The 57,671-nt window shown below is 73.6% G+C and carries 18 protein-coding genes and 1 pseudogene (2 of these 19 cut by a window edge); 9 read left to right on the top strand and 10 right to left on the bottom strand.

Annotated features, from left to right (window positions below):
• Positions 1-29,918, top strand: a pseudogene (locus tag RM609_RS01365) (SDR family NAD(P)-dependent oxidoreductase) (its annotated part extends 1,399 nt beyond the left edge of the window); the annotation flags it as partial.
• A gap of 78 nt (positions 29,919-29,996) precedes the next feature.
• Here the strand turns inward: RM609_RS01365 and RM609_RS01360 are convergent.
• Positions 29,997-30,860 carry an ABC transporter permease gene (locus RM609_RS01360; RefSeq protein WP_311607162.1) on the bottom strand — a complete coding sequence of 288 codons (864 nt, stop codon included), beginning with the start codon at positions 30,858-30,860 and terminating at the stop codon, positions 29,997-29,999.
• A 58-nt stretch (positions 30,861-30,918) separates the two neighbouring features.
• Positions 30,919-31,923, bottom strand: a complete 1,005-nt coding sequence (locus RM609_RS01355; RefSeq protein WP_311607161.1) for an ATP-binding cassette domain-containing protein — start codon at positions 31,921-31,923, stop codon at positions 30,919-30,921.
• A 185-nt stretch (positions 31,924-32,108) separates the two neighbouring features.
• Between RM609_RS01355 and RM609_RS01350 the strand changes: the two genes are divergently transcribed.
• On the top strand, positions 32,109-32,978 hold the full coding sequence (locus RM609_RS01350; RefSeq protein WP_311607159.1) for a N5-glutamine methyltransferase family protein: 870 nt from the start codon (positions 32,109-32,111) through the stop codon (positions 32,976-32,978).
• Positions 32,979-33,106: 128 nt separating this feature from the next.
• Here RM609_RS01350 and RM609_RS01345 read toward each other — a convergent pair whose 3' ends face one another.
• The 7 genes from RM609_RS01345 to RM609_RS01315 are packed head-to-tail and all read right to left on the bottom strand — an operon-like array spanning position 33,107 to position 45,157.
• Positions 33,107-38,308 (bottom strand): type I polyketide synthase, encoded by a 5,202-nt coding sequence (locus RM609_RS01345; RefSeq protein WP_311607639.1) that lies wholly within the window; start codon positions 38,306-38,308, stop codon positions 33,107-33,109.
• A 16-nt stretch (positions 38,309-38,324) separates the two neighbouring features.
• A complete protein-coding gene (pabB, locus tag RM609_RS01340; RefSeq protein ID WP_311607158.1) occupies positions 38,325-40,469 on the bottom strand; it encodes an aminodeoxychorismate synthase component I in 2,145 nt (714 codons plus the stop codon).
• Entirely contained in the window at positions 40,469-41,227 is a 759-nt protein-coding gene (locus tag RM609_RS01335; RefSeq protein WP_311607157.1) for a thioesterase II family protein, read from the bottom strand. Before RM609_RS01335 ends, pabB begins: the two co-directional genes overlap by 1 nt.
• A 58-nt stretch (positions 41,228-41,285) precedes the next feature.
• Complete coding sequence (locus RM609_RS01330) at positions 41,286-41,480, bottom strand: ferredoxin (protein WP_311607156.1); 195 nt, start codon at positions 41,478-41,480, stop codon at positions 41,286-41,288.
• Complete coding sequence (locus RM609_RS01325) at positions 41,480-42,667, bottom strand: cytochrome P450 (protein WP_311607152.1); 1,188 nt, start codon at positions 42,665-42,667, stop codon at positions 41,480-41,482. The genes RM609_RS01330 and RM609_RS01325 overlap by 1 nt, the downstream gene beginning before the upstream one ends.
• Positions 42,668-42,707: 40 nt before the next feature.
• Entirely contained in the window at positions 42,708-43,766 is a 1,059-nt protein-coding gene (locus RM609_RS01320; protein WP_311607147.1) for a DegT/DnrJ/EryC1/StrS family aminotransferase, read from the bottom strand.
• Between the two features lie 14 nt (positions 43,767-43,780).
• Positions 43,781-45,157, bottom strand: a complete 1,377-nt coding sequence (locus RM609_RS01315) for a glycosyltransferase (RefSeq protein WP_311607145.1) — start codon at positions 45,155-45,157, stop codon at positions 43,781-43,783.
• Between the two features lie 328 nt (positions 45,158-45,485).
• Between RM609_RS01315 and RM609_RS01310 the strand changes: the two genes are divergently transcribed.
• From RM609_RS01310 to RM609_RS01285, 6 genes are all read left to right on the top strand, one after another.
• Positions 45,486-48,452 (top strand): helix-turn-helix transcriptional regulator, encoded by a 2,967-nt coding sequence (locus RM609_RS01310; protein ID WP_311607143.1) that lies wholly within the window; start codon positions 45,486-45,488, stop codon positions 48,450-48,452.
• Positions 48,439-51,162, top strand: a complete 2,724-nt coding sequence (locus RM609_RS01305; RefSeq protein WP_311607142.1) for an AAA family ATPase — start codon at positions 48,439-48,441, stop codon at positions 51,160-51,162. Before RM609_RS01310 ends, RM609_RS01305 begins: the two co-directional genes overlap by 14 nt.
• Before the next feature lie 4 nt (positions 51,163-51,166).
• A complete protein-coding gene (locus tag RM609_RS01300) occupies positions 51,167-53,992 on the top strand; it encodes an ATP-binding protein (protein WP_311607141.1) in 2,826 nt (941 codons plus the stop codon).
• 511 nt (positions 53,993-54,503) lie between these two features.
• Entirely contained in the window at positions 54,504-55,085 is a 582-nt protein-coding gene (locus tag RM609_RS01295; RefSeq protein WP_311607637.1) for a LuxR C-terminal-related transcriptional regulator, read from the top strand.
• 171 nt (positions 55,086-55,256) lie between these two features.
• The gene (locus RM609_RS01290; RefSeq protein ID WP_311607140.1) at positions 55,257-55,886 is read left to right on the top strand and encodes a DUF4956 domain-containing protein; all 630 of its coding nucleotides are present in this window, start codon (positions 55,257-55,259) and stop codon (positions 55,884-55,886) included.
• Positions 55,883-56,707, top strand: a complete 825-nt coding sequence (locus RM609_RS01285) for a polyphosphate polymerase domain-containing protein (protein WP_311607139.1) — start codon at positions 55,883-55,885, stop codon at positions 56,705-56,707. Before RM609_RS01290 ends, RM609_RS01285 begins: the two co-directional genes overlap by 4 nt.
• A gap of 5 nt (positions 56,708-56,712) precedes the next feature.
• On the opposite strand, the gene RM609_RS01280 is transcribed toward RM609_RS01285, so the two are convergent.
• The gene (locus tag RM609_RS01280; protein ID WP_311607138.1) at positions 56,713-57,129 is read right to left on the bottom strand and encodes a hypothetical protein; all 417 of its coding nucleotides are present in this window, start codon (positions 57,127-57,129) and stop codon (positions 56,713-56,715) included.
• A gap of 165 nt (positions 57,130-57,294) precedes the next feature.
• Here RM609_RS01280 and RM609_RS01275 point away from each other — a divergent pair, with 165 nt between their 5' ends.
• Positions 57,295-57,671, top strand: partial view of an NAD(P)/FAD-dependent oxidoreductase gene (locus RM609_RS01275; RefSeq protein ID WP_311607137.1) — the beginning only. The gene runs 1,048 nt beyond the window's last position; only the first 377 of its 1,425 coding nucleotides appear in the window; its start codon is at positions 57,295-57,297; its stop codon lies beyond the right edge, outside the window.

The following is a 57,671-nucleotide window of genomic DNA, read 5'->3' as shown; positions in this document are numbered from 1 at the left end:
TCACCGGCAAGACGGAGGAGGCCCTCCGCGCCCAGGCCGCCCGCCTGCTGGACCACAGCGGCGGGCACCCCCTGGACGTCGGCCACTCCCTCGTGGCCACCCGGGCCGGCCTCCCGCACCGCGCGGTCGTCCTCGGCGACGGCCCCGAAACCCTCACCCGGGCCCTGACCGCACTCGCCGCCGGCGAGCCCGACGCCGGCCTCGTCCAAGGCGCGGCCGCCCCGGGCCGGACGGCCTTCCTCTTCTCCGGCCAGGGCTCCCAGCGCCTGGGCATGGGCCGCGAACTCCACGGCCGCTTCCCGGCGTTCGCCGAAGCCTTCGACGCCGCGTGCGCCGCGCTGGACGAGCACCTGGGCCGCTCCCTCCGCGACATCGTCTGGGGCGAGGACCAGGACCTCCTCGACCAGACCGTGTACGCCCAGGCCGGGCTCTTCGCCGTCGAGGTCGCCCTCTTCCGGCTCGTGGAGTCCTGGGGCGTCCGCCCCGAGTACGTCGCCGGGCACTCGCTCGGCGAGATCACCGCCGCCCACGTCGCGGGCGCCCTCCCGCTGGCCGACGCGTGCGCACTCGTCGCCGCCCGGGGCCGCCTGATGCAGGCCCTGCCGCGCGGCGGGGCCATGGCCGCCCTCCGCGCCACCGAGGACGAAGTCCTGCCCCTGCTGACGGACGACGTGTCGATCGCCGCCGTCAACGGCCCGTCGTCCGTCGTGATCTCCGGCGGCGAGGACGCCGTCGAGCGCATACGCGCCCACTTCACCGCCGAAGGCCGCAAGACCAGCCGGCTGCGGGTCTCCCACGCGTTCCACTCCCCGCTGATGGAACCGATGCTGGACGACTTCCGCACCACCGTCGCCGCCCTGACCTTCGCCCGCCCGGACCTCACCGTCGTCTCCAACGTCACCGGCGGCCTCGCCACCGACGACCAACTGCGCTCCCCGGACTACTGGGTCCGCCACGTCCGCGAGGCCGTCCGCTTCGCCGACGGCATCCGCACCCTCCACGCGGAAGGCGTCACCCGCCTCCTGGAACTCGGCCCCGACGGCACCCTCTCCGCCATGGCCCGGGAATCCCTCCCCGACGAGACGCTCGCCGTCCCCGCCCTCCGCAAGGACCGCCCGGAGGAACCGGCCCTCCTCACCGCCCTCGCCCACCTCTCCACCCAGGGCACGGACGTCGACTGGACCGCCTTCTTCACCGGCACGGGAGCCCGCGACACCGACCTCCCCACCTACGCCTTCCAGCACCGGCGCTACTGGCCCGAGCCCGCCCCCGCCACCGGCGACGTCGGCACCGCCGGCCTCGAAGCGACCGACCACCCGCTGCTGAGCGCCACCGCCTCCGTGGAACTCCCCGACGGCGGCGACGGCCTGCTGCTCACCACCCGCCTGTCGGTACGCACCCACCCCTGGCTCGCCGACCACATGGTCCTGGGCTCCGTCCTCCTTCCCGGCACCGCCTTCGTCGAACTCGCCATCCGCGCCGCCGACGAGGTCGGCTGCGACCGCATCGAGGACCTGACCCTCGCCGCGCCCCTCGTCCTCCCCGAGGACGGCGCCGGCGTCCAGCTGCAACTGCACATCGGCCCCGCCGACGACTCCGGCCGCCGCACCCTCACCGCCCGCTCACGCCCCGAAGGCGACGGCGAACGCCCCTGGACCCGCCACGCCACCGGCGTACTGGGCAGCACCGAGGACGAGCACCCGCCCGCCGCCCTCGACACCACCACCTGGCCGCCCACCGGCGCCGAGCCCGTCGAACTGACCGGCCTCTACGACCGGATGGCCGTCGGCGGCTTCGACTACGGCCCGCTCTTCCAGGGCCTGCGCCGCGCCTGGCGGCGCGGCGACGAGATGTACGCCGAGGTGTCCCTGCCCGCCACCGGCGAGGGCGACGCCGCGGCCTACGGCATCCACCCCGCGCTGCTCGACGCGGCCCTCCACGTCACCGCCTTCAACGGCATGGAGCGGGGCGTCCTGCCCTTCTCCTGGGAGGGCGTCACCCTCCACGCGTCCGGCGCCTCCGCGATCCGCGTCCGCGTCGTCCGCACGGGCGACGACTCGGTGTCCGTGACCGTCGCCGACGCCGAGGGCGGCCCCGTCGCCTCCGTCGACACGCTCGTCCTGCGGGCCGTCTCGGCCGACCGCGCCGACCGCCTGACGGGCGCCGGCGCGGACGCCACGGGCACGGCCGGCCGGGACTCCCTGTTCCAGCTGCGCTGGACACCCGTACCCCAGCGCGCGACACGGCCGGGCGCCGACCGGGACCCGATCGCGGTCGTGGGCACCGGCGCGGAGACGTCCGCCGCCTTCCCCGCCGACCGCTACGTCCACCGTACGGACCTGACGGCGCTGGCCGAGGCCGGCGACGTACCCGGCACCGTCCTCGTCCCCGTGGCGGGCGACGGCTATCCGGACGCCGTCGTGGACTCCGTCCACACGGTGACCGCCCGGGTGCTGGAACTCGTCCAGGCATGGCTGGCGGACGAGCGGTTCGCCGGGTCGCGGCTGGTGTTCACGACCCGGGGCGCCACCGCCGGCAACGACCTCGCCGCGGCGGCGGCGTGGGGCCTGGTGCGCTCGGCACGCTCCGAGCACCCGGACCGCTTCGGCCTGCTGGACCTGGAGGGCGATGAGGCGGCCTGCCTCACCGCACTCCCGCAGGCCCTCGCCCTGACCCCCGACGAGCCGCAACTGCTCCTCCGCGACGGCGAGATCCTCACCGCGCGACTGACCCGGGCCACACCCCAGGAGACCACGGGCTCCCCCTGGAACCCGGACGGCACCGTCCTCGTCACCGGCGGCACGGGCGGCCTCGGCCGCGCCGTCGCCCGCCACCTCGTGACCGCGCACGGCGTACGGAACCTCCTCCTCGTCAGCCGCAGAGGCCCCGCCGCCGACGGCGCCGGGGAACTGGCCCGCGAACTGACCGGCCAGGGCGCCGACATCACCGTCGAGGCCTGCGACGTCACGGACCGGGCGGCCGTAGACGACCTGGTGGCACGGCACCGCGTCACGGCCGTCGTACACACCGCCGGCGTCCTCGACGACGGCGTGGTGGAATCCCTGACACCGGAGCGGCTCGCCACCGTCCTCCGCCCGAAGACCGACGCGGCCTGGCACCTCCACGAGGCGACCAGGGACCTCGACCTCGACGCCTTCATCACCTTCTCCTCCGTCTCCGGAGTCTTCGGCGGCCCGGGCCAGGCCAACTACGCGGCGGGCAACGCCTTCCTCGACGCCCTCGCCCAGCACCGGCGGGCCACCGGCCGCACCGCCGTCTCCATGCCGTGGGGTCCGTGGACCCAGGACGGCGGCATGACCGGCACCCTGTCGGACGTCGACATCCGGCGCATCGCCCGCTCGGGCATGCCCGAACTCACCCCCGCCGAAGGCGTCGCCCTGTTCGACGCCGCGCTGACGGTGGACGACGCCGTCGTCCTGCCCGTCCGCTTCGACCTCCCCGCCCTGCGGGCCCAGGGCGACGCCCCCGCGCTCCTGCGCGGCCTGGTCCGCGGCCGCGCGCGCCGCTCGGCGGTGACGGCCTCGGCTGCGGCCGCCGGCCTCGTGGGCCGCCTCACCGGGCTCGGCCCGGTCGAGCGCCGGGAGGTGCTCCAGGACCTGGTCCGCGGCCAGATCGCGGTGGTCCTCGGCCACGCCGACGCGGACACGGTGAAGGCGTCGCGAGCCTTCCAGGACCTCGGATTCGACTCGCTGACGGCCGTCGAACTCCGCAACCGCCTGAACGCGGCCACGGGCCTGCGCCTCTCGGCCACCGTGGTCTTCGACTACCCGACCCCGGAGGCCCTGGTCGGCTTCCTGCTGGACGAACTGTTCGGCGGCACGGAGCCGGAGGAGTCGCCCCGAGCGGCCGTCGGCACGCTGCCGGCGGTGGCCGACGACCCGGTGGTCATCGTCGGCATGAGCTGCCGATACCCGGGCGGCGTGTCGTCCCCGGAGGACCTGTGGCGGCTGGTGTCGGAGGGCGTCGACGCGGTCTCCGACTTCCCGGCCGACCGCGGCTGGGACGTCGAGGCCCTCTACAACCCCGACCCCGAGGTGCCCGGCACCTCCTACACCCGCTCCGGCGGCTTCCTCCACGAGGCGGGCGAGTTCGACCCGGAGTTCTTCGGGATGAGCCCTCGTGAGGCCCTGGCCACGGACTCCCAGCAGCGGCTGCTGCTGGAGGCGACATGGGAGGCGATCGAGCGCACGGGCATCGACCCGCTGACCCTGCGCGGCAGCAGGACCGGCGTCTTCGCCGGCGTGATGTACAACGACTACGCGAACATGCTGGTCGGCGACCAGTTCGAAGGCTTCCGCGGCAACGGCAGCGCCGCCAGCATCGCCTCGGGCCGGGTCTCGTACACCTTCGGCCTGGAGGGCCCGGCCGTCACGGTCGACACGGCCTGCTCGTCGTCGCTGGTCGCCCTGCACTGGGCGGCGCAGGCGCTGCGCTCGGGCGAGTGCTCGCTGGCGCTGGCCGGCGGTGTGACGGTGATGTCGACGCCGACGACGTTCGTGGAGTTCTCCCGCCAGCGCGGCCTCGCGGCCGACGGCCGCAGCAAGGCCTTCGCGGACGCCGCCGACGGCGTCGGCTGGGCGGAGGGCGTCGGCATGCTGGTGCTGGAGCGCCTGTCGGACGCCAAGCGCAACGGGCACCGGGTGCTGGCCGTCCTGCGGGGTTCGGCGGTCAACCAGGACGGCGCGTCCAACGGCCTGACGGCCCCGAACGGCCCGTCGCAGCAGCGGGTGATCCGCCAGGCGCTGGCGAGCGCCGGCCTGTCGACGGCAGACGTCGACGCGGTGGAGGCACACGGTACGGGTACGACGCTGGGTGACCCGATCGAGGCCCAGGCGCTGCTGGCCACGTATGGCCAGGACCGTGCGGAGGACCGGCCGCTGTGGCTGGGTTCCGTGAAGTCCAACATCGGTCACACCCAGGCCGCCGCCGGTGTCGCCGGAATCATCAAGATGGTCATGGCGATGCGGCACGGCGTCCTGCCGCACACCCTGCACATCGACGAGCCGTCCACACACGTGGACTGGTCGGCGGGTGCGGTGGAGCTGCTGACCGCACCTGTCGAGTGGACGGCCGCGGAAGGCGGCCGGCGACGGGCGGGTGTCTCGTCGTTCGGCGTCAGCGGGACGAACGCGCACGTGATCCTGGAGCAGGCCGAGCCTGAGCCGGAGTTGGCGGACGCCCCGGAGTCGGGCGCGGTCGTGCCCTGGGTACTGTCCGGCAGGACCGAGGAGGCCCTGCGGGACCAGGCGGCGCGTCTCCTGGCACACGTCGACGGGCAGCGACCCGTGGACGTGGGTTTCTCACTGGTGTCGAGCCGGTCGAGCTTCGCGCATCGTGCGGTGGTGCTGGGTACGGACATGGAGTCGCTGACGGGGGCGCTCGCGGCGCTGGCGTCGGGTGAGCCCGCTGCCGGTATGGTCGAGGGCTCGGCGGGGGACTCGGGCAGGACGGCGGTGCTGTTCTCCGGCCAGGGCTCCCAGCGGCTGGGCATGGGCCGGGAGCTGTACGGGCGCTTCCCGGTGTTCACCGACGCGTTCGACGCGGTCTGCGCGGGCCTCGACGAGCACTTGGACCGGCCTCTGCGCGAGGTGGTCTGGGGCGAGGACGAGGAGCTGATCAACCAGACGATGTATGCCCAGGCCGGGCTGTTCGCGGTCGAGGTCGCGCTGTTCCGGCTGGTCGAGTCGTGGGGCGTACGCCCGGACTTCGTCGCCGGGCACTCGATCGGCGAGGTCGCGGCGGCACACGTAGCCGGGGTGTTCTCCCTGGCGGACGCGTGCGCGCTGGTGGCGGCTCGTGGCCGACTGATGCAGGAGTTGCCCGCCGGCGGTGCGATGGCGGCGGTCCGGGCCACGGAGGACGAGGTCCTGCCGCTGGTCGCGGACGATGTCACGATCGCCGCCGTCAACGGCCCCACGTCCGTGGTGATCTCGGGCGCGGAGGAAGCGGTCGCAAGGATCGCCGGGCACTTCGAGGCCGAGGGCCGGAAGACCAGCCGCCTGCGCGTCTCGCACGCCTTCCACTCGCCGCTGATGGCACCGATGCTCGGGCGGTTCCTGGAGGTCGTGGAGGGCCTGTCCTTCGGCACGCCGGCCATCCCGGTCGTCTCCAACCTCACCGGTGAGACCGCCGAGCCCGAGGAACTGGCCTCCGCCGCCTACTGGGTCCGCCACGTCCGCGAGGCCGTCCGCTTCGCCGACGGCGTCCGCACCCTCCACGGCGCGGGCGTGACCCGCTTCCTGGAGCTGGGCCCGGACGGTGTGCTGACCGCCATGGCCCGCGAGTCGCTGACCGACGAGGCCGCCGTGCTCGTGCCCGTCCTGCGCAAGGACCGGCCCGAGGAACCGACGGCACTCACCGCCCTGGCCCAGCTGCACGTCTTTGGTGCCACCGTGGACTGGGCCGCCGTGTACGCCGGGACGGGCGCGCGGCGCGTGGACCTGCCGACGTACGCGTTCCAGCACCAGCGGTTCTGGCCGACGGGCACGATCGCACGCGCCGGGGACGTCCGCTTCGCGGGCCTGGGTTCCGCCGACCACCCGCTGCTGGGCGCGACGGTGGAGCTCGCGGGCTCCGACGGCTTCCTCTTCACGGGACGCCTGTCGCTCCAGACCCACGCCTGGCTGGCCGATCACGCCGTCCTGGGTTCGGTGCTGGTGCCGGGTACGGCTCTGGTGGAGCTGGCGCTGCGGGCCGGTGACGAGGTCGGCTGCGCGGGACTGGAGGAACTGACGCTCGCCGCGCCGCTCGTCCTGCCCGAGCAGGGCGGCGTCCAGGTGCAGGTGCGCGTCGGGGAGCCCGACGAGGCGGGCCGTCGCGCCGTGACCGTCCACTCGCGTGAGGGTGACGAGCCGTGGACGCTGCACGCCGACGGTTTCCTCACCGCTGAGGACGCCGAACCGCAGATTTTCGATGCCGTGACATGGCCGCCGGCGGGTGCCGAGCCGGTCGATGTCGCGAACAGCTACGAGGAGTTCGCGGAGGCGGGCTTCGACTACGGTCCGGTGTTCCAGGGCCTGCGGGCGGCGTGGAAGCTCGGTGACGACGTGTTCGCCGAGGTGGCGCTGCCCGAGGACGTGGACGGTGGCGCCTACGGTCTGCACCCGGCGCTCTTCGACGCCGTCCTCCACGCCTCCGCGGTCACCGGCTCCGAGGACCGCCGCGGCGTCCCGTTCTCGTGGACCGGCGTCTCGCTGCACGCCACCGGGGCGTCGGCGGTACGGGCCCGTATCCGCGCCGCCGTCGACGGCGGGCTGTCCATCGCCGTGACGGACACGGCCGGTGTCCCGGTCGCGTCCGTGGAGTCGCTGGTGGTCCGGCCGATCGCGGCCGACCAGCTCCGCACCGCCGACCGCGACTCGCTCTTCGCCCTCGACTGGACCCCGGTCCAGGTCACGGACGCCGAAGCCGTGCCGTACGCGGACCTCGCGACGCTGAGCGACGACGATGCCGTCCCGGCCGTCGTCGTGGCCTCGGTGACGCAGATGACGTCGGCGGCTGATTCCGATGACGTGGCGGACTCGGTCCACACCGCGACCGCACGCACCCTTGAGCTCGTCCAGTCGTGGCTCGGCGAGGAGCGGTTCGCGTCCTCGCGCCTGGTGTTCACCACCCATGGGGCCGTCGCGGGCGACGACCTGGCGGGTGCCGCCGTGTGGGGGCTGGTCCGGTCGGCGCAGCTGGAGAGCCCGGGCCGGTTCGGCCTGGTGGACCTCGACGGTCTCGACGGCGACGACACCTCTGTCCTGTCGCGTACGCTGGCCGTGGACGAGCCGCAACTGCTGATCCGTGGCGGCGAGGTGCTGGCCGCCCGGCTGGCCCGCGTCACGGCTGAGCCGGCGGACGGAGTCTCCTGGCGGGCCGACGGTACGGTCCTGGTCACGGGCGGTACGGGCGGTCTCGGCCGTATCGTCGCCCGGCACCTGGCCGCCCACCACGGGGTACGCAGCCTCCTGCTGGTCAGCCGGAGCGGCCCGGCCACCGAGGGCGCCGAGGAGCTGGTGGCGGAGCTGGCCGCCGAGGGCGTCGACGTGGCCGTGGAAGCGTGCGACGTCGCGGACCGCGCGGCAGTGACGGATCTCGTCTCCCGGCACCGCATCACGGCGGTCGTGCACACCGCCGGTGTGCTCGACGACGGAATCGTCGCTTCCCTCACCCCGGATCGTCTCTCTGCCGTCCTGCGGCCCAAGGTCGACGCTGTCTGGAACCTCCACGAGGCCACCAAGGCTCTCGACCTCGACGCCTTCGTCGTCTTCTCCTCCGTCGCCGGTACCTTCGGCAGCGCGGGTCAGGCGAACTACGCGGCAGGCAACGCCTTCCTCGACGCTCTCGTCATGCGCCGTCATGCCGAGGGGCTGACCGGTGCGTCGCTCGCCTGGGGCCCGTGGGCCCAGGACAGCGGCATGACGGGCACGCTGACCGACGCCGACGTCCAGCGGATCGCGCGTTCCGGTATGCCGGTGCTGTCCGTCGAGCAGGGCCTCGCGCTGTTCGACGCCGCCCTGCCGGTGGCCGCGTCGCGGCCGGCGCTGCTGCCCGTACGTCTGGACCTCGCGGCTCTGCGGGCGCAGGGCGAGGTGCCCGCGCTGCTGCGCGGCCTCGTCCGCACCCGTGTCCGGCGTACGGCCGGCGCGGGCACCGCTGTCGCCTCCGGCCTGGTCCGGCGGCTGGCGGCGGTCTCCGAGGCCGAGCGGCGCGACGCGCTGCTGGACCTCGTCCGTACGCAGATCGCCGTCGTGCTGGGCCACGCGGACGCGGGCACGGTCGATCCGTCGCGGGCCTTCCAGGACCTCGGCTTCGACTCCCTGACCGCCATCGAGCTCCGCAACCGGCTCGGCAAGACGACGGGCCTGCGGCTGCCCGCGACGGCGGTGTTCGACTACCCCACCGCCCGGGCCCTGGTGGGTCATCTGTACGACGGGCTCTTCGGGGCGGAGCCGGAGGCTTCGCTCCAGGCCGTCGGCGCGCTGCCGTCGCTCGTCGACGACCCGGTGGTGATCGTCGGGATGAGCTGCCGCTTCCCGGGCGGGGTCTCGTCCCCGGAGGAGCTGTGGCGGCTGGTGTCGGACGGCGTGGACGCGGTCTCCGGCTTCCCGACGGACCGTGGCTGGGACCTCGACGACCCGGACCGTGAGAGCGCCATCGCCACCCGGTCCGGTGGATTCCTCCACGACGCGGGCGAGTTCGACCCCGAGTTCTTCGGGATGAGCCCCCGCGAGGCCCTGACCACCGACGCCCAGCAGCGGCTGCTGCTGGAGACGACGTGGGAGGCCCTGGAGCGGGCCGGAATGGACCCGGCCACGCTGCGCGGCAGCAGGACCGGTGTCTTCGCGGGCGTCATGTACCACGACTACGCCCAGCTCCTCTCCGGGCCTGAGTTCGAGGGCTACCAGGGCAGTGGCAGCGCGGGCAGTGTGGCCTCGGGCCGGGTGTCGTACACCTTCGGCTTTGAGGGTCCGGCGGTGACGGTCGACACGGCGTGCTCGTCGTCGCTGGTCGCGCTGCATCTGGCGGCGCAGGCGCTGCGTTCGGGTGAGTGCTCGCTGGCGCTGGCCGGCGGTGTGACGGTGATGTCGACGCCGCTGACCTTCGTCGAGTTCTCCCGCCAGGGCGGGCTCTCCGCCGACGGCCGGTGCAAGTCCTTCGCGGACGGCGCCGACGGCGTCGGCTGGGGCGAAGGCGCCGGCATCCTCGTACTGGAGCGCATGTCGGACGCCCGTCGCAACGGCCACCGGATCCTGGCGACCGTGCGGGGCTCGGCGGTCAATCAGGACGGCGCTTCGAACGGTCTGACGGCCCCGAACGGCCCGTCGCAGCAGCGCGTGATCCGCCAGGCGCTCGCCAGCGGCGGACTGTCCACCGGCGATGTCGATGTCGTCGAGGCACACGGCACGGGTACGACACTGGGTGACCCGATCGAGGCGCAGGCGCTGCTGGCCACGTACGGCCAGGACCGGGCGGAGGACCGGCCGCTACTGCTCGGCTCCGTGAAGTCCAACCTCGGCCACACGCAGGCGGCGGCGGGCGTCGCCGGGATCATCAAGATGGTCATGGCGATGCGTCACGGCGTCCTGCCGCGCACGCTGCACGTCGACGAGCCGTCGTCGCACGTGGACTGGTCCGCGGGCGCCGTGGAACTGCTGACGGAGCAGACGGCCTGGCCGGAGGGCGAGGGGCCGCGCAGGGCGGGTGTGTCGTCGTTCGGCATCAGCGGGACGAACGCGCACGTGATCCTGGAGCAGGCCGAGCCGGAGCCGGAGCCGGAGCACGACGGTGACACCCAGGAGTCGGGTGCCGTACTGCCCTGGCTGTTGTCCGGTAGGACCGAGGCGGCCCTGCGGGACCAGGCGGCGCGTCTGCTGACCCACCTCCAGGACCAGCCGGAGCTGCGGCTCACCGATGTCGCGCACTCGCTGGTGACGAGCCGGGCGGTCTTCCCCCACCGCGCCGTGCTGCTGAGTGCGGAACGCGATGACGTCCTGGCTTCCCTGTCGGCGCTCGCGGCCGGCCGGTCGGAGGAGCTCGCGGAGGGAACGACGCGCTCCGGCAAGGTCGCCTTCCTCTTCTCCGGCCAGGGCTCCCAGCGGCTCGGCATGGGCCGGGAGCTGTACGCGCGTTTCCCCGCGTTCGCGGAGGCGCTGGACGCGGTGTGCGCCGGTTTGGACGAGCACCTGGGCCTGGAGCTGCCGCTCCGCGACGTCGTCTGGGGCGACGACGCGGAGGCGCTGAACCGGACCGTGTACGCCCAGACGGGACTCTTCGCCGTCGAGGTCGCGCTCTTCCGGCTGCTGGAGTCCTGGGGCGTACGCCCGGACCAGTTGCTCGGCCACTCCATCGGCGAGATCACGGCCGCGCACGTCGCGGGTGTCTTCTCGCTGGACGACGCCTGCCGGCTCGTCGCGGCCCGCGGCCGGCTGATGCAGGCCCTGCCGTCGGGCGGCGCCATGGTGGCCGTACGGGCCACCGAGGACGAGGTCAGGCCGCTGCTGACGGACGAGGTCGCCGTCGCGGCGGTCAACGGACCGTCGTCGGTGGTGCTCTCCGGAGCCGCGGAGGCCGTCGAGACGGTCCGCGCCCGCCTTGAGGAGCAGGGCTGCAAGACCACCCCGCTCCGCGTCTCGCACGCCTTCCACTCGCCGCTCATGGAGCCGATGCTCGCGGACTTCCGCGCAGTCGCCGAGAGCCTGACGTACGGCACCCCGGCGATCCCCCTCGTGTCGAACCTGACCGGCGAACCCGCCACCGACGAACAGCTCCGGTCCCCGGAGTACTGGGTGCGGCACGTCCGTGAGGCGGTCCGCTTCGCCGACGGCGTGCGGACGCTGTGGGCGTCGGGCGTGCGGTCGTTCCTGGAGCTCGGACCGGACGGCTCCCTGTCCGCCCTGGCGGCGGAGCCGATCGTGGCACCGGCTGACGACGAGGCCGTCTTCGCCCCCGCCCTGCGCAAGGGCCGGGACGAGGAGCGGGCGCTCCTCGACGCCGTCGCCCGCCTCTACGTTCTCGGCGCGGACGCCGACTGGCCGGCGCTCTTCGCCGGTACCGGGGCACGCCGCGTCGACCTGCCGACGTACGCGTTCCAGCGCGAGCGGTTCTGGCCCACGGGCGTGCAGGCCCGCGCCGGCGACGTGCGCTTCGCCGGCCTGGGCGCGGCGGGACACCCGATGCTGGGCGCCGCCCTCGAACTCGCCGACGCCGACGGCTACCTGCTCACCGGACGGCTGTCCGTGCAGTCGCAGCCGTGGCTCGCGGACCACGTCGTCCAGGGCGCGGTGCTCGTCCCCGGCACCGGCCTGCTCGAACTGGCCGTCCGGGCCGGTGACGAGGTCGGCTGCGACCTCGTCGAGGAACTCACGCTCACCGCGCCCCTGCTGCTGCCCGAGCAGGGCGGCGCCGTACAGATCCAGGTGCGCGTCGGCGCACAGGACGCGACGGGGCGCCGCAGCCTCGGTGTCCACTCCCGGCCGGAGGGCCGGGCGCTCGACCCCTGGACCCAGCACGCCACCGGCGTGCTCGCCTCGGGAGCCGTGACCCCCGAAACCGACACCGGCGCCGGTACGTCGGCCGCCTGGCCCCCGCCGGGCGCCGAGCCGCTGCCCGTCGAGGGCGCGTACGAGACGTTCGCGGAGTACGGCTACGCGTACGGCCCGGTGTTCCAGGGTCTGCGGGCCGCGTGGCGGGCCGGCGATGAGCTGTTCGCCGAGGTGGCGCTGCCGGAAGGCACCGATGGCGGGGCGTTCGGCCTCCACCCGGCGCTGCTGGACGCGGCCATGCACGTCGCGATCCTCGCCGCTGACGGCGAGGGCGGGACGATGATCCCCTTCGCGTGGACCGATGTGGCCCTGCACGCTGTGGGCGCCTCGGCGGTCCGGGTACGCCTGTCCCGCGAGGGCGACGGCGCGCTGTCGCTGACGGTCTCCGACGTGACGGGCCGACCGGTGCTCACGGTGGGCTCCGTGGCGGGCCGGCCGGTCTCGGCCGAGCAACTGGACGCCGGAGGACGAACGGGCCGGCCGCTGTACGGGATCGAGTGGTCGGGCGCAACGGCCGTGGACGACACGTCGGTGTCGTGGGCGCCGTGGGACGAGGCCATGGGCGCGGAACCCGATGCCGTACCGGATGTGGTGGTGCTCGACTGCGGCGTGACGCCGGAGGGCGATGTGCCCGACGGCGTACGGACAGTGCTGGGCCGTGTGCTGGACGCGGTGCAGACGTGGCTGTCCGATGAGCGCTTCGCGGGTTCGCGTCTTGCTGTGGTCACACGGAACGCGGTGGCTGTGGCTGATGGCGCGGCGTTGGATGTGGTGCAGGCTCCGGTGTGGGGTCTGGTGCGTTCGGCGCAGGCGGAGAATCCGGGCCGGTTCGTCCTGGTCGACGCTGACGGTGGGCTTGAGGAAGTGCCGATGGCGGCGCTGGCTTCGGGTGAGCCGGAGGTGGCGGTCCGTGGTGGCGAGGTGTTGGTGCCGCGCCTGGTGCGTCTGGCGCCTGCGCTTGAGGCAGCGGAAGTCTCCCTCGATGTCGAGGGTGGTGTGCTGATTACCGGTGGCACGGGTGGTCTGGGCGCGGTCGTGGCCCGTTACCTTGTGGCCGAGCGTGGTGTCCGGTACTTGACGCTGACGAGTCGCCGGGGCTTGGAGGCCCCGGGTGCGTCGGAGCTCGTAGCGGAGCTGACCGCCATGGGTGCTGACGTAAGCGTCGTCGCCTGCGACGTCTCCGATCGTGCGGCGCTGGTCGCTGTGGTGGACGGAATCACCACCGACCGGCCGCTCACCGCTGTGATCCACGCTGCCGGAATCGGCGACAACGGCCTCGTCGGTGCGCTCACCCCCGAGCGCGTCGACTCCGTGCTCGCGCCGAAGGCGGACGCGGCCTGGTGGCTGCACGAGCTGACCCGTGAGATGAACCTGACGGCCTTCGTCACCTTCTCCTCGGCCGGCGGGCTCGTCCTCGCCGCCGGGCAGGGCAACTACGCGGCCGCGAACGTCTTCCTCGACGCCCTGGCGCAGCAGCGCCACGCCGAGGGGCTGCCCGCGACGTCGATGGCCTTCGGGCTGTGGGACGTGGGCGCCGGGCTCGGTCAGTTCCTGAGCGACATCGACCGCAAGCGCATGGCCACCCAGGGCGTGCCCGTGCTGTCGCACGAGGCCGGCCTGGAGCTGTTCGCGGCCGGACTGAGGTCACCGCGGCCCGCAGTCGTCCCCATCCACGTCGACGCCGCCGCCCTGCGCACCCGTACGGACGAGGTCCCCGCCCTCCTGCGCGGCCTCGCCCCCCGGGTCCGGCGTGCCACGGCCGCCGACGCGACCACCGTCACGGCCACCGGCCTGCGGGCACGCCTGGCCGGACTCACCGACGGCGAGCGAAACCGTACGGTGCTTCAGATCGTGCGTGGTCAGGTGGCGGCCGTCCTCGGGCATGGGTCGGCTGAGGCGATCGGGCCGGACCGGGCGTTCCAGGAGCTCGGTTTCGACTCCCTGGCGGCGACCGAGCTGCGGAACCAGCTCAACCGCATCACCGGTCTGCGTCTCCCCGCCACGCTCGTCTTCGACCACCCCAACTCCCGCGCCGTCACCGACCACATCCTCACCCTGGTCGCCGACCAGGACGGGACGACGGCCGGTGCGGTGACCGTGGCGGGCGGCGCGGCCCGGGGCGATGGCCGACGTCCCCTGGACGACGAACCGATCGCCATCGTCGGCATGGCCTGCCGCTACCCCGGCGGCGTCGCGTCCCCCGAGGACCTGTGGCGGCTGGTCGTCGACGGCGTCGACACCGTCTCCGACCTGCCTGTCGACCGAGGCTGGAACGTCGAGGACCTCTACGACCCCGAGCCGGGCAAGGACGGCAAGAGCTACACGCGCCGTGGCAGCTTCCTCCACGACGCGGCCGACTTCGACCCCGGGTTCTTCGGCATCTCGCCCCGCGAGGCCACCTACATGGACCCGCAGCAGCGACTCCTCCTTGAGGTGTCCTGGGAGGCGATGGAACGCGCCGGCATCGACCCGGCCACGCTCAAGGGCAGCAGGACCGGCGTGTTCTCCGGAGTCATGTACCACGACTACGCCCTGAACGTGTCGCCCTCGGGCACCAGCGGAGGCAGCGTCGTATCCGGCCGCGTGTCCTACACCTACGGGTTCGAGGGCCCGGCGGTGACGGTGGACACGGCGTGCTCGTCGTCGCTGGTCGCGCTGCACCTCGCGGTGCAGGCGCTGCGCTCGGGCGAGTGCTCGCTGGCGCTGGCCGGCGGTGCGACGGTGATGTCGACGCCGGGCATGTTCATCGAGTTCAGCCGTCAGCGCGGGCTCTCCGCCGACGGCCGCTGCAAGGCGTTCGCCGGTGCGGCCGACGGCGTCGGCTGGTCCGAGGGCGCGGGCGTCCTCCTCGTCGAGCGGCTCTCCGACGCCGTGCGCAACGGCCACGAGGTGCTCGCGGTGGTACGGGGCACAGCGGTGAACCAGGACGGGGCCAGCAACGGCTTCTCCGCCCCCAACGGCCCCTCGCAGCAGCGGGTGATCCGCCAGGCCCTGGAGAACTCCGGCCTCGCGCCCACCGACGTCGACGCGGTGGAGGCGCACGGTACGGGTACGACGCTGGGTGACCCGATCGAGGCGCAGGCGCTGCTGGCCACGTACGGTCAGGACCGGCCGGAGGACCAGCCGCTGTGGCTGGGCTCGGTGAAGTCCAACATCGGTCACGCGCAAGCGGCGGCGGGTGTCGCGGGCGTCATGAAGATGGTCATGGCGATGCGGAACGGCCTGCTGCCGAAGACCCTGCACGTGGACGAGCCCTCGCCGCACGTCGACTGGTCGGCCGGTGCCGTGGCACTGCTGACCGAGCCGACCGCGTGGCCCGAGACCGGCCACCCGCGGCGCGCGAGCGTCTCGGCCTTCGGTATCAGCGGCACGAACGCGCACGTGGTCCTGGAACAGGGACCGCGGCCGGAGACCCCCGAACCGGATGACGACTCCGCCGGCATCGTGCCGTGGCTGGTCCACGCCGCCACGCCGGAGGCGCTGCGTGACCAGGCCGACCGGCTCCGGTCGTTCGTCGCCGCTCGCCCGGAGCTCACGCCGTTCGAGGTGGCGCACTCACTGGCCACGACCCGGTCGGCCCTGGAGTGCCGTGCGGCCGTCGTCGGCACGGACCGCGCCGAGCTGCTCGACGGCCTGGAGGCCCTCGCACGCGGCGAGTCCGTACCCGCCGCCTTCACGGCCTCCGCGCGGAGCAACGACTCGACGGCCGTGCTGTTCTCGGGTCAGGGGTCGCAGCGGCTGGGGATGGGCCGGGAGCTGTACTCCCGGTTCCCGGTGTTCGCGGATGCGTTCGACGCGGCGTGCGCGGGGTTGGACGAGCACCTGGAGCGTCCGCTTCGGGGCGTCGTCTGGGGCAGGGACGAGGAGCTGGTCAACCAGACGGTGTATGCCCAGGCCGGGCTGTTCGCGGTCGAGGTGGCGCTGTTCCGGCTGGTGGAGTCGTGGGGTGTTCGGCCGGAGTATGTGGCCGGTCATTCGATCGGTGAGGTGGCGGCGGCGCATGTGGCCGGGGTCTTCTCGCTGGCGGATGCGTGTGCGCTGGTGGCGGCTCGTGGGCGGCTGATGCAGGAGCTGCCTTCGGGTGGTGCGATGGTGGCGGTCCGGGCCACGGAGGACGAGGTCCTGCCGCTGCTGACGGACGACGTGTCGATCGCGGCTGTCAACGGCCCGTCGTCGGTCGTGGTCTCGGGCGCGGAGGAGGCGGTTGCAAGGATCGCCGGGCACTTCGAGTCCGAAAGTCGTAAGACGAGCCGTCTGCGCGTCTCGCACGCCTTCCACTCGCCGTTGATGGAGCCGATGCTGGCCGAGTTCCGGGAGGCCCTGGAGGGCATCGCCTTCGGCACCCCGGCCGTCCCGGTCGTCTCCAACCTCACCGGCGCGCTCGCGACGGCCGAGGAGCTCGGGTCCGCCGAGTACTGGGTGCGGCACGTCCGTGAGGCGGTCCGCTTCTCCGACGGGATACGCACCCTGCAGTCCGAGGGTGTGACCCGCTTCCTGGAGCTCGGCCCCGACGCCGTGCTCACCGGGATGGTCAAGGACACCCTGGGCGACGCCACGGACGACGGTGCCCTGACGGTGTCCGCTCTCCGCAAGGGCAGGGACGACGCCACGAACCTCGTGACCGCTCTCGGACATCTGCACGTACACGGCGCCGCCGTGGACTGGCACGCGTACTTCGCCGGCCGGAACGCACGCCGTCTCGACCTGCCGACCTACGCCTTCCAGCGCGAGCGGTACTGGGTGAACGCCACGACCGGCACGGGCGACCTGAGCGCCACCGGTGTGGACACGGTGACACACCCGATGCTGGGCGCGGTCCTGCGGCTGCCCGACTCGGACGGCGTGGTCCTCACGGGCAGGCTGTCGGTGTCGACGCACCCGTGGCTCGCCGACCACGCGGTGCGGGGCACCGTACTCGTCCCGGGCACCGGACTGCTGGAGCTCGCCGTCCGGGCCGGTGACGAGGTCGGCTGCGACGTGCTGGAGGAGCTGACGCTCGCCGCGCCGATGGTGCTGCCCGAGCGCGGCGCGATACAGGTCCAGGTCGTCGTGGGCACGGACGAGGCCGGGCGTCGCCCGGTGGCCGTGTACTCGCGACGGGAGGACGCGGGCGACCGCGCGTGGGTCCGCCACGCCTCCGGATTCCTCACGGCCGACGCTCAGAAGACGGCGGCGTTCGACCTGAGCGCCTGGCCGCCGGCCGGCGCGGAACCGGTACGGCTCGACGGCGCGTACGAGACGCTGCGCGAGCACGGCTACGGCTATGGCCCGGTATTCCAGGGCCTGCGGGCCGCGTGGCGGGCCGGCGATGAGCTGTTCGCCGAGGTGGCGCTGCCGGAAGGCGTCGACGGTGGGGCGTTCGGCCTCCACCCGGCGCTGCTGGACGCGGCGATGCACGCCGCGATCCTCTCCGGCGCGGGCGACGGCGAGACCAGGATTCCCTTCGCATGGACCGATGTGGCGCTGCACGCCGTGGGCGCCTCGGCGGTCCGGGTGCGCCTGTCGCGGCTCGACGACGGCGGGCTGGCACTGGCTGTCGCTGACACGACCGGGCGACCGGTCCTCTCCGTGGGCTCGATGGTCGGCCGACCGGTGTCGGCCGAGCAACTCGACGCGGGTGACGGCTCGGGCGAGTCGCTGTACGGGATCGAGTGGTCCGGTGCGGTGACGGCGGTCGACGGTGCGTCGGTGTCGTGGGCGCCGTGGGACGAGGCCATGGGCGCGGAACCCGGCGCCGTGCCGGATGTGGTGGTGCTGGACTGCGGCGTGACACCGGAGGGCGATGTGCCCGACGGCGTACGGACCGTACTGCACCACGCACTGGACGCGATCCGGCGCTGGCTGTCCGACGAGCGCTTCGAGGGTTCGCGGTTGGCTGTGGTGACCCGCAACGCGGTGGCTGTGGCTGATGGTGCGGCGTTGGATGTGGTGCAGGCTCCGGTGTGGGGTCTGTTGCGTTCGGCGCAGGCGGAGAACCCGGGCCGGTTCGTCCTGGTGGACGCCGATGGCGAGCCGGGGGAGGCGCTGGTCACGGCGCTGGCTTCGGGTGAGCCGGAGGTGGCGGTCCGTGGTGGCGAGGTGTTGGTGCCGCGCCTGGTGCGTGTGACCTCTCCGGCAGCGGATGTCTCCCTCGATGTCGAGGGTGGTGTGCTGATTACCGGTGGCACGGGTGGTCTGGGCGCGGTCGTGGCCCGTTACCTCGTGGCCGAGCGTGGTGTCCGGTACTTGACGCTGACGAGTCGCCGGGGCCTGGAGGCCCCGGGTGCGCCGGAGCTCGTAGCGGAGCTGACCGCCATGGGTGCTGACGTAAGCGTCGTCGCCTGTGATGTGTCCGATCGTGCGGCGCTGGTCGCTGTGGTGGACGGAATCACCACCGACCGGCCGCTCACCGCTGTGATCCACGCTGCCGGAATCGGCGACAGCGCACTGGTCGACGCCCTCACTCGCGAGCAGGTGGACTCCGTGCTCGCGCCGAAGGCGGACGCGGCCTGGTGGCTGCACGAGCTGACCCGTGAGATGGACCTGGCGGCGTTCGTACTGTTCTCGTCCGCGGGCGGCCTCGTGCTGACCGCCGGGCAGGGCAACTACGCGGCGGCCAACGTCTTCCTCGACGCCCTGGCGCAGCAGCGCCACGCCGAGGGGCTGCCGGCCACCGCGATGGCGTACGGCCTCTGGGAGGTCGGCGCCGGGCTCGGCCAGTACCTCAGCGACATCGACCGCAAGCGCATGGCCAACCAGGGCGTCCCGGCACTCTCGTACGAGGCCGGCCTGGAACTGTTCGCGGCCGGGCTGCGCTCCCAGCGGCCCACGGTCGTCCCCATCCACGTCGACACGGCCGCCCTGCGCACCCGTACCGACGAGATCCCCGCCCTCCTGCGCGGCTTCGCCCCCGCGGTACGCCGATCGGCGGCCGCCGGGGACGGCATGGCGGCGGGCGAACCGGCCGGCTTCGAACAGCGGCTCGCGGGACTGTCGGCCAACGAACGAAACCGCGCGGTGCTTCAGATCGTGCGTGGTCAGGTGGCGGCCGTCCTCGGGCATGGGTCGGCTGAGGCGATCGGGCCGGACCGGGCGTTCCAGGAGCTCGGTTTCGACTCCCTGGCGGCGACCGAGCTGCGCAACCAGCTCAACCGCATCACCGGACTCCGCCTCCCCGCCACGCTCGTCTTCGACCACCCCAACTCCCGCGCCGTCACCGACCACATCGAGGCCCAGCTGGCCCCGGTGACGGACGGACCCGGTGCCGGCGGCGTCGAGGACGACATCCGCCGGGCACTCCAGACGATCCCGACGAACCGGCTGCGCGACGCGGGCCTGATGGACAGCCTCCTCGAACTCGCGGAGGTACGAGGACTGCCGACCGGCCCGGATGCGGAGGAAGCGTCCGACATCAGCGTCGACGAAGCCGTCGACACCGACGGCGAAGCGCTGCTGGCCGCCCGTAGGGAGACCGCCCGGCTCCGGAAGCACAACCGCGAGCTCTCCGCGGCCCGGCACGAGCCCATCGCCATCGTCGGCATGGCCTGCCGCTACCCGGGCGGCGTGACCAGCCCCGAGGACCTGTGGCGGCTGGTGACGTCCGGTGGCGACGCGATCTCCGCGTTCCCGGAGGACCGCGGCTGGGAGGGCTTCCAGGACGCGGGCCAGTACCCCCGCCTGGGCGGGTTCCTCGACGAGGTGGCCGGCTTCGACCCCGCGTTCTTCGGGATCTCCCCGCGCGAGGCCCTCGCCATGGATCCCCAGCAGCGGCTCACCCTGGAGCTGTCCTGGGAGGCCCTGGAGCGGGCGGGCATCGACCCGACCTCGCTCAAGGGCACCCGGACCGGTGTCTTCGCCGGTGTGATGTACCACGACTACCCGGGCAGCGACGGCAACGGCAGCGTGGTGTCCGGCCGGGTCTCCTACAAGCTCGGCCTGGAGGGGCCCGCCGTGTCCGTGGACACCGCGTGTTCGTCCTCCCTGGTCGCGCTGCACCTCGCCGTGCAGTCCCTGCGGCAGGGCGACTGCTCCCTCGCCGTGACCGGCGGTGTCACCGTGCTGTCGACCCCGGGCGTGTTCGCGGAGTTCGGCCGTCAGGGCGCGCTCGCGTCGGACGGCCGCTGCAAGTCCTTCGCCTCGGCTGCCGACGGCACGGGCTTCTCCGAGGGCGCAGGCTTCCTCGTCGTGGAACGGCTGTCGGACGCCCTGCGCAACGGCCACCCCGTGCTCGCCGTGGTCCGTGGCTCCGCCGTCAACCAGGACGGCGCGTCCAACGGCCTGACGGCGCCCAACGGCCCGTCCCAGCGCCGGGTCATCCGCCAGGCCCTCGCCAACGCCCGCCTCGCCGCCGACCAGATCGACGCGGTCGAGGCCCACGGCACGGGCACCACGCTGGGTGACCCGATCGAGGCGCAGGCGCTGCTGGCCACGTACGGTCAGGACCGGCCGGAGGACCAGCCGCTGTGGCTGGGCTCGGTGAAGTCCAACATCGGTCACACCCAGGCCGCCGCCGGTGTCGCGGGCGTCATCAAGATGGTCATGGCGATGCGGAACGGCGTCCTGCCCTCCACCCTCCACGTGGACGAGCCGTCGTCCAACGTCGACTGGTCCGAGGGAAGCGTGCGCCTGCTGACGGAGACCAGGGAGTGGGGTACGACCGGCCGCCCGCGCCGGGCCGGCATCTCGTCCTTCGGCATCAGCGGTACGAACGCACACGTCCTGGTCGAGCAGGCACCGCCGATGGAGAACGAGGCGGAGAGGGACGCGGCGCCGGTCGTGGTGCCGTGGCTGTTGTCCGCCCGCGACGAGAACGCCCTGCGGGCACAGGCCGAGCGCCTGCTGACGCTGCTGGACGCCGGGGCCGATCACAGCCCGCTCGACGTGGCGTTCTCGCTCGCCACGACCAGGGCTGCCCTCGATCACCACGCGGCGATCGTCGGCACGGAGCCCGACGAGCTCGTCGCCGGCCTGCGCGCCCTGGCGCGCGGCGAGGCGGCGAACGGCCCCCGGGCCGAGGGGCTGCTGGCCGTACTGTTCTCGGGTCAGGGGTCGCAGCGGCTGGGCATGGGCCGGGAGTTGTACGGGCGCTTCCCGGTGTTCGCGGATGCGTTCGACGCGGTGTGCGCGGGCCTGGACGAGCACTTGGACCGGCCTCTGCGCGAGGTGGTCTGGGGTGAGGACGAGGAGCTGATCAATCAGACCGTCTTCACCCAGGCCGGGCTGTTCGCGGTCGAGGTCGCGCTGTTCCGGCTGATGGAGTCGTGGGGCGTACGCCCGGAGTATGTGGCCGGTCATTCGATCGGTGAGGTGGCGGCGGCGCATGTGGCCGGGGTCTTCTCGCTGGCGGATGCGTGTGCGCTGGTGGCGGCTCGTGGGCGGCTGATGCAGGAGCTGCCTTCGGGTGGTGCGATGGTGGCGGTCCGGGCCACGGAGGACGAGGTCCTGCCGCTGCTGACGGACGACGTGTCGATCGCGGCTGTCAACGGCCCGTCGTCGGTCGTGGTCTCGGGTGCGGAAGAAGCCGTTCTGGAGATCGCTTCCCATTTCGAGTCCGAGGGTCGTAAGACGAGCCGTCTGCGCGTCTCGCACGCCTTCCACTCGCCGCTGATGGAGCCGATGCTGGCGGAGTTCCGGGAGGCCCTGGAGGGCATCTCCTTCGGTACCCCGGCCGTCCCGGTCGTCTCCAACCTCACCGGTGACCTCGCCAAGCCCGAGGAGCTGGCCTCTGTCGACTACTGGGTGCAGCACGTCCGTGAGGCGGTCCGCTTCTCCGACGGGATACGCACCTTGCAGTCCGAGGGTGTGACCCGCTTCCTGGAGCTCGGCCCCGACGGTGTCCTGACCGCCATGGCCGAGACCTCGCTCACCGGCGAAGCCAGCTTGATTCCCGCTCTGCGCAGGAACCAGGCCGAGGAAACCGCTGTCGTGGATGCGCTGTCCCGGCTGCACACTTCCGGTGAGCAGGTGGACTGGGCGGCGTTCTTCACCGGTACCGGTGCCCGTCGCATCGACCTTCCCACCTACGCCTTCCAGCACCAGCGTTTCTGGCCGGCGGTGATGACGCCTCTCGGCATCTCGTCCGAGGCCGACCATCCGCTGCTGGGTGCGGCGGTGGAGCTGGCGGGCTCCGACGGTTTCCTCTTCACGGGGCGGCTGTCGCTCCAGACCCACGCGTGGCTGGCCGATCATGCCGTCCTGGGCTCGGTGCTGGTGCCGGGTACGGCGCTGGTGGAGCTGGCGCTGCGGGCCGGTGACGAGGCGGGTTGCGGTCTGCTGGAGGAGCTGACGCTGGCCGCGCCGCTGGTCCTGCCCGAGAGGGGTGGCGTCCAGGTGCAGGTCCGGGTCGGCGAGCCCGACGTCGCGGGCCGCCGCGCCGTGACCGTCCACTCGCGGCCCGACGACGGTCAGGACCAGCCGTGGACCCTCCACGCGCAGGGCACACTGGCCGACGGTGCCGGCTCCGCCGCCGCGTTCGACGCGACGGTATGGCCGCCGGAAGGCGCCCAGGCCATTGATATGGCAGGCGGCTACGAGCGGTTCGCGGAGGCCGGTTTCGCGTACGGTCCGGTGTTCCAGGGTCTGCGGGCGGCGTGGAAGCTCGGCGATGATGTGTTCGCCGAGGTGGCGCTGCCGGAGGGCACCGATGGTGGGGCGTTCGGCCTCCACCCGGCGCTGTTCGACGCCAGCCTGCACGCCGCTGCCTTCAGCGGTGGCGAAAGCGAAGGCCAGGGCGGTGTCCCGTTCTCGTGGACGGGCGTCTCGCTCCACGCCACTGGTGCTTCCGCCGTCCGGGTTCGCATCCGTACGGCCGCCGACGGCGGTGGAATGTCGATCGCGATCGCTGATGCGGCGGGTGCGCCTGTCGCCTCCGTCGACTCGCTCGTGGTCCGGCCGATCGCGGCCGACCAGCTCAACACAGTGGACCGGGACTCGCTGTTCCGGCTCGACTGGACCCCGGTCCAGGCCACGGATGCCGAAGCCGTCCCGTACGTGGATCTCGACTCGCTGACCGAGGCGGACGCTGTTCCCGCAGCAGTAGTGGTCGAGGTCGGCGGTGAGGCCGACGTCGTAGGGTCGACGCACGAGCTCACCGCTCGTGTCCTCGGTCTGCTTCAGTCGTGGCTGACGGAGGAGCGGTTCGAGGAGTCGCGTCTGACGTTCGTCACGCGTGGCGCCACCACGGGTGGCGATCTGGCCGGTGCGGCGGTGTGGGGCATGGTTCGTTCGGCGCAGTCGGAGAACCCGGGCCGTTTCGGCCTGGTGGACCTCGACGGCGACGACGACACCACCGCGTCCGTCCTGCCGCGGGCACTCGCCCTGGACGAGCCGCAGTTGCTGGCCCGGGACGGTGAGTTCCTGGCTCCCCGGCTGGCACGCGTGGAGAAGCAGTCGACCGCCGAGGTCTCCTGGAGCCCTGACGGTACGGTCCTGGTCACGGGTGGTACGGGCGGTCTCGGCCGTATCGTCGCCCGGCACCTGGCCACCCACCACGGCGTACGCAGCCTCCTCCTGGTCAGCCGCAGCGGCCCCGCCGCCGAGGGCGCCCAGGAACTCGTCGCCGAGCTGGCCGCCGAGGGTGTCGACGTGGCCGTGGAAGCGTGCGACGTCGCGGACCCGGACGCCGTGGCCGAGCTCGTCTCGCGGCATCGCATCACGGCCGTGGTGCACACCGCCGGTGTGCTCGACGACGGAACCATCGCCTCCCTCACCCCGGATCGCATCTCCACGGTCCTCCGTCCGAAGGTCGACGCTGTCTGGAACCTCCACGAGGCCACCGAGCACCTCGACCTCGACGCCTTCATCACCTTCTCCTCCGTCGCCGGTACCTTCGGCAGCCCCGGCCAGGCCAACTACGCGGCCGGCAACGCCTTCCTCGACGCACTCGCGCTGATGCGGCGCGCCGAGGGCAGGGGAGCGGCCCTGTCGCTCGCCTGGGGACCGTGGACGCAGGACAGCGGTATGACCGGCGCGCTGAGCGAGGCCGAGGCCGAGCGGATGACGCGTGCGGGCATGCCGCCGCTGTCGCCCGAGCAGGGACTGGCGCTGTTCGACGCGGCGCTGGCCGGCGCCGCCGCCGGCGGTGAGGCGGCAGTGCTGCCCGTCCGTCTCGACCTGCCGGTGCTCCGGAACCGGGGCGAAGTGCCGCCGCTGCTGCGCGGGCTGATCCGTACGCGGGCCACTCGCCGTGCGGGCGCGGCCGCGGCCTCCGGGCTGGTCCAGCGCCTGGCCGGGCTGCCCGCGCCGGAACGGCACGAGGCGCTGCTCGACGTCGTGCGCGGGCAGATCGCCACGGTCCTGGGCCATGCCGGCTCCGCCGAAGTGGACCCGACCCGAGCCTTCCAGGACCTCGGCTTCGACTCCCTGACGGCCGTCGAACTCCGCAACAGGCTGCGTTCGGTGACCGGCCTCCGGCTGCCGGCGACAGTGGTGTTCGACTACCCGACAGCGGGGGCCCTGGTGGGCTTCCTGCTGGAGGAGCTGTTCGGCGGGGACACCGAGGCCGGGGCTGTCGTCCCGGTGCGGGTGCTGCCGCCGGTCGCGGACGACCCGGTGGTGATCGTCGGGATGAGCTGCCGCTTCCCGGGCGGGGTCTCGTCGCCCGAGGACCTGTGGCGGCTGGTGTCGGACGGCGTGGACGCGGTCTCCGGCTTCCCGGCCGACCGCGGCTGGGACCTCGACGCGCTCTACAACCCCGACCCCGACCACATGGGGACCGTCTACACCCGTGAGGGCGGTTTCCTGCGGGAGGCGGCGGAGTTCGATCCGGCGTTCTTCGGCATGAGCCCTCGTGAGGCCCTGGCGACGGACTCTCAGCAGCGTCTGCTGCTGGAGGCGACGTGGGAGGCGATCGAAAGGGCCGGCGTCGACCCGGTGTCGCTCCGCGGCAGCCAGACGGGCGTCTTCGCCGGCGTGATGTACAACGACTACGCCAACCTTCTCTCCGGGCCTGAGTTCGAGGGCTATCAGGGCAGCGGGAGCGCGGGCAGTGTGGCCTCGGGCCGGGTGTCGTACACCTTCGGTTTCGAGGGTCCGGCGGTGACGGTGGACACGGCGTGCTCGTCGTCGCTGGTCGCGCTGCATCTGGCGGCGCAGGCGCTGCGCTCGGGCGAGTGCTCGCTGGCGCTGGCCGGCGGTGTGACGGTGATGTCGACCCCGACCACGTACATCGAGTTCTCGCGTCAGCGCGGACTCTCCCCGGACGGCCGGAGCAAGGCGTTCGCGGAGGCGGCCGACGGCGTCGGCTGGTCCGAGGGTGTGGGCATGCTGGTCCTGGAGCGTATGTCGGACGCCCGTCGCAACGGCCACCGGATTCTGGCGACCGTGCGCGGCTCGGCGGTCAATCAGGACGGTGCTTCGAACGGTCTGACGGCCCCGAACGGTCCGTCGCAGCAGCGGGTCATCCGCCAGGCGCTCGCCAGCGGCGGACTGTCCACCGCGGATGTCGACGCGGTCGAGGCGCACGGCACGGGCACCACTCTGGGTGACCCGATCGAGGCGCAGGCGCTGCTGGCCACGTACGGTCAGGGGCGGCCGGAGGACCGGCCGCTGCTGCTCGGCTCGATCAAGTCCAACCTCGGCCACACGCAGGCGGCGGCCGGTGTCGCGGGTGTCATCAAGATGGTCATGGCGATGCGGCACGGAGTCCTTCCGCAGACGCTGCACGTCGACCGGCCGTCCACGCACGTGGACTGGTCCGCGGGCGCCGTGGAACTGTTGACCGAGCAGACGGCCTGGCCGGAGGGTGAAGGACCGCGCAGGGCGGGTGTGTCGTCGTTCGGCATCAGCGGGACGAACGCGCACGTGATCCTGGAGCAGGCCGAGCCGGAGCAGGCCGAGCCGGAGCCGGAGTTTGTGGAAGCCCCCGAGTCGGGCGCGGTCGTGCCCTGGGTGCTGTCCGGCAAGACCGAGGCCGCTCTGCGGGAACAGGCCGCGCGCCTGCTGACGCACGTCGACGGCCGTCGGCCGACGGATATCGGCTTCTCGCTGGTGTCGAGCCGGTCGAGCTTCGCGCATCGTGCGGTGGTACTGGCCGCCGACGCGGAGTCGCTGACGGGAGCACTCGCCGCGCTGGCGTCGGGTGAGCCCGCTGCCGGTGTGGTCGAGGGCCCGGTGGGCTCGGGGAGGACGGCGCTGCTGTTCTCGGGCCAGGGCTCCCAGCGGCTGGGCATGGGCCGGGAGTTGCACTCCCGCTTCCCGGTGTTCGCCGAGGTGTTCGACGCGGTCTGCGCGGGCCTGGACGAGCACTTGGAGCGTCCGCTTCAGGATGTCGTCTGGGGTGAGGACGAGGAGCTGATCAATCAGACCGTCTTCACCCAGGCCGGCCTGTTCGCGGTCGAGGTCGCGCTGTTCCGGCTGGTCGAGTCGTGGGGCGTACGCCCGGACTTCGTCGCCGGGCACTCGATCGGTGAGATCGCGGCGGCACACGTCTCCGGCGTCCTCTCGCTGGCCGACGCCTGCCGGCTCGTCGCCGCTCGTGGGCGGCTGATGCAGGAGCTGCCTTCGGGTGGTGCGATGGTGGCGGTCCAAGCGACGGAGGTCGAGGTCCTGCCGTTGCTGACGGACGGTGTCTCGATCGCGGCTGTCAACGGCCCGTCGTCGGTCGTGGTCTCGGGTGCGGAAGAAGCCGTTCTGGAGATCGCTTCCCATTTCGAGTCCGAGGGTCGTAAGACGAGCCGTCTGCGCGTCTCGCACGCGTTCCACTCGCCGCTGATGGAGCCGATGCTGGCGGAGTTCCGGGAGGCCCTGGAGGGCATCGCCTTCGGCACCCCGGCCATTCCGGTCGTCTCCAACCTCACCGGTGACCTCGCCAAGCCCGAGGAGCTGGCCTCTGTCGACTACTGGGTGCGGCACGTCCGTGAGGCGGTGCGCTTCTCCGACGGGATACGCACCTTGCAGTCCGAGGGTGTGACCCGCTTCCTGGAGCTCGGCCCCGACGGCGTCCTGACCGCCATGGCCGAGGAGTCGCTGACCGAACCGGCCACCCTCGTCCCCGCGCTCCGCAGGAACAGGGGCGAGGAGACGGCGATCGTCGGCGCACTCGCCGAACTGCACGTCCACGGTGTGAAGGTGGACTGGACAGCGTTCTTCGCGGGTACGGGCGCGCGCCGCGTGGACCTGCCGACGTACGCGTTCCAGCACCAGCGGTTCTGGCCCACGGGCACGGCCGTACGCGCCGGGGACGTCCGGTTCGCGGGCCTCGGCTCCGCCGAGCACCCGCTGCTGGGCGCTGCGGTGGAACTGGTCAACACCGATGGCTTCCTCTTCACGGGCAGGCTGTCCGTCCAGTCCCACCCCTGGCTCGGCGACCACGTGGTGCTGGGTTCGGTGCTGGTGCCGGGTACGGCGCTGGTGGAGCTGGCGCTGCGGGCCGGTGACGAGGCGGGTTGCGGCCTGCTGGAGCAGCTGACGCTGGCCGCGCCGCTGGTCCTGCCCGAGAGGGGCAGTGTCCAGGTGCAGGTCTGGGTCGGTGAGCCCGACGAGGCGGGCCGTCGCGCGGTGACGATCCACTCCCGTACGGGAGAGGAGCCGTGGACGCTGCATGCCAGCGGATACCTCGCTACAGGCGACGCGCAGGCGGAGGAATTCGCTGCCTCGGCATGGCCGCCGGCCGGAGCGGAAGCGGTCGATGTCGTGGACGCCTACGAGCGGTTCGCGGAGGCCGGTTTCGCGTACGGTCCGGTGTTCCAGGGTCTGCGGGCGGCGTGGAAGCTCGGCGACGACGTGTTCGCCGAGGTGGCGCTGCCGGAGGGCACCGACGGTGGGGCGTTCGGCCTCCACCCGGCGCTGTTCGACGCGAGCCTGCACGCCGCCGCGTTCAGCGGTGGCGAGGGTGAAGGCCAGGGCGGAGTTCCGTTCTCGTGGACGGGCGTCTCGCTCCACGCCACTGGTGCTTCCGCCGTCCGGGTCCGTATCCGTACGGCCGCCGACGGCGGCGGGATTTCGATCGCGATCGCCGATACGACGGGTGCGCCCGTTGCTTCCGTCGACTCGCTCGTGGTCCGGCAGATCTCGACCGACCAGCTCAACACCGCCGACCGCGACTCCCTCTTCGCGCTCGACTGGGCTCCGGTCCAGGCCACGGACGCCGAAGCCGTCTCGTACGTGGATCTCGAATCGCTGACCGAGGCGGACGCTGTTCCTGCGGCGGTTGTGGTCGAGGTCGGTGGCGAGGCTGATGTGGTGGCTTCGACGCACGAGCTCACCGCTCGTGTCCTCGGTCTGCTTCAGTCGTGGTTGGTGGAGGAGCGGTTCGAGGAGTCGCGTCTGACGTTCGTCACGCGTGGCGCCACCACGGGTGGCGATCTGGCCGGTGCGGCGGTGTGGGGCATGGTTCGTTCGGCGCAGTCGGAGAACCCGGGCCGTTTCGGCCTGGTGGATCTCGACGGCGACGACGACGCCACCGCGTCCGTCCTGCCGCGGGCACTCGCCCTGGACGAGCCGCAGCTGCTGGCCCGGGACGGCGAACTCCTCGCCGCCCGCCTCGCCCGCGTGACGGCCGAGCCGGCGGCTGAGGCCCCCTGGCGCTCCGACGGTACGGTCCTGGTCACCGGTGGTACGGGCGGTCTCGGCCGTATCGTCGCCCGGCACCTGGCCACCCACCACGGCGTACGCAGCCTCCTCCTGGTCAGCCGGAGCGGCCCCGCCGCCGAGGGCGCCCAGGAACTCGTCGCCGAGCTTGCCGCCCACGGCGTCGAGGCGCTGGTGGAAGCGTGCGACGTGACCGACCACGCCGCCGTGGCCGGGCTCGTCTCCCGGCACCGCATCACGGCCGTGGTGCACACCGCCGGCGTACTGGACGACGGAATCGTCGCTTCCCTCACCCCGGATCGCATCTCCACCGTTCTCCGGCCGAAGGTCGACGCTGTCTGGAACCTCCACGAGGCGACCAAGGCTCTCGACCTCGACGCCTTCGTCGTCTTCTCCTCCGCCGCGGGCACCTTCGGTACCCCCGGCCAGGCGAACTACGCGGCAGGCAACGCGTTCCTCGACGCCCTGGCCCGGCACCGCCGGGCCGAGGGACTCGTCGGCACGTCGCTCGCCTGGGGCCCGTGGGCCCAGGACAGCGGTATGACGGGCACGCTGACCGAGGCCGACGTCCAGCGGATCGCCCGTACGGGCATGCCGGAGCTCTCCGCGGAGGAGGGTGTGGCGTTGTTCGACAGGGCGTTGTCCCTGGCGGACGAGCCCGTGACGCTTCCGGTGCGGCTGGACCTCGCGGCGCTGCGCTCGCGGGGTGAGGTGCCGCCGTTGCTGCGCGGCCTGATCCGTACGCCGGGCCGCCGGGCGGCCTCCGCGGGGGCCGGTGGTGGCGCTGCCGCCGCCGATCTCGCCCAGCGGCTGTCCGGGCTGTCGGCGGTGGAGGGGCGTGAGGTCCTGCTGGACGCCGTCCGGGGGCAGATCGCCGTGGTCCTCGGGCACGCCGGTGGTGGGGAGGTGGACCCGGCCAAGGCGTTCCGGGACCTCGGCTTCGACTCCCTCACGGCGGTCGAGCTGCGGAACCGGCTCAGCGCGCTCACGGGCGTCCGGCTGCCGGCGACGCTGCTCTTCGACTACCCGACGGCCGGTGAGCTCGTGGACCACCTGTACGCCAAGGTGGCCCCGGCGGACTCGCCCTCCGGCCCGGAGGCGGTCCTGGGCGATCTCGACAAGCTCGAGAAGGCCTTCCTCGGCCTGGAGATCACCGAGGAGATGTTCGAGCGGGTCGCCGGCCGTCTGGAGGTGCTCCGGTCCAAGTGGGGCGCCCTGCGCGACAGCGGCAAGGTGGCCGGCATCGGCGCCGCGACCGAGGCCGGGGCCGGGGAGGACGCGGAGTTCGACTTCGACTCCGCCTCCGACGAGGACGTCTTCGACCTCCTCGACAACGAGCTCGGCCTCTCCGACGAGATCTGACGCCGACGCCCCGAGGCGCTCACAGAACAACGCCGCCCGTACCGGATTCCGGTACGGGCGGCGTCGTACGCGTATGCGTCAGAGCGGACGCCGGAAGCCCAGCACCGCGGCCACGGCGCCCGCGGCGGCGATGCAGCCGCTGATGAGCACCGCGGGCAGCGCGGCATCCGCGCCCGGCACGTCGAGGGCCAGGGCGCGCGTGGCGTCGATGGCGTAGGTCAGGGGGTTGATCTCGGCGACCACCCGGAGCCAGGAGGGCAGGTCGTCGACGGGCACGTAGGCGCTGGAGGCGAACATCAGGGGGAAGATGGCGATGATCGCGAGGTTCTGCATGGGTTCGGCGCGCCGCAGCCAGGCGCCGGCCGCGATGAACGCCCACCCCAGCGTCCAGCTGATGAAGAGCGTCAGCCCGGCGGAGGCGGCGAGCTCGCCCGCGCCGCCCTTGGGGGAGTAGCCGAGCACGGTGATGCCCAGCACCAGGATGATGACGACCTGGATCGCGCTGCGCACGAGGCTGGAGATGCTGCGGGCGATGAGCAGCGAGCTGGGGTGGATGGGGAGGGAGCGCAGCCGGGCGACGATGCCGTTCTTGAGGTCGTCGACGAGGCCCACGCCGCTCTGCATGGCGGACTGGACCGCGTTGTCCACGAGGACGGCCGGCAGGACGAAGTCGAGGTAGCTGACGCCCTTGGGGAAGTGGGGCGGGTGGCCCATCTTGCTGAAGACCTGGGTGAGGACGAAGAGGATGATCACGGGCTGGATCAGGCCGAACAGAACCGTGCCGGGGTCGGTCGCCATCGCCCGGAGGGATCTGCCGGTGAGCACCCGTACCTGGCCGAGCATGGAACTGCCGGACCAGGCGGTGGGGCCCGGCGGCCCGGGGGCGGTGGCGCTCGGCGTAGCCGTGCGGTCCTCCGGGGTCCGGGTGAGCGGTGCGGTCATGGAGTCTCCACGGTGAACATGAGCATGTACGTATAGGGATTCGAGATATGTGAGAGGGCTACAGGGCGGCCGGTGCCGTCGGCCGGGGGCGGGTCTGCTGGTCGGCCAGGGCCAGGTACACGTCGTCGAGGCTGGGTTCGCCGAAGGACAGTTCCGTCGCCTCGATGCCCTCCTGGTCGAGGGCCCTGATGACGGCCGCGATGTCCTTCGACGCCTCGATGGCGACGACGACCGTGCCGTTCTCCCGGTCCGGCACCGGTTCCAGCCCGGCCCGGCGCAGGGCCGCCGCGGCGGCGTCCGGGCCGTTGACCGGGTCGGGGGTGACGGTGACGGTGCGCTGGCCGACGGTGGCCTTGAGCTCGGCGGCCGTGCCGCCGGCGATGACGGAGCCGGCGGAGAGCACCGCGATGGAGTCCGCCAGCCGGTCCGCCTCGTCGAGGTACTGGGTGGTGAGCAGGACCGTGGTGCCCTGGGCGACGAGCCCCTCCACGATCTCCCACAGCCGCAGCCGGCTGGACGGGTCGAGCCCGGTGGTGGGTTCGTCGAGGAAGATGACGTCCGGCTGGCCGACGAGGCTCGCGGCGAGGTCGAGGCGCCGGCGCAGGCCGCCGGAGTAGGTGCCCGGCCGGCGGGTCGCGAAGTCCTGGAGCCCGAAGAGCTCCAGCAGTTCGTCGGCCCTGGCCCGGGCGGATCTACGGTCGGCGCCGAGGAGCCGGGCGATGAGAACGAGGTTCTCCCGTCCGCTGAGCTGGGCGTCGACCGATGCGAACTGGCCGGTCAGGCCGACGCGTCGGCGGACCTCCCGGGGTTCGCGCGTGACATCGAAACCGGCCACTCTGGCCCGGCCCGAGCTGGGCGGCACGGCGGCCGCGAGGATGTTGACGAGGGTTGTCTTGCCCGCGCCGTTGTGTCCGAGCAGTGCAAGGACGGTGCCGCGCCGGGCGGCGATGTTCACCGAGTCCAGCGCGCGTACGGAGCCGAAGACCTTGCCGACGTCCTCGGTCTCGATCATGATGTCGTCCCCGGCCATCGGGGCTTCGACAGGTACGGTGAGCCCACTCATGGCTGATCTCCCGCAGGTGGGTGAGGTGGCGAAAACGCCGTGTTTTAGACAGCGAGCATGCGGGACACGGGAGTTGACCGGCCACCGGCCGTAACACGAAAAGTCTCGGGTCTCACCTAGGGCTGTCGGGTGCATGGTTGCTGCTTCGGCGTACGTCGAGTGTTGGCCGGGCAGATGGAGGAGCCATGGCACGAGAGAACCTCGAGGTGTTGTTGGACGAGGCGGTGGCGATCATGCGCCGTACGGGGCATCCGTCCCCGCGGGGCGAGGTCGAGGAGATCGCCGCCCATGTGCTCGGCAGAAAGGTGGGCGAGCTGGCCGCGGACTTCGAGCCGCACGACCGGGTCGCCGCGAAGTTCCGCAGACTGGTGGGGCGCCGGGCCGACGGGGCGCCGATGGGCCATCTGACCGGCCTCGCCGAACTCGGCGGCATCGAAGTGGCGGTGGGCCCCGGGGTGTTCGTCCCCCGCCCGCACAGCGAGCTGGTGCTCGCGAGCGGGCTGGAGGCCGTCGCGGACGTCTCCGCGCCGCTCGTGGCCGACCTGTGCACCGGCTCGGGCGCGATCGCGCTGGCCCTGGCCCACCGGCGGCCCGACGCCACCGTCCACGCCGTCGACTTCGACGCGCTGGCGCTGGATTTCGCCCGCCGCAACCGCGAGCGTCGTATCAAGTCGGGTGACACCCCGATCGTCCTGCACGAGGCGGACGTCACCCGCCCCGGGCTCCTGGAGGAGCTGACGGGACGGGTGGACCTGGTGGTGGCGAACCCGCCGTTCATGCCGGACGGGGCGGAGGTGCCCCCGGAGTTCGGCACCCACCAGCCCCGGCAGGCGATCTTCGGCGGGCCGGACGGGCTGCGGGTCATCCGGCACGTGGTGGCCGCGGCCGAACGGCTGCTGCGGCCGGGCGGCGGGTTCGTCGTGGAGCACGGGCACGTCCACGGCGAGTCCGTGCCCGAACTGCTGCGGGCGAGCGGCCGGTTCACGGACGTGTCCAGCCGTGCCGACCACGACGGCTGGCCCTTGTACTCCATGGCCCGCCGGGCCGGCGCATAGCCGGCTGAGGGTGCGCCGGCCTCGGGAACGGGTGCCGGCGCACAACCTCGGAGCCGGCGGCCCCATCGGGTCGCCCACGGCCTGTCGGCCGCCACCGCACCCACCGCCCCGAACGTCGGGGGCGCCCGTCACCCCCCGTCCATCAGCCGGAACAGCTCTTCGTCGCTGGCCGAGTCCAGGTCCAGCCCGCTCTCCGGCGCGTCGGCCTCGGGCGCGTCCTCCGGGCCCCAGCGGGTCGCGAGGGCCCGCAGCCGGGCCGCCGTCTCCGCGTTGACCGTGACACCCGTGGAGAGCAGGTACTCCAGCTCGTCGACCAGGCCGGCCACCCCGCGCGGGGACCGCGTCGCGGCCTCCTCCAGGCGTTCCCGCAGCAGGGCGACGACGGCGTCCGGGGTGGGGTGGTCGAAGACCAGCGTCGCCGGGAGACGGACGCCGGTCGCCTCCGTGATCCGTCCGCGCAGCTCGATCGCGTTCACGGACGTGACGCCCATCTCCGTGAAGGGCTGCGCACTGGCCTCCTCGCCCCATGGCCCGCGCCCGCCGAGCACGGCGGTCACCTCGGCCAGGACCAGGCCCAGGAGCAGCTCGTCCCGCTCGGGCCCGTCGAGCCCGGCCAGCCGGTCCCGCAGCGGCGACGCGCCACCGTCATCGCCGAGGGAAGGCACCGAGGGCACCACGGCAGGCACCGGGGGAGCGGTGGCCGCCGCCGAGGTCACCCAGTACTCGCGGCGCTGGAAGGCGTACGTCGGCAGGGCCACCGGCACGGCCGCCGGCAGCACGGCCCGCCAGTCGACGGACGCGCCGTGGGCGTGCAGCCGGGCCGCGGCGGTGAGCGCGGCCCGCGCCTCGTCCTGACCGGTCGTCAGCGTGGGGACGATCGTGACGGCCCCCGGCCGGACGGTCGTGGCCTGGACGCACTCGTCGATCATCGGCGTGAGCGCCGGGTCCGGGCCCAGCTCCAGGAAGCACGTCGTCGCGGCCGGCCCGCTCCGCAGCCGGTCGACCGCGTCCTTGAACCGCACGGGCTCCCGTACGTGCCGCACCCAGTGGCCGGGGTCGCGGGCCTCCTCCGCGGTCAGGAGGCGGCCGGTGAGGGCGGAGACGACCGGGACGGACGGCGCGGCGAAGGACAGGCCCTCGACGACCTCCCGGAACTCCGCGAGCATCGGCTCCATCAGCGGCGAGTGGAAGCCGTGGCTCACCACGAGCTGCCGGGTCTTGTGCCCGGCGGCGGCGAGCCGGTCGGCGAGCCCGGTGAGCGGGCCCTCCGCTCCCGACAGCACCACCGAGCGTGGGCCGTTGACCGCGGCGACGGACACGGTGCCGTCGAGCCCGGCCAGCCACGGCGTCAGCTCGTCCTCGGCGATGCGGACCGCCACCATCGTGCCGCCCGGGGGCAGCGCCCCCATCAGCCTGCCCCGGGCCGCGACCAGGGCACAGGCGTCCCGCAGACCGAGTATCCCCGCCACGTGGGCGGCGGTGATCTCGCCGACCGAGTGGCCCACCAGATGGTCCGGGACCACCCCCCACGAGGTGAACAGCCGGTGGAGCGCGACCTCGACGGCGAACAGCGCCGGCTGGGCGTACGCGGTGTCGTCGAGGAGCCCGGCCTCCTCGGAGTCGGGGGCCGCCCACATCACCGAGGTGAGCGGCCGCTCCAGCAGCGGGTCGAGGGCGGCGCAGACCTCGCGCAGCGCCGCGCCGAAGACGGGGAAGGCCGCGGCGGCCCGGCGGCCCATGCCGAGGCGCTGGCTGCCCTGACCGGTGAAGACGAACGCCAGATCGCCGGGCGCGCTCTCGTCGCGTACGGCGCCGGGGGCGCGCTCGCCGCTCGCGAACGCGGCGGTGGCGGCGAGCAGTTCCTCGCGTGAGGAGCCGGTGACGACGGCCCGCAGGCCGTGCAGGGCCCGGGTGGTGGCCAGGGAGTAGCCGATGTCCCGGGCCGGCAGGGCGGGGTTCGCCCGCGCGTACTCGGCCAGCCGCAGCGCCTGGGCGCGCAGGGCCGCGTCCGTACGGGCGGACAGGACCCAGGGGGCGGCCGGCCCGTCCGCACCGGAAGGTTCCGCGGGCGTCACGGCGTCCGCCGGAGGTTCCTCCAGGATCACGTGCGCGTTGGTGCCGCTGATCCCGAACGAGGAGACTCCCGCCCGGCGCGTCCGCCCGTCCTCCCGGGGCCAGGCGCGCGCCTCCGTCAGCAGTTCCACCGCACCCGCCGACCAGTCCACATGGGAGGACGGCTCGTCGAGGTGGAGCGTCTTCGGCAGGACGCCGTGGCGCAGCGCCAGCACGGTCTTGATGACGCCGGCGACGCCGGCCGCGGCCTGCGCGTGCCCGAGGTTCGACTTGACGGACCCGAGCCACAGCGGCCGGTCCGCGTCCCGGTCCCGGCCGTACGTCGCCAGCAGCGCCTGCGCCTCGATGGGGTCGCCGAGGGCCGTGCCGGTGCCGTGGGCCTCCACGGTGTCGACGTCCCGGGCCGAGAGTCCGGCGTTGGCGAGGGCCTGGCGGATGACGCGTTGCTGGGAGGGGCCGTTGGGGGCGGTGATGCCGTTGGAGGCGCCGTCCTGGTTGACGGCGGAGCCCCGGACGAGGGCCAGCACCGGGTGACCGTTGCGTCGTGCGTCGGAGAGCCGCTCCAGCAGGAGCAGTCCCGCGCCCTCGGACCAGGCCGTGCCGTCGGCGGCGTCCGCGAAGGACTTGCAGCGCCCGTCGGGGGACAGGCCGCGCAGCCGGGAGAACTCCACGAAGGACGCCGGTGTCGCCATGACGGCCACACCGCCCGCCAGGGCCAGGGAGGACTCGCCGGACCGCAGGGACTGGCACGCCAGGTGCAGGGCGACGAGCGAGGACGAGCAGGCCGTGTCGACCGTCAGGGCCGGGCCCTCGAAGCCGTAGGCGTACGCGATGCGGCCGGACAGCGCGCTCGCGGCCGTACCGATGCCCAGCAGCCCTTCCAGCCCGGCCGCCGCGCCCGTCCGGTCGGTGGCGTAGTCGTGGTACATGGCGCCGGTGAAGACGCCCGTGCGGGTGCCTTTGAGGGCCGTCGGGTCGATGCCCGCCCGTTCCAGGGCCTCCCAGGAGGTCTCCAGCAGCAGTCGCTGCTGGGGGTCGGTGGCCAGGGCCTCCCGGTCGGAGAGGCCGAAGAAGCCCGCGTCGAAGTGGCCCGCGTCGTGGAGGAAGCCGCCTTCGCGCGCGTAGGTGGTGCCCAAGTGCTCGGGGTCGGCGTCGAAGAGCCGGTCGAGGTCCCAGCCGCGGCCCGTGGGGAAGCCGGAGACCGCGTCGGTGCCGTCGGCGAGGAGGGCCCACAGCTCCTCGGGGGAGTGCGCCCCGCCCGGCAGCCGGCAGGCCATGCCGATGACGGCGATGGGTTCCTCCGGGTCCGCGCCCCGCGCGGGGACGGCCTGCCGTGCCGCCTCCTCGTCGGGGTGGCCGGTCAGGGCGCGTGCCACGGCGAGCGGTGTGGGGAAGTCGAAGGCGAGGGTGGTGGGCAGGGGCAGCCCCGTCGCCTCCTGGAGCAGATTGCGCAGCCGGATGGCGAGGACCGAGTCGAGGCCCAGGTCGCGGAAGGTCACCTCGGCGGGGACGGTGTCCGCCGGTAGGTGCGCGAGCACGTCGGCCACGCATGTGCGGACGAGGTCCAGGGCCTCCTCGACGGTGCACGGCCGCCGGTCCGGGCCGTCACAGACCGGGCCGCGGGCGATCTCGCCCGAGGCGAGCGCCTTCTCCAGCGCCCGGCGGTGGAGCTTGCCGGCGGGGGTGAGCGGGAGCTCCGGCACGGTGACCAGCTCCAGCGGGATCTTGTAGTCGGCCACGCCACGCCGCAGCAGGAAGTCCGTCACCTCCGCGAGGCCGACCGAGGGGTCGGCCTTCTCGGTGACGACCAGGCAGGGGTATTCGCCGAGGCGGGGGTCCGGTACGCCCAGGACGGCGAGGGGGCCCACGCCGGGGAGGTCCGCGAGCAGGCCCTGGATCTCGGTGGCGTTGAACTTCCGGCCGCCCACGTTGACGATCTCGGCGGACCGGCCGTGGAAGGCGACCCGCCCGTCGCCGCCGAGGACGGCCAGGTCGCCGGTGCGCAGCCAGCCGTCGTCGGTGACGGCGGCGCGGGTGAGCTCCGGATCGCGGTAGTAGCCGCGGAACATCCCCGGGCTGCGGTAGCGCAGTTCGCCGACCGTGCCCGGCGGGCAGTCGCGGCCGTCCTCGTCGACGACGCGGACCTCGGCGCCGCTCGTCGGCAGGCCCACGCTGCGGGTGGCGACGTCGGCGGGGTCGTCGGCGCCGGTGCGGGTGCCGGTGCCCAGTTCGGACATTCCCCAGACGACGACGAGCGCGCAGTCGAGCGCGGCCCGTACGCCGGTGACGAGCGCGCCCGGTACGGCCGCGCCCGCGGTCCGTACCTCGTGGGGCCGGAAGCCGGCCGGTTCGCCGGTCTCCGCGAGGCGGGTGACGACGTCGTGGAGCTGCGCGGGTACGGCGAAGACGACGCTCGGGTCGGCCTCCCGCGCCAGGGCGAGGAAGCGGTCGGGGTCCCAGGACCTCAGCAGCACCTGCCGGCAGGCGGCGAACAGCGCCGAGTGGAGCGACTGGAGGCCGAAGAGGTGGGTGAGGGGGCAGGCCGTGACGACCGCGCGGGCGAACGCCTCCGGGGCCTCGGCGGTGACGGCCGAGGTGTTCGACAGCAGGCCGTCGTGGCTGTGGAGGCAGATCTTCGGCCGGGCGGAGGTGGTGCCGGAGGACGGGATGAGCACGAACGGCATGTCCGGGGTGACGGCCACGGGGTGGGGGGCGCTGCCCGACCAGGTGGCCAGCAGGGTGTCCAGCCGGGCCGTGCCGGGCTCGTCCTGCGCCTCGCCGGCCGCCCCGGTGAGCAGGACGGTCCCGAGGGAGGGCACGGTCCGCAGGAGGTGACGGACGGTCAGTTCGTGCTCGCCGCCGTCCTGGGTGGCGGCGGGGAGCACGGCGAGCGCGGGCTCCACCCGGCTGAGCAGGGCGTGGACGTCCTTGGGGCCGTTGCCCTGGTGGACGGGCAGCAGCACGGCGCCGACGGCGGCGACGGCCAGGTGGAGGGTGGGGAACTCCCAGCTGTTGGGCAGGTGTGCCGCCACCACGTCGCCGGGGACGATCCCGAGCTCCTGGAGGCCCCTGGCCAGGGCGTCGACGTCGGCGTGCCACTGCCGCCAGGTCCGGGAGCGGTCCCCGTCGACGAGGGCCACCGCGTCGGGGGCGGCGTTCACGGCGGCCTGGAACACGTCCGGGAGTGTGAAGCCGCCCAGGGCGCCGGGGGAACCGGCCGGCGGGTCGATCGTGTAGTCGGTGGTGCGGACGGGCATCGTCACTCCCGGAGGTTCAGATGAGGGCGCCGGGGTCCCCGGCCGGGGCCGGCACGGCGGTCATGGGGGTCACGGGCGCGCGCCCGGGGAATTCGGCGCCGAGCAGCTTGAGCAGCGGCGTGGCCTTCACCGCGGTCTCCTCGAACTCCGCCTCCGGGTCCGACAGCGCGATGATCGCGCCGCCCACGCCGTAGCGGAGGTTGCCGCCGTTGAGCACCACGGTGCGGATGACGATGCTCAGGTCGGCCGCGCCGGTCAGCGAGAAGTAGCCGATGGCCCCGGAGTAGACGCCGCGGGGGCCGTCCTCCAGCCGGTCGATGATCTGCATGGTGCGGATCTTCGGCGCGCCCGTCATCGAGCCGCCGGGGAACGCGGACCGTACGCCCGTGACCGCGCAGCCGTCCTCCCGGAGCCTGGCCCGGACCGTGCTCACCAACTGGTGGACGGTGGCGTAGGACTCCACCTGGAAGACGGGGGACGCCGTGACGGAGCCGATCTCGGCGCACCGGCCCAGGTCGTGGCGGACCAGATCGACGATCATCAGGTTCTCGGCGCGGTCCTTCTCGCAGGACGCCAGCTCCGCGACGAGGGCCGCGTCCTCCTCGGCGCAACCGCCGCGCGGCCGGGTGCCCTTGATGGGCTTGGACTCCATCAGCCCGTCCCGGTCGATGCGCAGGAAGCGCTCCGGGGAGGTGCTGAGGACGGACAGGTCCGCGAAGCCCAGGAAGGCGGCGAAGGGGGCGGGGCTGGTGCGGCGCAGGAAGCGGTACGCCTGCCAGGGGTCGAGGTCGGCCTCCGCCTCGATCATGTTGGTGAGGCAGACCTCGTAGGTCTCGCCGGCCTTGATCTCCTCCTGGCACTCGGCGATGAGCTTGAGGTAGCTGTCGCGGTCGTGCCGCAGCCGGATCCCGGTGGTGCCGGGCTCCACGGGCGGGTCGCAGGGGCCGGGGGTGTGGCCGGCGGCCCCGGCGAGGAGGCCGGCGGTGGTCCGCAGCCAGGCGCGGGCGGGGGCCTCGTCGGTGTCCTCGGCGAGGGCCAGCAGGTGGGTGGTGTCCGTGCGGTGGTCGAAGACGACGGCGCGGTCGGCGAAGACCATCACGGCGTCGGGTTCGGCGGGCCGGTGCGCCGCGTTCCCCTCGCAGTCGGCCTTGAGCTCGTAGCCGAGGTAGCCGACCCAGCCGAGGGCAAAGTCGAAGGGCAGGCCGGGGGTTTCGGCGCGGGTCGCGCGCAGGTCCTCCTCCAGCCAGGTCAGGAAGTCGCCGGGCACGGTCCGGGCGCCTTCCGTCGTGGCGGTCACGGTGACGGTGCCGCGGGCGACGTCGGCGGTGGCGACGCGGGCGAGGGGGCCGGAGGCGTCGCCCATGACGGAGAGTTCGCCGAGGGGGCCGCCGGTGCGGCTGCTGTCGAGCCAGAAGGGGTGGTTCCCGGTGCGGAAGAGCCGGTCGAAGACGACCTCGGGGTCCCAGCGGGTGGGGAGGCTCTCGGCCAGTACGCGCAGCCGCCGGGCGGGGGCGTGGTCCGCCGCGGCGGGGGCGGTTCTCGGTGCGGTTCTCGTGGCGGCGCGGGGGGTGTTGGTGGCGCGCTGGTGGAGTTCCGTCAGCTTCCGGAAGTTCTCCAGGATGCGGTGGCCGCCCTGGGTGCTGATGGACTCGGGGTGGAACTGCACGCCCCACAGCGGGAGGGTGCGGTGGCGCAGGGCCATGACCACGCCGTCCGGTGACCAGGCGGTGGGTTCGAGGTCGGGGGAGAGGTCGGTGACGGCGAGCGAGTGGTAGCGGACGACGTCGAGGGGGGAGGGCAGTCCCTCGAAGAGGCCGGTGCCGTCGTGCCGGACGGGGGAGACCCGGCCGTGGCGGGGCTCGGGCGCCCGGCCGACACGGGCGCCGTGGGCCAGGGCCATGCCCTGGTGGCCCAGGCAGACGCCGAGGACGGGTATCCGGCCCTCGGCGGCGATCTCCGCGCAGAACCCGAAGTCGGCGGGCCGGTGGGGGGTGCCGGGGCCGGGGGAGAGGACGACGTTGTCGAAGGCGCCGAGCAGCTCCGGGCGCCACGCCGGGTCGTCGTTGTGGATGACCTCGGGCTCTTCGCCGTTCACCTCGGACAGGTAGTGGAAGAGGTTGTAGGTGAAGGAGTCGTAGTTGTCGACGAGGAGCGTGCGCATCAGTGTTTCCCGAGTTCGCGGGCTATCTCGGCGTTCACGGCCACGTGATTGCCGGTGAGGAAGAAGTGGCCGCCGGGGAACACCTCGAGCCGGAAGTCCCCTTCGGTGTGCCGCTCCCAGGCCTTGGCCTCGTCCAGGGAGGTTCGGGGGTCGGCGTCGCCGGTGAGGACGGTCACGGGGCAGCGGACGACGCGGTCCTCGGGGCAGCGGTAGGTCTCGATCGCGGTGTAGTCGCCGCGGATCGCGGGCAGGGCCATCCGCAGGATCTCCTCGTCGCCGAGGACCCCGGCCTCCGTGCCGTTGAGGAGCTTGAGCTCGGCGATGACGCCGTCGTCGTCGCGCTGGTGCACGGTCTCGGGGCGGGAGGTGGAGGGGGCCCGGCGGCCGGAGGCGATGACGGCCCTGGGGGCGGACGCCGCGCCCTTCTGCTCCAGTCGCCAGGCCACCTCGAAGGCGAGGACCGCGCCCATGCTGTGGCCGAAGTAGACCGTCGGCTTGTCGTCCAGCTCCATGAGCCGGTCGGTGATCCGGTCGGCGAGGGTGGCGATGTCGGTGATACAGGGCTCGTGGCGGCGGTCCTGGCGGCCGGGGTACTGAAGGGCGATGACCTCGACGCCGGGGGCGAACCGGGCCGAGACGGGGTGGAAGAAGCTGGCCGAGCCGCCCGCGTGGGGGAAGCAGACCAGCCGGGTGGTGGCGGTCGTGGCCGGGTGGTAGCGCCGGGCCCACAGGGCCAGGTCGTTGTCCGCGCTGTTCAAGGGCTCGGGTCCTTTCTCGGTGGGGGTGGGACGGCACGGCGGCCGGGCGTTCCGTGCGTCAGTCCTCGTGCACGGTGATGGCCCGGGACGGACAGAGATCGCCCGCCCGCCGTATGGCGTCGGTCAGTTGGGCGCCGGGTTCGGTGGTCAGAACGGTGACCAGGCCGTCCTCGTCCTGGTCGAAGACGGCCGGGGCCGTCAGCACGCACTGGCCCGCGCCGATGCAGCGCTCGTTGTCGGCGGTGATACGCATCAGGAGCTCTCCCACTGGACGGGCATCTCGTGCAGCCCGAAGAGTACGACGTCGTGCTTGAAGGCGAGTTCCTCCACGGGGACGGCCAGCCGCAGGGTGGGGATGCGCTCGAAGAGCCTGCGGTAGGCGATCTCCATCTCGACGCGCACCAGGTTCTGCCCGAGGCACTGGTGCATGCCGTAGCCGAAGGCCACGTGGTGGCGGTCGGTGCGGGAGGGGTCGAAGGCGTGGGGGCAGGAGAAGACCTGCTCGTCGTGGTTGGCGGCGGCCACCAGCGGGATGATGCCCTCGCCGGCCCGGACGAGCTGCCCGGCGATCTCGACGTCCTCGACGGCCACCCGCAGGGAGACGATGTCGGCGACCGAGTGGAAGCGCAGCGTCTCCTCGACCACCCGGTCGTCGCCGATCCACTGGGGGTTCTGGAGGAGGGTCATCACGCCCAGCGCGATGTTGTTGGCCGTGGTCTCGTGGCCGGCGATCAGCAGGAGCAGCAGGACGCCCGACAGCTCGTGGGGGGCGATGGTGCCGGTGGCGAGCAGCCTGCTGACCAGGTCGTCCCCGGGCCACTTCGACTTGATGTCGATGAGCCGGTTGATGTAGCGCAGGAGTTCCTTGGTGGCGGTGTCGCGCTGCTGGTCGGTGGAGGAGCGGATGGCGACCAGGGTGCGGGTGCGGGACTCGAAGAAGTCGCGGTCCACCGGGGGAACTCCGAGGAGGGCGGAGATCACCAGGGAGGGCACGGGCAGCGCGAAGTCGGCGACGAGGTCCGCGGAGTTCCCGGAGGCGAGCAGCTCGTCGATGAGCTTGTCGACGGTCTCCTCGATCGCGGGGCGCATGGCCCGGACCCGTCGCACGGTGAACTCCGGGATGAGCGCCTTGCGGAAGCGGTCGTGCTCGGGGGAGTCCATCCCCACGAACCAGCCCGGGATCTGCTCCTGCCGGGGCACGCCCATGGTCTCGCTGATGTTGGGGAAGCCCTTGTGGTCCGGGTTGGAGCTGATCTTCGGGTTGGTGAAGACGCCGCGGACGTCCTCGTGCCGGGTGACCAGCCAGCACTTGTTGCCGTTGGGCAGATAGGAGAGGACCAGCCCCTCCTGCTCGCGGTAGGTCGTGTACCGGGGAGGCGGGAAGGCCTCACCGGGCTTGCGCAGCGGGAAGTCGACCACCATCGGGTCGGCGTGCGTCATGTCGGAAACTCATTCCCTCGTGGCTTGCCTGCGGGGCCGGTCACCCGGCGTCGTAGAACTCGCGGACCCGGCCCGTGATGAAGTCCTGGTCGGCGGCGGTCAGCCCGGTGTGGGTGGGCAGGTAGAAGCCGTCCTCCGCGAACCGGTTGGCGTTGAGCGAGGGCCAGTCGGGGTGGAGGTAGCCGGGCTGGCGGCTCATGGGCTTGAAGAACAGCCGCGTCTCGATGCCCGCTTCGGCGAGGAAGGCGCGCAGCTCCTCGCGGCGCTCGGCGCGGAGGTCGTACATCCACAGCACGTCGCGCGGCGGCATCAGGGTGATGCCGGGGATGCCGGCGAGGCCCTCGTCGTAGCGCTTCTCTATCTCCCGGCGGGTCGCGAGGATCTCGTCCAGCCGCTCGACCTGGGCGAGGGCGACGGCGGCCTGCATCCCGGTCATCCGGAAGTTGTAGGCGAGCTTCTTGTGGAGGAAGCTGTGGTCCCGGGTGAAGGCCATGGCGCGCAGATGGGCCAGCTGGCCGGCGAGCCTGGGGTCGTCGGTGAGGCAGATGCCGCCCTCGCCCGCCGTGATGATCTTGTTGGCGAAGAGGGAGTAGCAGGCGATGTCGCCCACCGGGCGGACGCCATGGGCCTCGGCGGAGTCCTCGACGACCCGGAGGTTGTACTGGAACGCGATGTCCATGATCGCGTCCATGTCGCAGCGCCGGCCGTAGATGTGCACCGGCATGATCGCCTTGGTGCGGGGGGTGATCTTCTCCTCGATGCGGCCGACGTCCATGTTGAGGTCGTCCGCGCAGTCGACGAAGACGGGGGTGGCTCCGGTGTAGGTGACCGCCCACGCCGAGGCGATCATGGTGAACTCGGGGACGATCACCTCGTCGCCGGGGCCGACGCCCAGGGCCCGCAGGGCGAGGGTGAGGGCGGCCGTCCCGGAGGAGCAGGCCACGCCGTGGGCGACCGAGTTCCAGTCCGCGAAGGCCTGCTCGAACCGCTGGATGACGGGGCTCTGGGACGATATCCAGCCGTCGCCGATGGTGGCGGTGACGTACTCGAGCTCCTTGCCGTCGAGCGCGGGGCGGGAGACGGGGTACTTGAACGACATGGGTTCCTCTCTGATCAGGCCAGCGCGGGGAGACCGAGGACCAGTCCGGCGGCCGTCTCACGACCGCCCGCCGCGCGCTGGAGGGCGCCCAGCCGCTCCGCGTTCTCGCGGAACGAGGGGTCGCCGAGCACCCGGGTGAGCTTGTCGACGACGTCGTCGACCGCGACGGTCTGGGGCCGGTCGAGGGTCAGGCTGATGCCGAAGTCCTGGCCGCGTACGGCCTGGTCGAAGCAGTCCACCCACAGGGGGCGCACCACCAGGGGCTTGCCGAAGTAGATGCCCTCGTGGAAGCCGTTGCCGCCGCCGTGGGTGAAGAACACCTTGACGTTGGGGTGGGCGAGGACGTCGAGCTGGGAGGGGACCCAGCTCTCGATGCGGAGGTTGGCCGGGAGGGAGTCCGCCGACGGCAGGAGGTGCTGCTGCTCCTTGGGCAGCTTCCACAGCACCTGGTGCTCGCCCTCCAGCCGGCGGGCCACCTCCACCAGCGCGCCGACCTGGTCCTTGGTCAGCCGGGTGATGGTGCCGAAGCCCATGTAGACGACCGACGACTGCGCATCGAGCCACGTGCGGACGTCCTTGTCGTCCGGGGTCTCCGGCAGGGGCGGCATCATCGCGCCCACCAGCCGCATCTTCTCCGGGACCGGGAAGGGGTAGTCCAGCTCGGCGATGGAGTTGCACAGGACCAGCTCGGCCTTGTCGATCCTGGTCATCGGGTTGGGCGGCGGGATGCGCAGCTCCTTGCGGATCCGCGTGTCCTCCTGGAGCACCTTGCCCATGGCCGGGTTGAAGAACATCGCCAGGGTCCGGTACTTGAACAGCTCGTTGCTCAGGCGCTGCGCCGGGGTCATCTTCCGCGGCAGCCCGGAGTGGGGGACCGGGAAGTCCTTGGGGGTGTGGCCCTTGGCGAACGGGTTGAGCGAGGTAAGGACATTGCTCGGAAGGAACGGGACGCTCAGGACGAACGGGATGTCCCGGGCGATGGCCAGGTCGACGGCGAAGCCCGCCATGCAGTCGACGACCATCAGCGCCGGCTGGACCTTGTCGACCACGGCCTCCAGCTTGCGGAACTTCCCCGCCTGGAGGGCCGGCTTGTAGGACTGCCGGATGACGGCCCGGTGCGCCCGGAAGCGGGAGGACTGCGTCACCTCCCGGTAGACCTCGTCGTCCCAGGTCACGGCGGACAGCTCCGGGATCACCTCGCCGAGCGAGGCGAACTCCACCGGGGAGCGCTCGACGATCCCCGCCACGTCCTCGCGGCGCGGTTCGTCGGTGGCGAACCACAGGTCCTCCACGCCCTGCCGGGAGAGCTCGCCCGCCAGCACGAGCAGCGGATTGAGCAGCCCGCTCTCCGGAAGACTGACGAACAGGATCGGCCGTCGCGCGGAGTCCATGGCATCCCTTTCAGTGGTGGCCGCAGGGGCGGGGCACGGGGTGCCCCGGGCTGGCCGGACGGCCTCCCCGCACTGTGATCTCATGCCACGTCCCGGGAAATCCTTAGACTCCTTCCGGACGCGACGCGCCGGGCAACTTCCTTTACCACGCAAAGATGGGAAGAGGTTCTAATGTCCAGGAGTTCGAGCAAGTGGAACCCCTAGTCATACAAAACACTCTAGAGTGACAAGAGACCTGACGAGGTGCCGCAAGATCCACCTTGGCGGGACTTGAGCGGAATGCGATGTCTGAGCGCCGAATCCCCCCAGGGGCGTGAGGAGAACTACCGTGCTGCACCGCCCGCGCGCCGGCGGCTTACAGGAGTCGCCGACCGGTCGCGGCGGGGAGCTGGCGGCGCTCGTCGCCCGCGCCGCCTCCGCCCACGCAGGCCACGCCCACGCGGTCCTGCTCAGCGGCCCCTCCGGCATCGGCAAGACCCGCCTGCTGCGCGCCTTCCTCGACGACCAGGCGGCCCGCGGCACCCGGACCCTCTACGCGGCCTGCGGCCGGGAACCCGCCGCGCACCGCGCCCCGACCGCCTACGACGGCCTGCCCGACGGCATGCCCGAGATACCCGAGGGCGCCGCCACGGCCCCCTACGGCGCGGTGCGCGCCCTGTTCGGCCCCCTGGGGCTCACCGGCGCGGGCCCCTCCCACCTCCTCCGGGGCGGCGCCCACCACGCCCTGCCCGCCCTGACCCCCCGCGCGACGACCGCCCCGCCCGCCCACCAGGTCCTCCACGGCCTGTACCGCCTCGCCGGCAACCTGATGACGGACCGTCCGCTCACCCTCGTCCTGGACGACGCCCACCACGCCGACGAACACTCCCTGCGCTGGCTCGACTTCCTGCTGCGCCGCGCCGAGCACCGCCTGCCGCTGCTGGTCGTCCTCGCCCACCGCCCCGAAGCGGAACCCCTCGCCGGGGACGCCCTGGCCGCCGTCGGCGCACCCCACCGCGCCACCGTCCTCCCGCTCGGCCCGCTGACCGAAGCGGAATCGGCCGAGCTCGCCCGGCGGATCCTCGGCACCCCCGTCGGCCCCGCCTTCGCCGGACACCTCGCGGCGGCCTCCGGCGGCAACCCCCGCACCCTCACCCACGCCCTGCGCACCCTGCGCGCCGAGGGCATCGCGCCCGACGAGCACGGCACGCGCCGCGCCGCCGAACTCTGCGCCGCCATGACCGCCACGACCACCCACCGACGGCTCGGCCACCAGCCCGGCTGGGTCCGCGACGTCGCCACGGCCCTCGCCGTGCTCGGCGAGGACGAACCGCAGCGCGTCGCCGCTCTCGCCGGCGTGACCACCGCCCTCGTCGAGGACGCCCTGACCGCGCTGCGCCGCGCCGGCCTCGTCGCCCCCGGCCACGCCGGCCTCGTGGACGCCGCCACCCGCGCCGCCGTCCTCGCCCCGCTCGCCGACCCGGAGCTGACCGCGCTGCGCACCCGGGCCGTCCTGCTGCTCAGCGACGCCGGCCGCCCCGCCGAGGAGATCGCCGAACACGTGCTGCGGCTGCCCGGCCCCGTACCGCCCTGGATGGCCTCCGCCCTGCGGGACGCCGCCGCGCGCGCCGCCGCCCGGGGCGGCCACAAGACGGCGGCCCGCTACCTCCACGCCGTGCTCCGCGCGGAACCGGACGACCTGTCCGCCCGCACCGAACTGGCCCGGGCGCTCGCCGAGATCAACCCCGAGGAGGCCCTCCCGCTGCTCGAGGAGGCGCTCGCGCTGCCCACCGACCCGCGCACGAAGGCGGCCGTCGCCGCCCAGTACGGGCTGACCTGCGTGGCCCTGCGCCGGTTCACCGACGCCGTCCGCGTCCTCGACGAGGCCCTGGCCGCCTTCGCCGCCGGGACCGGTCCTCGTACCGGCCCCGCCGACCGTGAGCTGGCCGCGCTCCTGGAGTCGGTCCTGCTGCTCGCCGGGATCGTCCGGCGGGAGACGATCGGCGCCGTCCGCGCCCGCGCCGCGCATATGACGCTGCCCCACGGCGACACCCCCGCCCAGCGGCAGAAGGCGGCCATGATGAGCATCCTGACCGCCCTCGACGGCCGTTCGGCGGAGCGGACGGTCGTCCAGGCCCGCCGGGCCCTGCGCTCCCCGGGCGTCGAGCCCGGCGGCTGGGCCGCCTTCGCCGCGGCCTTCCCGCTCGCCCTCGCCGACGAGGTCGACGACGCGCTCACCGCCCTGGACCAGGTCCTGACCCAGGGTCAGGAATACGGCGAGGCCCGGGTGTACACCCTCGCCCTGACCGCCCGCTCGCTCGTGCTGCACGGCATCGGCGCGATCCCCGACGCGCTCGCCGACGCCCGCACCGCCATGGGCCTGACGGCGGAGGATGCCCAGTGCGCCGAGCTGACGCTGCCTCATATCGTGCTGGCCACCGCCCTGGTAGACCACGCCGAGCCCCGGCGGGCCGAGGAGACCCTCGCCCGGATCGAACCGCGGGACCTGGACGGCCATGTGCTGGAGCAGCCCGCCTACCTGATGGCCCGGGCCCGCGCCCGGCGGGGGCTGGGCGACCGGGAGGGCGCCGTCGCGCTCCTCTTCTCCTGTGGGGACGCCCTGGCGGCGACGGGCGTCGCCAACGCCGTCTTCCACCCCTGGTGGGTGCACGCCGTCCGCCAGCTGTCCGCCCTGGGCCGCACCGGCGAGGCCCGCGAGCTCGCCGAGCGCTGGACCGGCCCCGCCCGGTCCTGGGGCACCCCGCGCGCCCTCGGACTCGCCGCCCATGCCCTGGCCTTGACCACCCCCGGTCCCGAAGGCGTCGTCCTCCACACCGAGGCCGTGGAGTGGCTGGCGGGCTCCCCCGCCCGCGCCGAACACGCCCGAGCCGAGTACTACCTGGGCCGGGCCCTGCTCGCGGCCGGCGACCAGCCCGCCGCCCGCGAGCACCTGCGCACCGCCGTCGGCCTGGCCCGCCAGTGCGGGGCCCTCGCGCTCGCCGAGGCCGCCCGCGGCGGCCTCGTCACCGCCGGCGGACGCATGCGCAAGGCCACCGGGTCCCGCACCGACCTCCTCACCCGCACCGAACGCAAGGTCGCCGCCCTCGCCCGCGCCGGGGCGAGCAACCGCGAGATAGCCGAAGCGCTGTTCGTCACCGTGCGAACCGTGGAGATGCACCTCACCGGCGTGTACCGCAAGCTCGGGGTCGGCGACCGGGCCGCCCTCGCCTCGGCGCTGCCCCCCGACGGCCCGCCCGAACCCCCCGCCGGAATGCCCATGGTGGCCTACGGGAGGCCCGCCCGTGCCGCTCGTTGATCCCCTCCTGGCGCACTACGGCCGGGCCCGGGGACGACTGACCTCGGCGCTGACACGCCTGGAACGGGGCGGCTCCGCCGTCGTCGTCGTGACCGGCCCCCCGGGCCACGGCCGGCACGCCCTGCTGCGCTGGGCCGCCGACGCCGCCGAGCGGCGCGGCCTCCAGGTCCTGACCGCCCGCGCCACCCCGGCCGCCACCACGGTGCCGCACGCCCTCACCGGCGCGCTCCTGGAGAGCCGGACGACCACGGCCGACGGCCGGGACGAGCCGCTGCAGGCTCTCGCAGACGGCCCGGGCGAGCTGCTGGCGGCCGCCGTCCGCGCGCGCCCCACCCTCGTCGTCGTCGAGGACGTACACCGGGCCGACCCGGACTCCGCGCGCCTGCTGGCCGCCCTCGCCGACCGGCCGCGAGGCCCCGTGGTGCTGCTGATGAGCACCTACGGCACCCCGCCCCGGCTCTCCGCCGCCCTCGCCCGGATGGGCGGTGGCGCCACCGAGCTCGTCCTCCCGGCGGTGGACGAACGCGGCGCCGCCGCCATGGCGGCCGCCGTCTGCGGCGGCACGCCCGCCGACGACCGGTTCGCCCGGGCCGCCGCCGAGGCCACCGGGGGCAACCCCGCGATACTGGAGGACGCGCTGCGCCGCCTGGCCCAGCGCGGACACCCGCCCGTCGCCGCCCACATACCCCGGATACGGGAGCTGGCCGCCGAGGCCGCCGCCGACCACGTCGTACGCGTCCTGCGCACCCTCCGCCCCGACGAACGCACCGCCCTGCGCGCCCTCGCCGCCAGCGGCGGCGTCCTGGACCTCCCCGCCCTCCGCCGGCTCACCGGCACCCGGCCCGAGGACGAACCCGCCCTGTGGGCCGCCCTGGAGGCGACCGGGCTCGTCACCCCCGGCCGGCCGCTGCCCGGCATCGACCCCGCCACCGCGACCCGCGTCCTCGCGGACATGCCCGCCGGCGAACGGGCCGCCCTGTACGAGCGCGCCGCCGAACTGGCCCACCGCGCCGGAACGGCCGGCGAGGACCTCGCGGGCCTCCTCCTGGACACCCCGCCGACCGGCCGCGACTGGGTCGTGCCCGCCCTGCGCCACGCCCACGCGGCGGCCGTGCGCCGGGAGGACCACGCCCACGCGGCCGCCTGCCTCCGCCGCGCCCTCGCCGAACCCCTGGCCCCCGCCGAACGCGCCCGGCTGGAACTGGAACTGGCCGCCACCGAGGCCCTGACCGCCCCCGAGGCCGCCGACCGCCGGCTCGGCGCGCTCGCCCGCGACCCGGACCCCGCCCTCGCCGCCTGGCGGGTGCGCGCCGTCGACCACGGCCTCCTGCGCGGCTACACCCACGGCGTGGGCCACGCGCTGGCCGACGCCCTGGCCCGCGCCGAAGGCGCCGAGCACGACGACCTCGTCGCCTTGCACTGGGCCGCCCACCACGGCTGGCGCGAGGAGACGGACCCCGGCACCCCGCGGATCCCCCGCCTGCCCCGCGTCCCCCGCACCCCGGCCCAGGCCGGCGTCCGGGCCTGGCAACTGGCCCGCGACGGCGAGGACCTGGCCGGCACGCTCCGGCTGGCCCGCGAGGCGCTCGTCCCCCCGGCCGGCCGGGACACCCTCCTGCTGCCCCGCCTCGCCGCCTGCCGCGCCCTCTACCTCGCCGACGACTACGAGACCGCCGACGCCGGCATCGCCGCCCTGCTCGCCGACGTCCGCCGCGACCGGCTGAGGGCCGGCGTCGCCCGGGTGCTCACCGTCCGCGCCGAGATGAGCCTGCGCCGGGGCCTGCTCTCCGACGCCGAGCGGTACGTGGCCGAGGCCGAGCGCTCCCTGCCGCCCGGCGGCTGGCACCCCGCCACCGCGCCCTATCTGTCGGCCGTCCGCACCGCCGTCGCCCTGGAGAACGGCGACCGGGACACGGCCCGCGCCTGCGCCTTCGTACCGGCCCCCGCCGGCGCCGAGGACAGCGCCCCCTGGGCGTATCTGCTCTTCGCCCGGGCCCTGGTCGCCGTCGCCGACGACGACCTGCCCGAGGCCATGGGACTCTTCCGCGAGACCGGCCGGATCCTGCTGCGCCGGCAGTACGTCAACCCCGCGCTGCTGCCCTGGCGTTCCCTCGCGGCCCGCACCGCCCTCGCGCTCGGCGAGCACGCCGAGGCCCGGCGCCTGAGCGCCCAGGAGCTGGCGCTGGCCCGCCGCTGGGGAGCCGCCGGCACCATCGGCTGGGCCGAGCTGAACGCCGCCCTGCCCACCGGCGAGCAACGGCCCGCCAAGGTGTGCCGCGCCGTGGACGTCCTGCGCGACACACCCGCCGGCCTGGCCCACGCCTGGGCGCTCGCCGACCTCGCCGCCCTCGAACTGCGCACGGGCAACGAGCCGCCCGCCGCCGCCCCCTGGGCGAGCGACCTCTCCGCGCTCATCACCGCCCACCCGAGCAGCAGACTGGCGGACACCGTGCGCCGGCTCGCCGGGGACCGCGGGCCCGCGCCGTCCCCGACCGACGTCCGTCGGCTGAGGGAGTGGGCCACCCTCTCCCAGGCCGAGACGCACACGGCGACGCTCGCCGGCCAGGGCCACGCCAACCGGGCCATCGCCGAGCTGCTCTCGGTCTCCCGGCGCACCGTGGAACTGCGGCTGAGCAGCGTCTACAAGAAGCTCGGCGTCAGCGGGCGCGGCGAACTGCGCGCCCTCGTCCGGGGAATGGAGAGTAACTGAACACATGCTGCTCGAACGAGGTACCGAGTTCACCGCGGTCCAGGACGCCCTGCGCGCCGCCGTCACCGGAGGGAAGGCGTCGTGTCTGCTGCTGACCGGCCCGGTGGGCATCGGCCGGTCCGCGCTGCTGCGGGCGCTGCCCGGCCCGGCCGCCGGGGAGGGCGTCCGCGTCCTGCGCGCCCACGCCGCCCCCATGGAACAGGACTTCGCCTTCGGAGTGGCACACCAGCTGTTCGACAGCCTACGGGCCCAGGAGCCCCCCGAAGAGAGCGAGCGACGGCAGGCCGACCCCCGGCTCACCGCGACGGACCACGCCATAGAGGCCACCGGTGACGCGGCGGAGGAGTGGGCGGTCCTCGAAGGGCTGCGCTCACTGCTCGCCGACGTCGGCGCGCGGGCCCCGCTGCTGATCCTCGTGGACGACCTCCAGTGGGCCGACACCCCCTCGCTGCGCTGGCTCGCCCACCTGGCCGCCCGCCCGCACGGGCTCCGCGCGGCCGTCGTGGGCACGCTGCGCGACGGCGACCCGGGCGGCCGCCGCCCCGCCGTCCTCGACCTGCTGGACGCGGCCCCGCGCGTGCTGCGCCCCGCCGCCCTGACGCCCGGCGCCACCCGGACGCTGGCCCACGAGCGCTTCGGCACCCCGGGCGACGAGGAGTTCACGGCCGCCTGTCACGACGCCACCGGCGGCAACCCGCTCCTCCTGACCGCCCTGCTCGACCGGATGGCGGCCGACGGCGACGAGCCGACGACCGGCCGCGCCGGCCAGGCGTACGCGCTGCGGCCCCCGCGACTGACCGAACGGCTCGCCGACTGCCTGCGCGCGCAGTCCCGCCCCGTACGGCACCTGGCCGGGGCCCTCGACGCCCTCGGCGGGTACGCCGAGCCCCACGTCGCCGCCGAACTGGCCGGCCTGGACCCCTGGGAGGCCGACGGCGCGCTGGGCGACCTCCACCGGCTGGGCCTGCTGACCGGGCCCGGCGAGCCGCGCTTCGTCCACCGCGCGGTCCGGGACGCGGTGGCGGCCTCGGCCACCCCGGACGAACGCCGCGAGCGGCACGAGGCCGCGGTGGACCTGCTCCACCGGCACGGCGCGCCCGCCGCCCTGATCGCCGAGCGGCTCATGGAGTCCGCCACCGCACCCCGGCCCTGGGCGGCCGCGATCCTCCGCGAGGCCGCCGAGACCGCGCTGCGCGCCGGCGACCCGGAGACGGCCGCCCGCGCCCTGCGCAGAGCGCTCCAGGACCGCCCCGAACCCGGCCCGGACCGCGCCCGGTTGCTGGCCGACCTCGCCGCGGCCGTCCGCGACACCGACGCCGCCGCCTGCGAGCGCCACGTCACCCAGGCCGTCTCCCTGCTGTCCGATCCGACCGAACGGGCCCTGGCCGCCCTGCGGATACCGCCGGCCTTCCTGGGCGCGCTGCCCGCCCCCGCCATCGCCCTGCTCCGCCGCACGGCCGGGGAGCTGGGCCCCGCCGCACTGCTGAAGGGCACGGCCCGCGAGGCGGCCCTGCGTCTGGAGGCGCGGCTGCGCCACGCGGGCCGCGAGGACCCGGCCGAGCTGGGCGCGGCGGTGCTGCGGCTGCGGCGCATGGGGGAGGAGCCCGCGCTGCGCTCGGCGGGCGAACGGGAGCTCGCGGCCGTCCTGCTCCACGCGGCGGCGGTCTCCGGCGCCCTGACGGCGGCCGAGGTGGCCCGCCTGGGCCACCGGATCCTGGAGCACGAGCCGGCCACCCCCGACCGTACCCACTCGGCGCTGCCCCTCGTGGTGCTCGCGCTGTGCGGGGCCGACTCGGTGGACGCCGTCGCCTCCTGGCTGTCCGCCGGGCACCGGCTGAGAGCCCCTTTCTCCTCACATCCGGAGAGCCCGGCGGCGGGCGCCGTCGACCACGCGGAACGTGCGCTGACGCTCCTGGCCCAGGGGCGGCTGACGCAGGCGCGCGAGCACGCCGAGCGCGTCGTCGACCGGCCGGGGGAGCGGGAGGGCGAGGGGAGCGGTGAGGGGAGCGCCACCTTCGCCGTGGTGCTCGCCGCCGTCGCGCTGGAGGTGCGCGACCCGGCGTTCAGCGAGCGCGTACTGGTCCTGGGCGGCCGGTGCCGGGCGCCGGGGCTGGTCACCACGTCCATGCTCAGGCTGCTGGAGGCATCGCTGGAGGCGGGGCGCGGCGACTGGTCGGATGCCCTGGAGACCGTCCTGTCCTGCGGCCGGCAGCTGGCGGCGTCGGGCTGGGACAACTCGGCGCTGTTCCCGTGGCGGCCCTGGGCCGTCAGCCTCCACCACCGGCTCGGCGACTCCGGCGCGGCACGCGCCCTCGCCGACGAGGAGCACGCGCGGGCCGAGAAGTGGGGCGCGCCCGCCGTGCTCGGCCGCGCCCTGCGGCTGAAGGGCCGGCTGTACGGGGGCGGCCGGGGCGAGGCCCTGCTGGGCGAGGCGGTCACCGTGCTCCGGGGTTCGGCCAACCGGCTGGAACTCGCCCGTGCGCTACAGGAGTTGGGCAGACGGCTCGGCGGTGGGCCCCGGGCGGAGGCGGCGCTGCGGGAGGCCGGGGAGCTCGCCGTGGCCTGCGGTGTTCCCCGGCTGGCGAAGCGGGCCGGGCGCGAGGAGCTCGGCGCCCCGGGGGCGCCGGCGGCGGTGCTCACCCCCGCCGAACGCCGGGTGGCCGCGCTCGTCGGCCGCGGTCTCACCAACCAGCACATCGCCCGGGAGCTCGGGGTGAGTTCCCGGGCGGTCGAGAAACATCTTACGAATTCCTATCGAAAATTGGGGATCAGAGGACGTGCTGAGTTGGCGTCGGGACAATGGGAACCGGCATTGGGGATGACCGGCTGAATCGTTTGTCCGCGCTTGTTGTGCGTGGCTTCCAATAAACCGTCGGTACGGCGCGCCCGGATGTCCGGGCGCGCCGTACGTGCATGGTGGGGCACCTGGGTGACGGGATGTCAACCGGCAAGGAAAGCCCAGGTCACATGTGGTTGTGGGGTCGTGGTCCGGCGGCGGGCAATTCGGCCCACCGAAGACCGAAGGGGGGACCGTACCTTTCCTGCGGCCGACCGCAGGTTTAGGGCGAGCGGCAGGGTGGTCGTTGACCGTTGACCGGCGGGTATCTAGTCTTTCAATCAGTTCGCCCAGTTCGGCTGCCGGGCCTCGGGACGAGGGTCTGGATTCCGCGTTACCGCGCGATTGCATAGCGATTCCGCATGTGTGAAGTGCCATGAAAGGGTCCCATCTCTTGTTGAATTCTGTTCTCGCTTCGGTCGAATCGGCTCGGGTCACCTCCCAGGACGGCCCGGAGGCCCAGGCGGGGTACCCGGACGCCCGCACGCAGTCCGACCAGTCGGGGCTGTGCATGGCGAGCCTCGACACGTCCCTGACCATCCAGCAGGCGAACCAGGAGTTCTTCCGGCAGTTCGACGGCTCCTCGGAGGAGCTGTGCGGCAGAAGCTTCCGCGACGTGGTGCACCCCAGCGTCCGGCAGCCGTTGATGCGTCAGTTCTCGCACCTGATCGAGGGCAAGCACCAGCGCTTCGTCACCCCGGTCATCGCCGTGGGCGCGGACGAGTCCCCCTTCACCGTGCCCCTGACGGCGGTCTCGGTGCGCGGCGGGCTCCCCGACACCACCGCGATCCTGGTGATGATGCCCGCGACCCGGAGCGTCGAGGGCGCCCGGGTGGTGGCAGGCCGCAAGAAGATCCTGTCCGAGATGGACGCGCGCATCCTGGAGGGCATAGCCGCTGGGGTGTCCACCATCCCGCTGGCGTCCCGCCTCTACCTCAGCCGGCAGGGCGTCGAGTACCACGTGACCTGTCTGCTGCGGAAGCTGAAGGTGCCCAACCGGGCCGCGCTGGTCTCGCGGGCCTACTCCATGGGCGTGCTCAAGGTCGGCACCTGGCCGCCCAAGGTGGTGGAGGACTTCGTCAAGTGAGCCGGGTGCGGCGGCAAGGGTGCCTAACGCGACAGGAGTGATGCCGTTCCGGACACTCATCGTCCGTTTCCATCAAGGAAGCGCATGGTTCACCGGAAAGCTGCTGCGTGTTCACTCTCCGTTTCCCTAGGGTCTGAGCTCTTCCTCCCGACATCCCAGGAGAGCCGACCCATGGACTCATCACGGCACCTCGTCGCCCACCTCGGGCTCGACCTCGCCGCCATATGCCTGCTGACGTTCGCGATCTACTACCCCCGGCACCGCCGCCGCGACCTCGTGCCGGCCTATCTCGCCCTGAACGTCGCCCTGTTCACCGTTGTCGCCGCCCTCGCCCAGGTGGGCGGCAACGGTGGGGCGGCGCTGGGCTTCGGGCTCTTCGGAGTGCTCTCGATCATCAGGCTCCGCTCCGACGCCGTCCAGCACGAGGAAGTCGCCTACTACTTCACCACGCTGGTCCTCGGTCTGCTGTGCGGACTGCCCAACCTCCCGTTCACCGCGGCCGCCGGCCTCAGCGCCGTCCTGCTCCTCGTCGTCTACGCCGCCGACCACCCCCGGCTGTTCGCCCGCTCCCGCCGTACGGTCGTCACCCTTGACGCCGTGCACGCCGACCCCACCGCCCTCCGCGCCGACCTCGCCCGCAGACTGGGCGAGCCCTTCCACTGGACGGTCATGGAAGTGGACTACGTCCGCGACCTGATGGTCGTCGACGTCCGCTACCGCGAACCCGCCCCGGGCGGCGCCCACCAGGCCGAACGGTCCCGGACCGCGCACCGCGCCGCGCCCGCGTGGGAGACCGTGTGACCACCACGCCGGCACCCCCGGTCCCCGCGGCCGTCCGGGCCGTCGGCGAGGCGGCCGGCGCCGCCGGGCCGATCTCCCTGGCCGAGGTCAACGCGCGCGCCGAGCTGATGGCCCGCTTCGACCGCAGCTATCTCGTCCCCGCCGACGCCTTCCTGGCGATGGCCCGGCGGCTCACCGACCCCCGGCGCCCCGGCGGCCCCTTCCGGGCCCTCACCATCGACGGACGACGCGCCTTCCGGTACCACTCGGTGTACTACGACACCCCGGAGCTCCGCTCCTTCCACGACCACCGGCAGGGCCGCCGCCTCCGCTTCAAGGTCCGCGAACGCGTCTACCAGGACAGCGGCGAACGGCAGTTCGAGATCAAGCTCAAGGGCGGACGGGGCGACACCGTCAAGCACCGCCGCCCCCTCACCGGCGAGGACACCCCGCTCGACGCGCCCTTCCGGGCCTTCCTCACGGACACCCTGCGCGACGCCTACGGAATCGACTCGCCCCCGGTGCTGCGCCCGTCCCTCAGCACGGACTACGTCCGCACCACCTTCGTGGCCGACGGCGAGCGCATCACCTGCGACGTCGGACTGGTCTGCGACGATCTGCGGGCGGGGCGGAGCGTGCGCTGCGCACCCGGCCTCGTCCTGGTGGAGACCAAGACGGCCGGTCATCTGACGGAGGCGGACCGGCTGCTGCACGACAGCGGCGTACGCCCGGCGGTCTTCACCAAGTACTGCGGGGCGTACGCGGCGCTACGACCGGGCCTCCCGGCCAACCGCTGGCGCCGCGCGGCCCGGCACGCCTTCAAGGAGTCCTGGCCGGACTGAGCGGCTCAGTGCCCTCCGCCGGGCCCTGCGAGGAGCGGCCCCAGCACCGGCAGACGCGTCAACTGCTGCTGGAGCGGCCCCACGAGCGGCTGAAGCGGGCCCGCGAGCGCGTTACCCGCGTTGCCGGCCGGCGCGCCCTCGGCCGGAGCCGCCTGGGGCTGCGCCTGCGGACCGGCCTGCGGCGCGGCCTGGGGTGCCGCCTGCGGCGCGCTCTGCGGGGCTCCCTCCCGCACCTGGTCCATGGCGGCGGCCTGCTCCTTCTTGACGAGCGCCCCCGGATTCGGGAGGTCGGCCGCCGCCTGGAACGACAGCGTCTCGGGCAGCTGCTCGGCGCTCGGGGGCGCCGCCGACGCCTCCGCCGGTGCGACCACGGCGAACGACAGGGCGGCCAGCAGCGGGGTGACGGTGTGGCGCAGACGCATGAGAGCCTCTCTCGATACCGGAACGACGTACACCACGAAAACGAACCAAAGCCCCGCAAGTCACTGAGGTGCGGTGGATCGCTCCGGGTCGCACCCAACGGGCCCTGCCGGTACGGTGATCGCAGCATTTTCCGGTGCGGACGACGGAACGAATGGGGTGGCGACGTGACAGCAGAGGGCGCCGAAGGCGGACCGCGCGCGAGTGAGGACGAGGGCCGGGCCCGGCGGCACGCAGTCGTCATCGGCGGCGGGCTCGCGGGCCTCCTCGCCGCGCATGTGCTCGCCGCCCACGCCGACAAGGTGACGCTCGTCGAGCGCGACCGCTTCCCGGAGGGCCCGGACAACCGCTCCGGCGTCCCCCAGGACAAGCACACCCACGTCATGCTGGAGAGCGGCCAGCACGCCCTGGAGAAGCTGCTGCCCGGCATCGTGGGCGAGCTGCTCGACGAGGGCTCGCCGCGCGTGGCGATGCCCACCGACATCCTGCAGTGGCAGGTGGGCCACTGGTACCGCCGGACCCGCCCCACCACCCATGTCCTCAC

The organism is Streptomyces hesseae (assembly GCF_031845785.1).
Taxonomy (GTDB): Bacteria; Actinomycetota; Actinomycetes; order Streptomycetales; family Streptomycetaceae; genus Streptomyces; species Streptomyces hesseae.
This window is presented reverse-complemented; position numbering and strand designations above follow the sequence as displayed.

Bases quoted from the DNA above. Each gene is read 5' to 3' on its own strand.
- RM609_RS01360 (WP_311607162.1), bottom strand. From the start codon at position 30,860: ATGACCGCACCGCTCACCCGGACCCCGGAGGACCGCACGGCTACGCCG.
- RM609_RS01355 (WP_311607161.1), bottom strand. From the start codon at position 31,923: ATGAGTGGGCTCACCGTACCTGTCGAAGCCCCGATGGCCGGGGACGAC.
- RM609_RS01350 (WP_311607159.1), top strand. From the start codon at position 32,109: ATGGCACGAGAGAACCTCGAGGTGTTGTTGGACGAGGCGGTGGCGATC.
- RM609_RS01345 (WP_311607639.1), bottom strand. From the start codon at position 38,308: ATGCCCGTCCGCACCACCGACTACACGATCGACCCGCCGGCCGGTTCC.
- pabB (WP_311607158.1), bottom strand. From the start codon at position 40,469: ATGCGCACGCTCCTCGTCGACAACTACGACTCCTTCACCTACAACCTC.
- RM609_RS01330 (WP_311607156.1), bottom strand. From the start codon at position 41,480: ATGCGTATCACCGCCGACAACGAGCGCTGCATCGGCGCGGGCCAGTGC.
- RM609_RS01325 (WP_311607152.1), bottom strand. From the start codon at position 42,667: ATGACGCACGCCGACCCGATGGTGGTCGACTTCCCGCTGCGCAAGCCC.
- RM609_RS01320 (WP_311607147.1), bottom strand. From the start codon at position 43,766: ATGTCGTTCAAGTACCCCGTCTCCCGCCCCGCGCTCGACGGCAAGGAG.
- RM609_RS01315 (WP_311607145.1), bottom strand. From the start codon at position 45,157: ATGGACTCCGCGCGACGGCCGATCCTGTTCGTCAGTCTTCCGGAGAGC.
- RM609_RS01300 (WP_311607141.1), top strand. From the start codon at position 51,167: ATGCTGCTCGAACGAGGTACCGAGTTCACCGCGGTCCAGGACGCCCTG.
- RM609_RS01290 (WP_311607140.1), top strand. From the start codon at position 55,257: ATGGACTCATCACGGCACCTCGTCGCCCACCTCGGGCTCGACCTCGCC.
- RM609_RS01280 (WP_311607138.1), bottom strand. From the start codon at position 57,129: ATGCGTCTGCGCCACACCGTCACCCCGCTGCTGGCCGCCCTGTCGTTC.